The sequence below is a fragment of the Aeromonas sp. S19(2024) genome (assembly GCF_041402625.1).
GTDB classification, from domain to species: domain Bacteria; phylum Pseudomonadota; class Gammaproteobacteria; order Enterobacterales; family Aeromonadaceae; genus Aeromonas; species Aeromonas caviae.
This window is the reverse complement of the sequence record NZ_JBGLQU010000009.1, coordinates 1-56406: the sequence shown is the minus strand read 5'-3', so window position 1 is coordinate 56406 and position 56406 is coordinate 1. Positions and strand designations below refer to the sequence as shown.

Annotated in this window: 52 protein-coding genes (1 of these 52 only partly in view); 23 read left to right on the top strand and 29 right to left on the bottom strand. The window is 63.7% G+C overall.

Annotated features, from left to right (window positions below):
• On the top strand, positions 1 to 933 hold the 3' portion of the coding sequence (locus ACB037_RS16430) for a sodium-dependent transporter (RefSeq protein ID WP_041211033.1). Its footprint begins 381 nt before the window's first position; 933 of the gene's 1314 nt are visible here — the last part of the coding sequence; the start codon falls outside the window, past its left edge; its stop codon occupies positions 931 to 933.
• A 36-nt stretch (positions 934 to 969) separates the two neighbouring features.
• On the opposite strand, the gene ACB037_RS16425 is transcribed toward ACB037_RS16430, so the two are convergent.
• The 3 genes from ACB037_RS16425 to ACB037_RS16415 all read right to left on the bottom strand — a co-directional run bounded on the left by ACB037_RS16425 (position 970) and on the right by ACB037_RS16415 (position 4617).
• A complete protein-coding gene (locus tag ACB037_RS16425) occupies positions 970 to 2607 on the bottom strand; it encodes a hypothetical protein (protein ID WP_371175606.1) in 1638 nt (545 codons plus the stop codon).
• A 142-nt stretch (positions 2608 to 2749) separates the two neighbouring features.
• Positions 2750 to 3214 carry a hypothetical protein gene (locus ACB037_RS16420; RefSeq protein WP_371175605.1) on the bottom strand — a complete coding sequence of 155 codons (465 nt, stop codon included), beginning with the start codon at positions 3212 to 3214 and terminating at the stop codon, positions 2750 to 2752.
• Positions 3215 to 3243: 29 nt separating this feature from the next.
• Positions 3244 to 4617: a PLP-dependent aminotransferase family protein gene (locus ACB037_RS16415; protein ID WP_139699999.1), complete on the bottom strand. Its 1374-nt coding sequence runs from the start codon at positions 4615 to 4617 to the stop codon at positions 3244 to 3246.
• 116 nt (positions 4618 to 4733) lie between these two features.
• On the opposite strand from ACB037_RS16415, the gene ACB037_RS16410 reads away from it, so the two are divergent.
• From ACB037_RS16410 to ACB037_RS16395, 4 genes are all read left to right on the top strand, one after another.
• Positions 4734 to 5330, top strand: coding sequence for a LysE family translocator (locus tag ACB037_RS16410; protein WP_039039402.1), 597 nt, complete (start codon positions 4734 to 4736; stop codon positions 5328 to 5330).
• Positions 5331 to 5432: 102 nt separating this feature from the next.
• Positions 5433 to 6023 carry a LysE family translocator gene (locus tag ACB037_RS16405; protein WP_010672906.1) on the top strand — a complete coding sequence of 197 codons (591 nt, stop codon included), beginning with the start codon at positions 5433 to 5435 and terminating at the stop codon, positions 6021 to 6023.
• 135 nt (positions 6024 to 6158) lie between these two features.
• Positions 6159 to 6851 (top strand): aspartate/glutamate racemase family protein, encoded by a 693-nt coding sequence (locus ACB037_RS16400; protein ID WP_371175604.1) that lies wholly within the window; start codon positions 6159 to 6161, stop codon positions 6849 to 6851.
• A gap of 227 nt (positions 6852 to 7078) precedes the next feature.
• Positions 7079 to 8293, top strand: a complete 1215-nt coding sequence (locus tag ACB037_RS16395; protein ID WP_134997176.1) for an aldose 1-epimerase family protein — start codon at positions 7079 to 7081, stop codon at positions 8291 to 8293.
• Positions 8294 to 8353: 60 nt separating this feature from the next.
• Here ACB037_RS16395 and ACB037_RS16390 read toward each other — a convergent pair whose 3' ends face one another.
• Complete coding sequence (locus tag ACB037_RS16390; RefSeq protein WP_010672909.1) at positions 8354 to 10144, bottom strand: long-chain fatty acid--CoA ligase; 1791 nt, start codon at positions 10142 to 10144, stop codon at positions 8354 to 8356.
• A gap of 181 nt (positions 10145 to 10325) precedes the next feature.
• On the opposite strand from ACB037_RS16390, the gene ACB037_RS16385 reads away from it, so the two are divergent.
• Entirely contained in the window at positions 10326 to 10868 is a 543-nt protein-coding gene (locus tag ACB037_RS16385) for a hypothetical protein (protein ID WP_010672910.1), read from the top strand.
• Positions 10869 to 10940: 72 nt separating this feature from the next.
• On the opposite strand, the gene rimI is transcribed toward ACB037_RS16385, so the two are convergent.
• Together rimI and ACB037_RS16375 are read right to left on the bottom strand one after the other, a co-directional pair.
• Positions 10941 to 11390, bottom strand: coding sequence for a ribosomal protein S18-alanine N-acetyltransferase (gene rimI / locus ACB037_RS16380; RefSeq protein ID WP_371175636.1), 450 nt, complete (start codon positions 11388 to 11390; stop codon positions 10941 to 10943).
• A gap of 74 nt (positions 11391 to 11464) precedes the next feature.
• Positions 11465 to 11902: a hypothetical protein gene (locus tag ACB037_RS16375; RefSeq protein ID WP_371175603.1), complete on the bottom strand. Its 438-nt coding sequence runs from the start codon at positions 11900 to 11902 to the stop codon at positions 11465 to 11467.
• A gap of 216 nt (positions 11903 to 12118) precedes the next feature.
• Here ACB037_RS16375 and ACB037_RS16370 point away from each other — a divergent pair, with 216 nt between their 5' ends.
• On the top strand, positions 12119 to 13732 hold the full coding sequence (locus tag ACB037_RS16370; protein ID WP_201970096.1) for an ATPase RavA domain-containing protein: 1614 nt from the start codon (positions 12119 to 12121) through the stop codon (positions 13730 to 13732).
• 95 nt (positions 13733 to 13827) lie between these two features.
• Entirely contained in the window at positions 13828 to 15282 is a 1455-nt protein-coding gene (gene viaA, locus ACB037_RS16365) for an ATPase RavA stimulator ViaA (RefSeq protein WP_029313704.1), read from the top strand.
• A 12-nt stretch (positions 15283 to 15294) separates the two neighbouring features.
• Here viaA and ACB037_RS16360 read toward each other — a convergent pair whose 3' ends face one another.
• Positions 15295 to 16299 (bottom strand): sensor domain-containing diguanylate cyclase, encoded by a 1005-nt coding sequence (locus tag ACB037_RS16360; RefSeq protein ID WP_039039409.1) that lies wholly within the window; start codon positions 16297 to 16299, stop codon positions 15295 to 15297.
• 194 nt (positions 16300 to 16493) lie between these two features.
• On the opposite strand from ACB037_RS16360, the gene ACB037_RS16355 reads away from it, so the two are divergent.
• From ACB037_RS16355 to ACB037_RS16340, 4 genes are all read left to right on the top strand, one after another.
• Entirely contained in the window at positions 16494 to 18377 is a 1884-nt protein-coding gene (locus ACB037_RS16355; protein WP_371175602.1) for a diguanylate cyclase, read from the top strand.
• 244 nt (positions 18378 to 18621) lie between these two features.
• Complete coding sequence (gene prfC / locus ACB037_RS16350; RefSeq protein WP_089503670.1) at positions 18622 to 20211, top strand: peptide chain release factor 3; 1590 nt, start codon at positions 18622 to 18624, stop codon at positions 20209 to 20211.
• Positions 20212 to 20379: 168 nt separating this feature from the next.
• Positions 20380 to 20718 (top strand): nuclear transport factor 2 family protein, encoded by a 339-nt coding sequence (locus ACB037_RS16345; protein WP_010672918.1) that lies wholly within the window; start codon positions 20380 to 20382, stop codon positions 20716 to 20718.
• Between the two features lie 103 nt (positions 20719 to 20821).
• Positions 20822 to 21766, top strand: a complete 945-nt coding sequence (locus tag ACB037_RS16340) for a bile acid:sodium symporter family protein (protein WP_041211045.1) — start codon at positions 20822 to 20824, stop codon at positions 21764 to 21766.
• A gap of 56 nt (positions 21767 to 21822) precedes the next feature.
• On the opposite strand, the gene ACB037_RS16335 is transcribed toward ACB037_RS16340, so the two are convergent.
• Both ACB037_RS16335 and ACB037_RS16330 read right to left on the bottom strand, forming a co-directional pair.
• Complete coding sequence (locus tag ACB037_RS16335; RefSeq protein WP_371175601.1) at positions 21823 to 22734, bottom strand: GNAT family N-acetyltransferase; 912 nt, start codon at positions 22732 to 22734, stop codon at positions 21823 to 21825.
• A 192-nt stretch (positions 22735 to 22926) separates the two neighbouring features.
• Positions 22927 to 23964, bottom strand: coding sequence for an alkene reductase (locus ACB037_RS16330; protein WP_323953084.1), 1038 nt, complete (start codon positions 23962 to 23964; stop codon positions 22927 to 22929).
• A 167-nt stretch (positions 23965 to 24131) separates the two neighbouring features.
• Between ACB037_RS16330 and ACB037_RS16325 the strand changes: the two genes are divergently transcribed.
• Entirely contained in the window at positions 24132 to 24698 is a 567-nt protein-coding gene (locus ACB037_RS16325) for a TetR/AcrR family transcriptional regulator (RefSeq protein ID WP_010672924.1), read from the top strand.
• Positions 24699 to 24841: 143 nt separating this feature from the next.
• Here ACB037_RS16325 and ACB037_RS16320 read toward each other — a convergent pair whose 3' ends face one another.
• Both ACB037_RS16320 and ACB037_RS16315 read right to left on the bottom strand, forming a co-directional pair.
• Positions 24842 to 25177: an endonuclease domain-containing protein gene (locus tag ACB037_RS16320; RefSeq protein ID WP_104455301.1), complete on the bottom strand. Its 336-nt coding sequence runs from the start codon at positions 25175 to 25177 to the stop codon at positions 24842 to 24844.
• A 433-nt stretch (positions 25178 to 25610) separates the two neighbouring features.
• Entirely contained in the window at positions 25611 to 26522 is a 912-nt protein-coding gene (locus tag ACB037_RS16315; RefSeq protein ID WP_325784835.1) for a LysR family transcriptional regulator, read from the bottom strand.
• Between the two features lie 145 nt (positions 26523 to 26667).
• Between ACB037_RS16315 and aguA the strand changes: the two genes are divergently transcribed.
• Together aguA and ACB037_RS16305 are read left to right on the top strand one after the other, a co-directional pair.
• Entirely contained in the window at positions 26668 to 27765 is a 1098-nt protein-coding gene (gene aguA, locus ACB037_RS16310) for an agmatine deiminase (RefSeq protein ID WP_371175600.1), read from the top strand.
• 136 nt (positions 27766 to 27901) lie between these two features.
• Entirely contained in the window at positions 27902 to 29605 is a 1704-nt protein-coding gene (locus ACB037_RS16305; RefSeq protein WP_371175599.1) for an amidase, read from the top strand.
• 60 nt (positions 29606 to 29665) lie between these two features.
• Here the strand turns inward: ACB037_RS16305 and ACB037_RS16300 are convergent, their stop codons facing one another.
• Together ACB037_RS16300 and ACB037_RS16295 are read right to left on the bottom strand one after the other, a co-directional pair.
• Complete coding sequence (locus ACB037_RS16300) at positions 29666 to 30109, bottom strand: hypothetical protein (RefSeq protein ID WP_202044828.1); 444 nt, start codon at positions 30107 to 30109, stop codon at positions 29666 to 29668.
• Positions 30099 to 30986 (bottom strand): hypothetical protein, encoded by an 888-nt coding sequence (locus ACB037_RS16295; RefSeq protein WP_202044829.1) that lies wholly within the window; start codon positions 30984 to 30986, stop codon positions 30099 to 30101. The genes ACB037_RS16300 and ACB037_RS16295 overlap by 11 nt, the downstream gene beginning before the upstream one ends.
• Positions 30987 to 31647: 661 nt before the next feature.
• On the opposite strand from ACB037_RS16295, the gene ACB037_RS16290 reads away from it, so the two are divergent.
• Positions 31648 to 31860, top strand: coding sequence for a hypothetical protein (locus tag ACB037_RS16290; RefSeq protein ID WP_371175598.1), 213 nt, complete (start codon positions 31648 to 31650; stop codon positions 31858 to 31860).
• A gap of 120 nt (positions 31861 to 31980) precedes the next feature.
• On the opposite strand, the gene ACB037_RS16285 is transcribed toward ACB037_RS16290, so the two are convergent.
• The 10 genes from ACB037_RS16285 to ACB037_RS16240 form a co-directional block, all read right to left on the bottom strand.
• Entirely contained in the window at positions 31981 to 32376 is a 396-nt protein-coding gene (locus ACB037_RS16285; protein ID WP_216944680.1) for a hypothetical protein, read from the bottom strand.
• 312 nt (positions 32377 to 32688) lie between these two features.
• Entirely contained in the window at positions 32689 to 33294 is a 606-nt protein-coding gene (locus tag ACB037_RS16280) for a LysE family translocator (RefSeq protein ID WP_288212997.1), read from the bottom strand.
• 16 nt (positions 33295 to 33310) lie between these two features.
• Positions 33311 to 34138, bottom strand: a complete 828-nt coding sequence (locus tag ACB037_RS16275; RefSeq protein WP_010672934.1) for an AraC family transcriptional regulator — start codon at positions 34136 to 34138, stop codon at positions 33311 to 33313.
• Positions 34139 to 34282: 144 nt separating this feature from the next.
• Positions 34283 to 35614 (bottom strand): ferric reductase-like transmembrane domain-containing protein, encoded by a 1332-nt coding sequence (locus ACB037_RS16270; protein ID WP_371175597.1) that lies wholly within the window; start codon positions 35612 to 35614, stop codon positions 34283 to 34285.
• A 221-nt stretch (positions 35615 to 35835) separates the two neighbouring features.
• Positions 35836 to 37089 (bottom strand): DEAD/DEAH box helicase, encoded by a 1254-nt coding sequence (locus ACB037_RS16265; RefSeq protein WP_371175596.1) that lies wholly within the window; start codon positions 37087 to 37089, stop codon positions 35836 to 35838.
• Between the two features lie 102 nt (positions 37090 to 37191).
• Positions 37192 to 38667, bottom strand: a complete 1476-nt coding sequence (locus tag ACB037_RS16260) for a GGDEF domain-containing protein (protein ID WP_371175595.1) — start codon at positions 38665 to 38667, stop codon at positions 37192 to 37194.
• A gap of 219 nt (positions 38668 to 38886) precedes the next feature.
• The gene (locus ACB037_RS16255) at positions 38887 to 39540 is read right to left on the bottom strand and encodes a DUF799 domain-containing protein (protein ID WP_371175594.1); all 654 of its coding nucleotides are present in this window, start codon (positions 39538 to 39540) and stop codon (positions 38887 to 38889) included.
• A complete protein-coding gene (locus tag ACB037_RS16250; protein WP_010672939.1) occupies positions 39537 to 39896 on the bottom strand; it encodes a DUF4810 domain-containing protein in 360 nt (119 codons plus the stop codon). The genes ACB037_RS16255 and ACB037_RS16250 overlap by 4 nt, the downstream gene beginning before the upstream one ends.
• Positions 39897 to 39907: 11 nt before the next feature.
• Positions 39908 to 40579, bottom strand: coding sequence for a CsgG/HfaB family protein (locus ACB037_RS16245; RefSeq protein WP_029313711.1), 672 nt, complete (start codon positions 40577 to 40579; stop codon positions 39908 to 39910).
• Between the two features lie 89 nt (positions 40580 to 40668).
• On the bottom strand, positions 40669 to 41577 hold the full coding sequence (locus ACB037_RS16240; RefSeq protein WP_201889153.1) for a LysR family transcriptional regulator: 909 nt from the start codon (positions 41575 to 41577) through the stop codon (positions 40669 to 40671).
• A gap of 246 nt (positions 41578 to 41823) precedes the next feature.
• Between ACB037_RS16240 and ACB037_RS16235 the strand changes: the two genes are divergently transcribed.
• The gene (locus ACB037_RS16235) at positions 41824 to 43050 is read left to right on the top strand and encodes an MFS transporter (RefSeq protein WP_371175593.1); all 1227 of its coding nucleotides are present in this window, start codon (positions 41824 to 41826) and stop codon (positions 43048 to 43050) included.
• 7 nt (positions 43051 to 43057) lie between these two features.
• On the opposite strand, the gene ACB037_RS16230 is transcribed toward ACB037_RS16235, so the two are convergent.
• The gene (locus ACB037_RS16230) at positions 43058 to 43519 is read right to left on the bottom strand and encodes a hypothetical protein (RefSeq protein WP_371175592.1); all 462 of its coding nucleotides are present in this window, start codon (positions 43517 to 43519) and stop codon (positions 43058 to 43060) included.
• Between the two features lie 150 nt (positions 43520 to 43669).
• On the opposite strand from ACB037_RS16230, the gene ACB037_RS16225 reads away from it, so the two are divergent.
• Positions 43670 to 44578, top strand: a complete 909-nt coding sequence (locus ACB037_RS16225; protein ID WP_042015034.1) for an S-adenosyl-l-methionine hydroxide adenosyltransferase family protein — start codon at positions 43670 to 43672, stop codon at positions 44576 to 44578.
• 263 nt (positions 44579 to 44841) lie between these two features.
• The gene (locus ACB037_RS16220) at positions 44842 to 46737 is read left to right on the top strand and encodes a PhoX family phosphatase (RefSeq protein ID WP_139737226.1); all 1896 of its coding nucleotides are present in this window, start codon (positions 44842 to 44844) and stop codon (positions 46735 to 46737) included.
• Positions 46738 to 46961: 224 nt separating this feature from the next.
• Here ACB037_RS16220 and ACB037_RS16215 read toward each other — a convergent pair whose 3' ends face one another.
• Together ACB037_RS16215 and ACB037_RS16210 are read right to left on the bottom strand one after the other, a co-directional pair.
• Positions 46962 to 48911, bottom strand: a complete 1950-nt coding sequence (locus ACB037_RS16215) for a MacB family efflux pump subunit (protein WP_371175591.1) — start codon at positions 48909 to 48911, stop codon at positions 46962 to 46964.
• Positions 48912 to 48913: 2 nt separating this feature from the next.
• Positions 48914 to 50071, bottom strand: coding sequence for an efflux RND transporter periplasmic adaptor subunit (locus ACB037_RS16210; protein WP_371175590.1), 1158 nt, complete (start codon positions 50069 to 50071; stop codon positions 48914 to 48916).
• A 148-nt stretch (positions 50072 to 50219) separates the two neighbouring features.
• On the opposite strand from ACB037_RS16210, the gene ACB037_RS16205 reads away from it, so the two are divergent.
• The gene (locus ACB037_RS16205) at positions 50220 to 50900 is read left to right on the top strand and encodes a response regulator transcription factor (protein WP_010672948.1); all 681 of its coding nucleotides are present in this window, start codon (positions 50220 to 50222) and stop codon (positions 50898 to 50900) included.
• A gap of 14 nt (positions 50901 to 50914) precedes the next feature.
• The gene (locus ACB037_RS16200) at positions 50915 to 52234 is read left to right on the top strand and encodes an ATP-binding protein (RefSeq protein WP_371175589.1); all 1320 of its coding nucleotides are present in this window, start codon (positions 50915 to 50917) and stop codon (positions 52232 to 52234) included.
• 90 nt (positions 52235 to 52324) lie between these two features.
• Here ACB037_RS16200 and ACB037_RS16195 read toward each other — a convergent pair whose 3' ends face one another.
• The 3 genes from ACB037_RS16195 to ACB037_RS16185 form a co-directional block, all read right to left on the bottom strand.
• Positions 52325 to 52735, bottom strand: coding sequence for a DUF6515 family protein (locus ACB037_RS16195; RefSeq protein WP_043155330.1), 411 nt, complete (start codon positions 52733 to 52735; stop codon positions 52325 to 52327).
• 1 nt (position 52736) lies between these two features.
• Complete coding sequence (locus ACB037_RS16190; protein ID WP_201970118.1) at positions 52737 to 53030, bottom strand: hypothetical protein; 294 nt, start codon at positions 53028 to 53030, stop codon at positions 52737 to 52739.
• A 146-nt stretch (positions 53031 to 53176) separates the two neighbouring features.
• Positions 53177 to 53737 (bottom strand): carbonate dehydratase, encoded by a 561-nt coding sequence (locus ACB037_RS16185; protein ID WP_010672952.1) that lies wholly within the window; start codon positions 53735 to 53737, stop codon positions 53177 to 53179.
• A 221-nt stretch (positions 53738 to 53958) separates the two neighbouring features.
• Between ACB037_RS16185 and ACB037_RS16180 the strand changes: the two genes are divergently transcribed.
• Positions 53959 to 54600, top strand: a complete 642-nt coding sequence (locus tag ACB037_RS16180; RefSeq protein WP_104455314.1) for a ribonuclease — start codon at positions 53959 to 53961, stop codon at positions 54598 to 54600.
• Positions 54601 to 54803: 203 nt separating this feature from the next.
• Entirely contained in the window at positions 54804 to 55850 is a 1047-nt protein-coding gene (locus ACB037_RS16175) for an NAD(P)H-dependent flavin oxidoreductase (RefSeq protein ID WP_371175588.1), read from the top strand.
• The last annotated feature ends 556 nt before the right edge of the window (positions 55851 to 56406 follow it).

Here is a 56406-nt window from a genome sequence, read left to right as displayed (position 1 = left end):
CTCACCGCACTCTTTACCGGTTATGTGAGCGATCCCCTCTGGCCGGCCCTCACCCATCTCGTCTTCGCCGGGCTCACCTGGTGGTTCGTGCAGGGAGGGCTGCAACAAGGGGTGGAGCGGGCGCTGCGCTGGATGATGCCGGCCCTGTTCGTGATGATGCTGCTCCTGGTGGTGACCGGGCTCTCCATGCCGGGGGCCATGGCCGGGGTACGCCAGTTCCTGATGCCCGACTTTTCCCACCTGACGGGGCAGGGGGTGCTCGACGCCCTGGGGCTGGCGTTCTTCTCCCTCTCCATTGGCCTCGGGGTACACACCACCTATGGCGCCTACCTGCCGAGCAGTGACGGGGCGCTGCGCTCCGGGGTCTGGGTGGTCACCCTGGCGAGCTGCATCTCGGTGCTGGCGGGGCTGATGATCTTCCCGGTGCTGGCCTCCACCGGCATCGATCCTGCCGCCGGCCCCGGCCTCACCTTCATGACCATGCCGGCGGTGTTCAACCACCTGCCGTTCGGTCAGGGGCTGGCGGTGATCTTCTTCCTGCTGCTGCTGGTGGCGGCGCTCTCCTCCTCCATCTCCATGCTGGAGCACCTGGTGCGCTTCACCACCGAGGAGTGGGGCTGGTCGCGCCGCAATGCCTGTCGGGTCCTGACCCTGCTCATCATGGCCTGCGGCATTCCGGTCAGTCTGTCGTTCGGGCCCTGGGCGGACTACACCCTGTTTGGCAAAACCCTGTTCGATCTGCTGGATTACCTCACCTCCAACCTGATGATGCCCCTGTTCGGTCTGGTGCTGACCCTGCTGCTTGGCTGGAAGCTGGGGGACAGTATTGTGCCTGCGGATCTCTCGCCGCTGATGCGTGGTGCGCTGCTCTGGTGCTGGCGGCTGGTCGCCCCCCTGCTGATCGCGGGGATCCTGGTGCGGGGCTTGTTGTAACACACCTGCCAGGGCGGCATGCACCGCCCTGGATGGCTATAGGCCCTGATGGGGACCGAGGGGCGGCAGTTTGGGGGCCAGGTGGGATCTCACCTGTTGCAGGGTCTCCCGATAGGCGTTCCCATGGTGTTCCAGGAAGGCGGCACTGTGGTTGAGACGCTGCTCCAGCCTGTCCACCAGGCGGGCCACCGCCGGGGCCGCCATGCCAGCGGGCCAGCACTGGGTCAGCAATACCAGCAGTTGCCAGGCATCCCCCGCCTGGGCCGGGAATCGCTCCTGCAGGGTCAGTGCGCTCTGCACGGCGAGCTGGAGCTGACCCGTGGTCATGGCCCGTTGCCGCTCCTCGCGCAGCTGGGTCAGCTGCTGCTCCCGCTGCGCCAGTTGCCGCGCCAGATCGTCGACCACCTGCAAAATGAGCCCCTGCAACAGCGGGGTCTGTGCCACCGGCCCCTGATATTGGCCGAGCTGGGCCAGATAACGCTGGGCATGGTGGGGAAGCCCGCAGAACTGGCTGACGGCCACCCCGAGCAACTGGTTGAGGTGATTGTCCCGCGCCGCCTCCGGCGGGTGCTTGGCCAGCAGCATCAAGGCGTCATCGAATCGATAATCCAGACCCAGCATCAGGGCGCGCAGCAGCCCCTCCTCGTGGGCCCGCAGGGTCACGGCCTGCTGGCCGAGCTCCTCCAGGGCCTGCTGCAGCTCATGAACTCTGGCCTCTCCCGGTGGATGCCAGAGCACCGCCAGGGTCGCATCCAGCAGGCAGCGTTCGACGGAGTGGCGAAACGTCTGTTTGGGGAAGTAGCGCAGGATGAAATCGCTGGCCTGCGCCAGCACCTGACCTTCATCCCTTCGCAGCAAGGCCAGCAAAATGGCCACCTGGCGCCACTGCGGCTGCCAGGGGCAGCGTTGCAGCAAGCCTGTCAAGGTTTCCCAGGCCGGATCCCACTGCGCCTCGTGCAGTTGGCAGGCGAGAACCAGCGCCTGATGGATGACGGGGGGCAGTCGCTCCCGGTTGCGGGCCAGATCCTTGTGGGCACTCTCCACCCGGTTCAGCCCGAGCAGAGCCTGGTTCAGTCCCTGGCGTGGCCACCAGGCATCGTGCTCCGTGGTGCAGATGGCGTAGTGCTGGGCGGCCTGCACCCGTTCCCCGGCTTGCAGCAGCATGTAGCCCTTTACCCTGTCCATCTGTGCTTCCAGCCCCTTGTGGCTGGCGTGCCGGTAAAGCAGATCCTCGCACTGGGCGCAGGCGCTGCGCCACTCCCTGAGCGCCATGGGGGTGGCCAGGGGGCGGGTCACCGTGGTCAGTGCCAGCAGCGCTTGCAGGCTGTGCGCCAGCTGCTCCGTGGTGAAGGGCACGGCCAGACGCAGGGCGAAATAGAGGTCGGAGGGGGGGAACTGGCCGGTGTCCTCGTCCTGCTCCAGCAGCAGGAGCACGCAGCCGGGCGCGAGCAGGCCCAGGTGGTGTGCTTCATGCAGCAGCCTGACTCCCTCGTGGGCCTGGTGGTGATACTGGCGGCAAAGAATGGCATCGAAGGCGTGCTGGCGCAGCAGGGCGGGCAGGCTTGCAATCTCTTTGCAGTGGAACAGCTCGGTGGGGGGCAGCCCCAGATCACTCAGTCCCTGGGTGAGGGTCGAGCCCATCATGGCATCGTCTTCGATGAGGAGGATCTGCATCTTTGACGCTCCTTCGCCGGTCGGGGGTGGCGAGGTTGGATTCAAAGTTAGCCTCCACTCTCCCGCGAGAGCCAGAGGGGGTCAATACCCCACCTGGGTCAGGAATGGCTCAGTGCCAGCCTTGGGCAGGGCAAAGAAAGCATCACTGAAGGCCGGGCCCCCTGGCCGAGAAGGGGCAGTCCCGCTCGGGGACACGCAGCTCCCCGGCTCCCGACTCTCCCTGCCAGGCGAGCTCGAGCTGGCCCAGGCGCCCGAGGCGGCGCAGCTCGAACTCGTAGCGCAGGCAGGGGTTGTCGGTGGGCAGCTGCGTCATCCCGGCGGGCAGCCGGTAGTCGTAGCGCAGCAGAGGGCCATCTTGCAGCCGGCTCTGCACGGGCACCAGCCCCTCCGCCGTCGGTGCGGGGGCCTTGAGATAGCGGCGCAGCGCCACCGGGGCGTCGATGGCTTTTTGATAGTGAAGGCCGTTCATGGCTGCCAACTCCTCCTCCAGCCGCGTCAACTCCCCCTCCAGTCCGCTCAAGGCGGCGCCAAGCTGTTGATGGGCCGGGGAAGCGCAGCCTCCCAGCAGCAGGGTTGTGATCAGCAGGGCGGGACGGGCGGCAGACATGAAGGCTCCTCGGGTGCCAGGGTCAATGACTATAGCAGGGGATTGGTGGGCGGCGTGCCCCTCAGCAGCCCGGCGAGGCGCTCCAGCCCTTCGGCGACGCGGGCGTCGGTGGCGGGCTGGCTCAGGCTGAGGCGTACTCCCTGCGGGGCGGCAAACTGGCCGGCGGCGAAGTGTTCTCCGCTGGCGACCCCCACGTCAAGGGCGTTGGCGGCCTCCGCAAACTCCTGGCTGCGCCAGGGCTCGGGCAGCGGCAGCCAGGCGTGCATGGACCCCGGCTGCCAGCGCGCTCCCGGCAACAGGTGGTGCAGGAGCTCACCCCGGCGCGCCAGGATTTTTCGCTGGTGTTCGATGAGCGGCATGATCTGGCGCTGGCTCACCAGCTTGCAGGCCAGCTCGATGAGCAGCGGACTCACCATCCAGCTCGACAGCCGCATCGCCTGGGCGAAGCCGTTGCGAAGGGCGGGAGGGGACAACACGAAGCCGACCCGCAGGCCGCCGCAGGCGATCTTGGCGAGACTGCCGAGGTAGATGACCCGCTCCGGTGCCAGGTTGACCAGCGGCGGGAGCGCACTTTCGGGCAGCAGGCCGTTGACGTCATCCTCGACGATCAGCAGATCGTGGCGACGGGCGATGGCGACGATGGCGTCGCGTCGCGCCAGGCTCATGGTGGCCGTGGTGGGGTTTTGCAGGGTGGGGGTGAGGTAGAGCAGCTTGGCCCGGCGGGTACGGCACGCGGCATCCAGCGCCTCTGGCAGCAGTCCCTCCTCATCCATCGCCAGTCCCACCACCTGATTCTTGAGCTGGCGTGCATTGCCCAGCATGCCGGGGTAGCTCAGTCCCTCGCAAAACAGGGTCTCTCCCACGCAGCCGGTGGCCAGCAGGGCCAGCATGATGCCGTGCTGGGCACCATGGCTGAACAGCAGGCGATCTTCGCTCGCCGTGATGCCCTGCTCGGCGAGCCAGTCGACAAACAGCTGGCGCTGTGCGGGGCGTCCCGCCTCCTTGTCATAGCCGAGCAGGCCGTTGAGATCCCCCTGCGCCAGCTCGGTGAGCAGGGGCCTGATGATGGCGCCCCTGTCCAGCTGGACTGGGAGGTTCTGCCACAGCTCGATGCGCTGGCTGTCTTCATTGCGGATCACCCATTCGTTGGCGGGATCCGCCGCTCCCCTGACCCAGGTGCCGTGCCCGACCCGGGCCGCCAACAGGCCCCGTCGCTCCGCCTCGGTGTAGGCGCGGGTGACGGTGCCCACGGTGACCCCCAGCTTGTCTGCCAGGGCCCTGTGGGTCGGCAGCCGGGTCTCGGGTGAGAGGATGCCGGTGGAGATGGCCTGCTCGATGGCCTTGACCAGTTTGAGGTAGAGGGGCCCCTCGAAAGGGGTGAGGTCGGGCGTCCAGATTGTCATGGTGACAATAAATCCATTGATCCAAGATTGTCCGCAATATAGCGTGATTATCAGTCTTTACACAACCAACAAGCACACATTGTATCGGTACAATGTGGCGAGAAAGGAGTCTCCCCATGACCATCGAATGGTATGCCACCCTGTTTGGCTTCGCCTTGCTCACCTGCGGCACGCCAGGGCCGAACAACCTGATGTTGACGGCGTCCGGTGCCAACTTCGGCGTGCGTCGCACCCTGCCCCATCTCATCGGGGTGGCGGTGGGCCAGCCTGTGCTGCAGCTGGTGCTGGCGCTCGGCTTCTATCCGCTGTTCGAGCGCTGGCCCCTGCTCAAGCTGAGCCTGCAGGTGCTGGGCAGCCTTTACCTGCTGTGGCTGGCGTGGCGCATCGCGGTGGCAGGCGCTCCCGGAGATCCCGCCAGCCGTGCCCGCCCCTTGACCCTGCTTGAAGGGCTGGGCTTCCAGTTCCTCAATCCCAAGGCGTGGATGATGGGGATCTCGGCCATCAGTCTGTTCAGCCTGCCGGGGAGCGACTACTGGCCGAGCATGTGGGGCATCATGAGTGTCTTCCCCATGGCGGGGTTCCCGGTCTGCTTCGCCTGGGTGATGTTTGGCCATCAGCTCAGCCGCTGGATCAACTCGGACAAGGGGTGGCGTCGTCTCAACGGCAGCCTGGGTGCCTTGACCGCCCTGTGCGTGGTGATGCTCTGGTATTAACAGCGTCTTGATTATTCATGCAAAGAAAATGCATTGCTGACCTTGTCGTCAGGGCGTCGGCTCTGCATATTAGGAGGCTTGCCGTATCTGAACGAGGTTGAGATGGATCTGAACTGGTTGCTCCCCCTGGCGGGCTTTGCCCTTATCACCTGTGGCACGCCGGGCCCCAACAACATGCTGCTCACCAGTGCCGGGGCCGCCCAGGGGTTTCGCCGCTCCGTGCCTCTGCTGGTGGGGGTGGTGGGGGGCATCAACCTGATGATCCTGGCCACGGCCCTGGGGCTCGGGGTGGTGTTCGAGCGTCTGCCCCTGCTGCACGACGGCCTCAAGCTGGTGGGGTCGGCCTACCTGCTCTGGCTGGCCTGGAAGGTGGCCAACGCCAGTGGCCCGGCGGAGGGGAACCGGCCGCTCATCCCGGCCCATCAGGGGGCCATGCTGCAACTGCTCAATCCCAAAGCCTGGATGATGGCGCTCTCCGCCATCAGCGGCTTCACCCTGGCGGGGGAGGCTTACTGGCCGTCCGCGGGCTGGGTGCTCGGCATTTTCTTCGTGACCGGCCTCTATACCGGTGCCTTCTGGGTGCTGTTCGGTGCCCAGGTGCGCCGCCTCATCCGCACCGCCACCGGCTGGCGTCGTTTCAATCTGGGCATGGGGCTCGCCACGGCGGCCTGCGTGCTGATGATCTGGGTTTAGGCCTCGGCCTGAGCCTTTACCGGCTGTCTTGTTGGCCCTTCGGGGCCTTTTTTATTGCCGGGGCGGTGCGATCAAACGCGCCCCCTGAGGGATTGCAGCATTGGTTTGCACCATCGGGTTACATAAGGAGATCCCATGAAATGTATCGGTCTGCTGGGTGGCATGAGCTGGGAGTCCACCGTCAGCTATTACCAGGCCCTCAACCGGGGGGTACGCGAGCGGCTCGGCGGTCTGCACTCGGCGCGGGTGCTGCTGAGCAGCGTGGATTTTGCCGGGATAGAGCGGTTGCAGCACGCCGGTGACTGGCCCGCCACCGCCCGTCTGCTGGCGGCCGAGGCCAGGGCCATCCAGGCCGGTGGTGCCGATTTCCTGCTGATCGGGACCAACACCATGCACAAGGTGGCGCCGGAGATCGAGGCCGCCATCAACATTCCCCTGCTCCACATCGCCGATGCCACGGCCCATCGCCTCCAGGCCGACGGGGTGACCCGGGTAGGCTTGCTCGGCACCCGCTTCACCATGGAGCAGGATTTCTACAAGGGGCGGCTCCAGGAGCGCTTCGGGCTGGAGGTGCTGGTGCCTGATGACGCTGCACGGGAGCGGGTGCACCGCATCATCTATGACGAGCTCTGCCTCGGCGATATTCGCGAGTCGTCTCAGGCCGAGTATCTGGCCATCATCGCCGATCTGGCACAGACCGGTGCCCAGGCGGTGATCCTGGGTTGCACCGAGATCGCCCTGCTGGTGGGGGCGTGCCAGGCCGCCGTGCCTCTCTATGACACCACCGCCATCCACGCCGAAGCCGCGGTGACGCTGGCCCTTGCCTGATGTGGTGCGGGCGGGGTGAGGGGGCGCCCCTCTCGGCGCCCCGCCTGTTTTTTCCTCCTTTCATAACTGTGAGTCAGCCTTCATTTCAGCAGGGCTGAAGCCGTTTTTATTGTCAATCGGCTCACATTTCCTCTTTTTGTCTCTTGAGTCCGGGGCATCAGACGCCTAGTTTTCGATCACTGAAACGATTCAGCTTTCACAAAAACAAGAGACACGAGGATAAATCCATGTTGAAGAAACTCTCCATTGCCGTGCTGCTCGCCCTGGGCGCCACCGCGGGTCACGCCGCCGAATTTCTGCTGACCGACTCCCAGCAAGGGCTGGATGTGGGTGACTGGAAGATCACCAGCGAGAAGCTCGGCATCAAGAGCCCGGTTCCCTTCACCATCGAGAAGAAACGCCTGCACGGCGGCCGCCAGGAAGGGGTGGATCTGCTCATCGTCGACAACGGCGTCATGAAGATCACCCTGGTGCCGACCCGCGGCATGGGGATCAAGGAGGTCAAGGCGGCGGATCTGCGCCTCGGCTGGGATTCACCGGTCAAGGAGGTGGTCAATCCCGCCTTCATCGATCTCGAGAGCCGTGGCGGCCTCGGCTGGCTCGACGGCTTCAACGAGATGCTGGTGCGCTGCGGCTACGAGTGGACGGGTCATCCCGGAGTGGATGACGACGGCCGCCTCAAGAGCCTGCATGGCCGGGTGCAGAACATTCCCGCCTCCGTGGTCAGCGTGACCGTGGACGAAGAGCCGCCCTATGCCATCCACGTGCTGGGCCGGGTGGACGAGCGCACCTTCAAGATGAGCGAACTGGTCACCTGGACCCAGCTGAGCGTGGTGCCCGGTCAGGCGGAGTTTGCCCTGCAGGACAAGCTGACCAACCACGCGGACTACGAGAACGAGTACCAGATCATCTATCACGGCAACTTCGGGGCCCCCATTCTGGAGGAGGGGGCCAGGGTGAGCACGCCGGTGAAGCAGATCTCCCCGTTCAATGACTACGCGAAGGCCGGACTCAAGGGCTGGCAAACCTATCTGGGGCCCACCAAGGGCTTCGACGAGATGGTGTTCAACCTGGTGCCCTACAGCGACGCCGACGGCAATACCCTGGCAGTGCTGAACAACCGGGCCGGCAACGCCGGAGTGGCGGTGGGCTACAACACCCGACAGCTGCCGGTGCTGACCCTGTGGAAGAACACCGACACCCGGGCCCAGGGCTATGTGACCGGCATCGAACCCGGTACCAGCTATGCCTACAGCACCAAGTACCAGCGCCCGCTCGGGCTGGTCCCCAAGATCCAGCCGGGGGAGACCAAGACCTTCGATCTGACCTATCGCCTGCTGCAAAATGCCGACGAGGTGAAGCAGGCCCTGGCCCAGGTGGAGAAGATCCAGGACGGTCGGGCCACCGAGCTGCGCGAGCAACCCCTGGTCAAGCTGCCATAAGGGAGAGACGCCCAGCAAAAAGCCGCTCCATGAGCGGCTTTTTCATATCAGGCCCGTCGATCAGACGTGGCTGTACATGGCTTCTATCTCGCGCTGGTACTTGGCCTCGATGATCTTGCGGCGCAGCTTCATGGTGGGGGTGATCTCCCCGAGCTCCATGGAGAAGGCGCTCGGCAGCAGAGTGAACTTCTTCACCTGCTCGAACTTGGCCAGCTCTTTTTGCAGATCCTGAATGCGGGCTTCGAAGAACTCCATCACCCGGGAGTGGCGCAGCAGCTCGGTCTTGCACTGGTACTGCAGGTTGATGGAGCGGGCGTACTCCTCCAGGGACTCGAAGCAGGGCACGATGAGCGCCGACACGAAGTGGCGGGCATCGGCGACGATGGCAATCTGCTCGATGAAGCGATCCTTGCCGAGGGTCCCCTCGACCAGTTGCGGCGCCACGTACTTGCCGTTGGAGGTCTTCATCAGCTCCTTCAAGCGCTCGGTGAAGTAGATGTTGCCCTCGTCATCCAGCTCGCCTGCATCGCCGGTGCGCAGGAAGCCATCCTCGGTCATCACCTCGGCGGTGGCCTCCGGCTTGTTGTAGTAGCCACGCATCACGGTGGGGGCGCGCACCAGCAGTTCGTTGTTCTCGCCGAGTTTCACCTCGATGCCGTTTAGCGCCGTGCCGATGGAGCCCAGCCTGAACTGGGTGTCTTCATAGCAGCAGACGGTGGCGGTGGTCTCGGTCATGCCGTAGCCGTACTTGAGGTTGAGCCCCATGGCCTGGAAGAAGAGATTCACCTCGTCCGCGAGACGGGCGCCCGCCACCGGCAGGAAGCGGGTGCGACCGCCGAAACGGGCGCGCAGCTTGCGAAACACCAGGCGCTCGGCAAGCCAGAGCTGGCCATAGAGCAGGGGAGAGGCGGACTTGCCCGCCTGACGGGTGGCGACCATCTGTTTGCCCACCCGGGTGGCCCAGCCGAACAGGGCGCGGCGCAGGCGCGGAGCCTGGGCGACCTTGGCCTGGATCATGGCGTAGGCCTTCTCGTAGAGGCGGGGCACGGCGCACATCACGGTGGGCTTCACCTCGCCGATGACATCCATCACCTTCTGCGGGTCGCGAATGTAGACGTTCTCGGCGCCGCAATAGAGCACGTAGTAGCTCCAGGCACGCTCGAACACATGACTCAGCGGCAGCATGCAGAGGGAGACATCCTGCTCGCTGAGGTCGAGGCGAGCGTCATGCATCTCGAAGCAGGCGGCCATGTTGGCGAAATCGAGCATGACCCCCTTGGGTTCGCCCGTGGTGCCCGAGGTGTAGATGAGGGTCAGCAGGTCGTCCATGCGGTAGTGGCGCTCGCGCTCGCGCAGCACCAGCTCGCTGGGTTGGTGGTTGCCGGAGACGAGGAAGGTCTGGAAGTGGCTGGCCGAGGCGCAGCCGCGCAGATCGACGGTGCCGTCCAGGGCGACGATGTGGCTTATCTCGCCGCTGTCGATGAGGTGCAGCGCCTGATCGAACTGGGGCTGCTCCCCCACGAACAGCATCCTGATGCCGGCATCCTTGACGATGTAGCGCAGCTGATCGAGGGTGCTGGTGGGGTAGATGGGCACGCTGACGCCACGGGCGGCCAGGATGCCGAGGTCGGCCTGGGTCCACTCGGGCATGTTGCGGGCATAGATGCCGACCATCTCGCCGGGCTGGTGGCCCGCCCGGATCAGGCCTTGGGCGCAATAATCCATGGCCTGACCCAGGGTTCGCCAGCCGATGGCGCGCCACTGGCCATCCTGCTGGACGCGCAGGGCGGCCTTGTTGCCAAGGCGGGCAATACGCTCACGCATCACTCTAACCAGATGAAACTGCGACATCTCACGCATCCTCAAGTAACAGTTGTGCGCCCGCAGGGGCACCAAAATCGGGGCTGGAGTTTAAACTCTAACATTACAGCTTACAAGTGTGCGCCATTTGTCCTGGATCACAAAGTCGTCAACCAGATGAGAGTGAGGCATGATAGGGGGCAGGGATCGGATTCATTCAGGGAGTTGCACCATGAATATCGGGATCAAGAGCCTGTTCACCGGCGTGTTGCTGCTGTTGGCGGGGGCAGGCGCCCTCTGGTATCTGCTGGGGGGCGCGGGGGAGCAGGAGAATCCCTGGCTGAGTGGCGCCGAGGGCTATGAGCAGGCGCAGCGGCTGGCGCTGAGGGAAGGATACCCCTTGCTCTACGTGATCGAGCGCGCCAAGTGCCGACGCTGCAAGGCGCTGAATACCAGGCTGTGGCGTGCCCCCGAGATGCAATCCGCCCTGGCGGGGCTGGTGAAGGTGCGACTCAACCCGGATGCGGGGGATGGCAGCGAGCACATTCTGCGCCGCTTCCCCCAGGTTGCGACGGCCCCTGGCATCTATGTCCAGCGACCGGGTGAGCCGCTTCGCCCCATCAAGATCGCGGTGGATATCGAACAGATCTGGATGCCCGGCGTCACCTATGGTCGCGGCTTCTTCATGCCCCTCTCGGGAGCCGCCTTCGAGGCCGTGCTGAGGGTGACCCTGAGCCTGGAAGACCCCTCCATCGACAACGCGCCCCTGCCCTGAGGGGGGAAGCGAAGCGGGGGAGTCTGGGAGGTCAGAGGGGGGCGTCCGCTGACGGCGGTCTGCTGCGGGTTGTCAGCCGAAGTCGAACAGACGGGACATCAGCACGGCATCCTCCCTCTCCTGCCCGGTGCCATAGTAGTCGGCGCGGCGGCAATATTCGGCAAACCCCTCGCTCTCGTAGAGGTTGATGGCGGTGCGGTTGCCGGCCCTGACCTCCAGGAACCAGGCCTCGGCCTTGCCGGCCTTGCTGCGGGCCAGGTACTCCCTGAGCAGCGCCCGCCCCAGCCCCTTGCCCTGAAAGTCGGGGTGTACGCAGATGTTCATCAGGGAGCTGTCTCCCGCCACCAGATTCGAGATGTAGAAACCGGCCGGTCGTCCGTCCACCAGCATCAGGCCGTTGAGATAGCGCGGCCCGAAGCAGGAGAGCAGGTTGGCCTGGCTCCAGGGCTCCTGGTGGGCGGCCTGCTCGATGGGGTAGATGGCTTCGAAGTCCGATTCGAGCAGGGGGCGAAAGTGGGGCAAGAGGTCAGACATGGTCACTCCGGACGGGATTCAGGCTTGCGATGGACACCATGGCCGTGCCATGGTCGTGAGCATCAAGGGGTGTGGCGCTGCCGGCACTGCTGCCAGAGGGCGCGCTTGTGCGCCCCATCGGGCTTGAGCGGGCAGACCAGGGCATCGGGCCAGCGAGGGTCCGGCGCCGTCAGCCAGAGCAGGGGCGAAGTGGCCCCCGCGGGCAGGGAAGGCATCTCGGACAGCAGGGAGACCTCGTCGGTGCCAAGGCCGAGCCAGCGGCAGATGTCCCCGAGCAGGGAGGGCGCGGGCAGTGTCTCTGCCAGCAGCCAGAGCTTGCCGGTCGGCAGAGGGGCAGTCTCCTGCGGGGCCAGCACCTCGTCGGCGGGCGTGTTTGCCGGCTGCGCGGCGCCGTCGAGGTTGGTGCCTCCCGCCAGGAGTCGGCCTCTTTGTTGCCAGAGGGGGATGCCCATGCGGGCCAGGATGCGCTGGCGCAGCGGGTCCAGCAGGGGATCTTGCATGGCGAAGGCTCACTCTTGATCTGCGTTGGGGTAAATAATGATGCGCAGAGTACACTCTCGCGGGATTTGCTGCACCCCGGACGTGCGCTTTTCGCCCTGTGGCGATGGCAAACGAGCGCCTCCCCGGGGGCAGAGATGACAGACAATGAGAGTGGGGCGGGGCCAGAGGCCGGACCCCGTCACCACGGATGACCTATCAGCTTCGGAACTGTGCCTATGCCGCCTTTAGCCCAGAATACTGTTCGTGCCACCCCCATTCATGAGCGCCTGCCACGGCTCCTCTCCGCCCTTGGTGAGGGACTGTATGAGCGCCAGGATGCCCTGCGGCTCGGCCTGCTGGCGGCCCTGAGTGGCGAGAGCGTCTTTCTGCTGGGCCCCCCGGGCATCGCCAAGAGCCTGATCGCGCGGCGCCTCAAGCTGGCGTTTCAGGATGCCCGCCATTTCGAATACCTGATGACCCGTTTCAGTACGCCGGAGGAGGTGTTCGGCCCCCTCTCCATCCAGGCGCTCAAGGAGGATGGCAAGTACCTGCGGTTGACCAGCGGCTACCTGCCGGAGGCCGAGGTGGTCTTCCTCGACGAGATCTGGAAGGCGGGCCCCGCCATCCTCAACACCCTGCTCACCGCCATCAACGAGCGGCAGTTTCGCAACGGCGACAGCCAGCACCCCATTCCCATGCGGCTGCTGGTCACCGCCTCGAACGAGCTGCCTGCCCCGGACAGCGGGCTGGAGGCGCTCTACGACCGTATGCTGGTGCGGGTCTGGATGGACAGGGTGCAGGAGAAATCCAACTTCCAGGCCATGCTGGCGAGCGATGGCCAATCCCATCAGAACCTGACCCCGGCGGTGCAGATTCGGGGGGAAGAGTACGACGCCTGGCAAGATGCCATCGAGCAGGTGCGCCTGCCGGACGCCTGTTTCGAACTCATCTATCAGCTGCGCCAGCAGCTCGACAGCCAGCTCGGGCACGGCTGCTATGTCTCGGATCGGCGCTGGAAGAAGGCCGTGCGGCTCATCAAGGCGAGCGCCTTCTTCAATGGCCGCGACGAGGTGGCGCCCCTGGATCTGCTGCTGTTCAAGGATTGCCTCTGGCACGACGAGGCTTCCCGCACCGCGCTGCTGGAGATGATCGGCGAGTTTTCCCGCCTCTACGGCTACCAGCAACTGGCGCTGACCCGGGAGCTGCTCTCCTTGCGCGAGCAGTTCAAGCAGTTGCAGGGGGCGGTCGCCTTGCGCATCGGCTGCAAGGCGGTCAAGCGCAAGCAGTGGTTCGGCCGTCGCGCCCGCGGCACCGAACTGCCGCTGGCCAACGCCAGGCCGTTCGGCAAGCTGGTGCACTTCCAGCTGCTCACTCCGGCGCCCCTGGATGGCAGCGATCCCGAGCGCCTCACCGGCACCCTCACCTTCGATCGCACCCTGCTCTCTCACTGGCACCCCACCGGGGAGGCGCTGGTGGGCTGGCCTCTCGGCAACCCCAAGGAGGGGCACTACGAGCTGGTGCTGGACGAGCAGTTGCGGCTGCACGTGCTGGATATCCAGCGCCAGCCCGTGCCCTTGATGCTGGTGGAGCGCACCCCCATCCCCGAGGTGGTGATGGCCCCCTGGCTGTCGGCCCTGGACGACCTGACGGGCCAGGTGAACCGGGTGCTGCAAAACCTCAAGGGCCAGCGCAACCTGTTCGACCGTCACCAGCCCCATCTGTTCGTGGGGGACAACTGGTTGCGTCAGGTGGAGGACAGCTTCTTCGTGCTGAGCCGGGACCTGGAGCGGCTGGGGGCCGAGCTGCAGCAGTGGCGGGATCGTCTGCCTCTTCTCGATGCTCAGGGGTGACGTCGCGCCTGACGTGGGATTGGTGAAATAAACAGGATGAAAAACATGTTTCGTCAGCATGATACTCCATCACATCTCAACGTCCGGGGTGGCCCATGCTAGAGATCGGCATGATGGACCTGGGGCTGCTCATGGGGGAGGGGGAACTGGCGGGGGAGATGGCGCTGCTGCTTGCCTCCACCCCCAAGATCTCCGAGTTCCTCAAGCGCTCGCCCCTGCAGGGCAAGCTGCTCAGAAAGCGCATCCAGACCTGGAGCGAACAGCTTGGGGAGGAGATGCGTCACAAGCCGGTGCCGGTGGCCCTCGAGCGGGAATACCTGCTCTATCAGGCCCACCGGCAACTGCCCCTGCCGGAGCTGGTGGGGCGACTGCCCGCCTTGCTGGAAGCCCTTGAGCAGCACAGCCCCTTTGCGGGGGATGCCCGCAGCCTGGTGCGCCAGATAGTGGCTCAGCCCACCGAGGGGCTGCGCCAGCTCTTCATCGAGAAGTGGCGTGCCAGCCTGGTGGGCAGCCTGTTGCAGTTGCAGCAGCAGATAGCGGAGGCGGAGCGGGAGAAGCAGCGCCAGGAGATAGAGGATCAACTGCTGGCCAACCGGACCCTGGCCGATGCCCTGGATCCGCACCAGATCTCCGCCGGGGGGCTCTGGGATCTGGCCCAGGGGAGCTGGCACAAGCGCAGCCTGGCGCTGGTGAAGCAGTACGCCCGCATGTTGCAGCAGGAGCCTCTGCTCGCGGAGATCGCCGCCCTGCTTGGGCGCAGCGAGCGGGAGCGGCGCAGCGAGGACAGGACGCTGCCGCCGGTGCCTGTGCACGAGCTGGAGGAGGTGCAAAGTGACGATGTGCCCGACGATCTGGTGGGGGTGCACCCGGCCAGCGATCTGATGCGCCTCCTGCCGAGCGAGGCGGTGATGCTGGCGCTGCCGGAGCTGGAGCTGGAGTTCTATCGCCGTTATCTGGAGCGGCGCCTGCTGAGCTACCAGTCGCGGGGCACCCTGCCGCGCCAGCGTCTGATGCTGCGCTCCCCCGAGCAGGGAGGGCAGGAGGTGCAGCCGCGTGGCCCTTTCATCGTCTGCGTCGATACGTCAGGTTCCATGGGGGGCTATCCGGAGGAGTGCGCCAAGGCGCTTTTTCTCGCCCTGCTCAAGGGGGCGATGGAGGAGAAGCGGGGCTGCTATCTGATGCTCTTCTCCACCGAGGTAGCGACCCTGGAGATCACCGCCGACACCGGGCTTGAGAAGGCGGAGCGCTTTCTCTCCATGAGTTTTCACGGGGGGACCGATCTGGTGCCCTGCCTGGAGCAGGCCCTGACCCAGCTCGAACAACCCGCCTTTGCCAAGGCCGACGTGCTGGTGATCTCCGACTTCATCGCCCAGAACCTGCCCCACCCCCTGCTCGAGCGGATGAACCGGCGACGGGCGCAGCAGACACGCTTCCATGCGGTCGCCATGTCCCGTCACGCCAAGGCGGCCATTTTGCGGGTGTTCGACAACAGCTGGCTGCTCGATTGCGGCCTGCGTGGACGACTGCTGCGGCGCTGGCAGCGCCATTGAGGGTGCTCAGGCTCAGAGAGTGGGCCTGTGGTAGAGGCCCCGTTCGTTGACCTGCTCCTGATCCAGCAGCGGCTGACCGCTTGGCTGGGCAATATAAAAACCCCGCTTGCCGCTGCGCTTGACCCTGTACATGGCCTGATCCGCCCGGGCCAGCGCCGCGCCGAAATCGTCCTGGGGCCGGATGGCCGCAATTCCCATGCTCAGCCCCACCGAGGCGTCCCCGTTGGGCAGCTCGAAGGGGGTGGCGATGGCATCGATGCACTGGCGGGCGAGGTGGCTGGTGCGGGGATCGTCGCACGCCCAGGGCAGCAGCAGCACGAACTCGTCCCCGCCGATGCGCCCCAGCCGTACCTCCTCGCCGCAGCAGTGGCGAAGGCGCTGGGCAAGGGAGACCAGCAGTTCGTCACCTGCCCGGTGGCCCAGGTTGTCGTTCACCAGCTTGAAGTCATCGAGATCGATGAAACAGATGGCCTGGTACTCCCCGGGAAAGTGGCGGTGCAGCGCGGTGCGGTTGAACAGGCCGGTGAGGGGATCCCGGTGGGCAAGCTGGGCGAGCTGCTGCTCGTACTCCTTCTCGTGGGTGATGTCGATGTGGGTGCCCATCACCCGGACGGGGTTGCCCTGATCATCCCGCTCCACCACCCGGCCCCGGTCCAGCACCCAGGTGGTCTTGCCATCCTTGGCGATCATGCGGTGCATCGCCTGATAAAACGGGCTCTTGCCCTCCAGATGGTCGAAGAAGGCCTGCAGCACCTGCTCCCTGTCCTCCGGGTGCAGGTGGGCGCGCCAGACGTCGAAGTGGGCCGACAGCTCCTTGGGCTGGTAACCGAGCATGGAGCCCCAGCGCCGGTTGAAGATGATGAGTTTGCCGGTGGGCACATGGTTCTGCCAGATGCACAGGCCGGTGCCATCCATGGCTGCGTCCAGCTTCTCCCGCGCGTCATCCGCGATGCGTTTGAGACGCTCGTTCTCCAGCAACAACCTGTCGTAAGCCTCCCTCAGCTCCTCGTAGGTCATTCCTCATCCCTTCCCCTGTTCGAAAGCATATATAGTCGATGCACTCTCTCCTTCTGTAAAGAAGGGATAGGGGAGGCTCTCGTTCGATATGAGGCGTTTTCTCACTCTCTGGCGGCTGTGCGCCCAGAGTCTGTGGGGATATGATGACAGCGGTGAGCGCGGCGTCCGGCCAGTGAAGAGGAGAAAATGTCCGCATGAAGATCCTGATGGGAGGTGGTCTGTTGCTGGGGGTTGCCCTGGCCCAGGCGACGCCACTGGCTGGGTACGAGTTGCAACTGGCGTTGCAGCGACTGGAAGAGTCGACGATGCCGGTGCAGGTGTTTCGCGAGCGCGTCGCCGCCCTGATTGCCGGACAGGCACACTATCCGCCCGAGGTGCAGGGCCGCCTTGCCCGGCTGCAGTGCTGGGCCCAGCCGAGTGAACGGGACGAGGAGTTTCGTCGCGCGGTGGCGTTTGCCGAGCAGGGGCTGGCGCAGGCCCGTGCCCGCAAGGACAGGGTCACCGAGGTGGGGTTGCTCGCCTGCCGCGGGTATCACCGGCAACTGCTCGGCAACATGGCCGGGGCCGGGGAGGATTACGACGCCGCCCTGACCCTGGCTCGCCGACTCGGGGATGAGCGTCAGCGTGCCGACATCCTGAGCCTGCGGGGGGAGATGTACTCCTACCAGGGGGAGCTGGCGGAGGGGCTGATGGATCTCATCGATGCCCACCAGCGATACGAGGCGCTCGGGCTGGAGGCCAAGGGGCGCGAGGTGCTCGCCAATATTGCCAATGCCTATCGCAGGATGGGGCTCTATGAGCGGGCCGAGAGCTATTTCAAGGAGCTGGAGCACGACTACCGGCAGCTCGGGGTCGAGGAGTACCTGGTGGACATTCACAGCCAGCAGGGGCTCCTCTACATCGACACCGAAGAGTACGACAAGGCGCTGCCCCTGATGGCGGAAGCGGAGCGTTACTATCTGGGGTCAAACCAGGAAGGGGTCCTGGCCTGGAGCCGGATCGAGCTGGCCACCATCCTGCAGAAACAGGGCAAGCCGGACCAGGCCATGACCAAGCTCGATCAGGCGGCAGCCTCCCTTCATCAGGGGGAGGGGGCGGACAGCGTCACCCTGGGCCACTGGCACCTCGTCATGGCCGAGGTCCTCGAGGCCCTGAACCGACCCGGCGAGGCCCTGAACCGACCCGGCGAGGCGCTGCGGCACCTTGACGAGGCCGAGCCCATCTTTACCCGGGAGCAGAACCTGCGCTTCCTAGCCCGGGTGCATGAGACACGGGCCCGGGTGCTGGAGCGTCAGGGGCATATCCAGTCGGCCCTCACCAGCCTCAAGACCTATGTCGAGACCCGCCAGGCCCTCGAGCTCAGATTGCGGGAACAGCGCTCCTTGCAGATGCGTTTCGAGTTCGATCTCGCCCGCAAGGAGCTGGAAAACCAGACCCTCAGGTCCCAGCAGCAGTTGCAGGCGGAGAAACTCAAGCAGTTGCAGGAGCGGCGCTACTGGCAATACCTGGTGGTGGCCCTGCTGCTGGTGGTGATGGGTACCCTGGTGGTGCATCAGCGCGGGCGCACCCGCAAGATGCAGCGCCTCGCCATGACGGACGAACTGACCGGCATCCACAACCGGCGCCAGATCCAGGCCAAGGGGCGCAAATGGTTCACCCAGGCGCGGGAGGAGGGCAAACCCCTGTGCGTGCTGCTGCTGGATGTGGATCACTTCAAGAAGGTGAACGACCAGCTGGGCCACCACGTGGGTGACAGGGTGCTCACCGCCGTGGCCCAGTGCATCGAGGAGCAGTTGCGCAGCCTCGACAGGGTGGGGCGCAACGGCGGCGAGGAGTTTCTGGTGCTGCTGCCGGATACCCTCCTGAACGAGGCCGTCGAGGTGGCGGAGCGGATCCGCCAGGCCGTCGCCCGTCTCGAGATTGAGGGGGTGCCTGCGAATCACCCCATCCGCATCAGCATCGGCTGCGCCCAGTACAAACCCGAGGATGACAACCTGGGCGAGCTGGTGCGCCGGGCCGACGAGGCCATGTACGAGGCCAAGCTGGCGGGGCGCAACCGGGTGATGACGGCCCGGTGAGGCCGACCCCGGGCCCCCGTGATAGCGGGCTGGGTATTTTTCACTCGCGCGGGTATAATGCCGCGCAATTTTGCTTTGATCCGGGGCCAGACCCATGTAATGCAACGCGCTTCTCCTGTCTCCACCGGCGGTCACTGACCCGCCCGCGTGGTGTCGTTGTCTGCATGGGCGCCCTGATTCCAAGGTGCTGTCCCGCATTTTTCCCACGGTGGCTCCAGGCCGCCGCTCAATAGAAGAACGTCGAATTATGTCAGCTGAATTTCTGAGTGAAGTCTCCAAGAGACGCACTTTTGCGATCATCTCGCACCCGGATGCGGGTAAAACCACCATCACCGAAAAGGTCCTGCTGTTCGGACAGGCCATTCAGCGCGCCGGTACCGTCAAGGGCCGTGGCTCGGGCCAGCACGCCAAATCCGACTGGATGGAGATGGAGAAGCAGCGCGGTATCTCCATCACCACTTCCGTGATGCAGTTTCCCTACGCCGACTGCCTGGTCAACCTGCTCGACACCCCGGGTCACGAGGACTTCTCCGAAGATACCTACCGTACCCTCACGGCGGTCGACTGCTGCCTGATGGTCATCGACGCCGCCAAGGGTGTTGAAGACCGGACCCGCAAGCTGATGGAAGTGACCCGGCTGCGCGACACCCCCATCCTCACCTTCATGAACAAGCTGGACCGCGAAGTGCGCGACCCGATGGAGGTCATGGACGAGGTGGAGCGCGAGCTCAACATCATGTGCGCCCCCATCACCTGGCCCATCGGCTGTGGCAAATCTTTCAAGGGGGTCTATCACCTCTACAAGGACGAGACCTACCTGTATCAGAGCGGTCAGGGCCACACCATCCAGGAGAAGCGGGTGGTCAAGGGGTTGAACAACCCCGAGCTGGATGCCGCCATCGGCGACGATCTGGCGGCCCAGCTGCGTGGCGAGCTGGAGCTGGTGCAGGGCGCCTCTCCCGAGTTCGATCACGATGCCTTCATCGCCGGCGAGATGACCCCGGTCTTCTTCGGGACCGCCCTCGGCAACTTCGGCGTCGACCACATGCTGGACGGCCTGACCGACTGGGCGCCTGCCCCCATGCCGCGCAAGGCCGAGAGCCGCGAAGTGGTGGCGACCGAGGAGAAGTTCTCCGGTTTCGTGTTCAAGATCCAGGCGAACATGGACCCGAAACACCGCGACCGTATCGCCTTTATGCGTATCGTGTCAGGTACTTACAGCAAGGGCATGAAGATGCGCCACGTGCGCATCGGCAAGGACGTGAACATCTCCGACGCCGTCACCTTCATGGCCGGTGACCGTGAACAGGCGGTCGAGGCCTGTGCCGGCGACATCATCGGTCTGCACAACCACGGCACCATCCAGATCGGCGACACCTTCACCCAGGGGGAGGATCTCAAGTTCACCGGCATCCCGAACTTCGCACCGGAACTGTTCCGCCGCATCCGCCTGCGTGACCCCCTCAAGCAGAAGCAACTGCTCAAGGGGCTGGTGCAGCTCTCCGAAGAGGGGGCGGTGCAGGTGTTCCGTCCGCTCATCAGCAACGACCTCATCGTCGGTGCGGTCGGTGTGCTGCAGTTCGACGTGGTGGTTTCTCGTCTGAAGAGCGAGTACAACGTCGAGGCCATCTACGAGGCGGTCAACGTCGCCACCGCCCGCTGGGTGGAAGGGACCGACGTCAAGAAGTTCGAGGAGTTCAAGCGCAAGAACGAGGTCAACCTGGCCCTCGATGGGGGTGACAACCTCACCTACATCGCGCCGACCATGGTCAACCTGCGCCTGGCCCAGGAGCGTCACCCGGACGTTCACTTCCGCCAGACCCGCGAACACTGATCACCCTGCCCGCACCCAGCGGGTGGCTGATGACCAGAGAGACCCCGCTTCGGCGGGGTTTTTTGTTATGGGGCGTTTCATTGGAAGGGGCGGCGATCCCCATCCGGGGCTTGATGGTTGAATGAAGATTCATGATAAGTGATTTAAATTTCACCCATGGAGAGAGACATGTCCGTCACCCAACCCGTAGAGGCGCAGTTTGCCGCCTACAATGCCCACGATCTCGATGCCTTCGTGGCCTGCTTTGCCCCGGATTTCAAAGGCTATCGCATGCCGACCGAGACGCCGAGCACAGTCGGCAAGGGGGCGCTGCGGGCCTTCTATGCGGAGCACAGATTCAACAACCCGCTGCTCAAGGCCGAGCTGCTGTCACGCACCGTCTTGGGCAACAAGGTGTTTGATCACGAGCTGATCCATGGCCTTTCCCCCGAGCCCATCGAAAGCGTGGCGGTGTTCGAGGTGAAGGAGGGTCTTATCCAGACCGCCTGGTTCTATTTCCCTTCCTGAGCGCCGCGACACGGGCCTGCCGGCGACAAAGCTGGTATAAGAGAAAGTTCCCTGCGGGCATCCCCTGGTCTGCCCGCGTCTGGACAATAACAAGGAGTACACCATGCTTGGACGCATCACCCACCTCTTCCCACTTTGGGCCCTGCTGTTTTCCCTGCTGGCCTACTGGCAGCCCGAGCCCTTCGTCGGCCTCAAGGGCCAGATAGTGCCGCTGCTGACCATCATCATGCTGGCCATGGGGCTGACCCTCAAACCCCAGAACTTCCTCGACGTGGTGCGCAACAAGAAGGCCATCGGCCTTGGGCTGGTATTGCAGTTCAGCGTGATGCCGCTGGCCGCCCTGCTGGTCAGCCTGTTGCTGGGTTTTGATGCCGAGCTGACCGTGGGCATGGTGCTGGTGGGCAGCGTCGCCGGTGGCACCTCTTCCAACGTGATGTGCTATCTGGCCAAGGGCGATGTGGCTCTCTCCATCACCATGACAGCTCTCTCCACCCTGCTCGGGGTGCTCGTCACCCCCCTGCTGGTGCAGCTGCTGGCTGGCAAGAGCGTCGACGTGCCGGTGCTGGACATGCTGCTGAGCCTGGTGAAGATAGTGCTGATCCCCGTGGTGTTCGGGGTGGTTGCCAATGTCTTCCTCCACTCCCTGACGGCACGTATCGAGCCCGTGCTGCCGCTCGTCTCCATGGCCGCCATCGTCATGATCATCGCCATCGTGGTCGCCCTCAACGCAGGGCAGTTCGCCAGCATCGGCCCCATCGTGGCGCTGGCGGTGATCCTGCACAACGGCATCGGCATTGCGGCGGGCTACTGGGTCAGTCGCTGGCTGGGCTTTGAGGAGCGGATCTGCCGCACCGTGGCCTTCGAAGTGGGGTTGCAGAATTCTGGCCTAGCCACGGCGCTGGCCATGAAATTCTTCACTCCCGCCTCGGCCATGGCTGGCACCCTCTTCTCGGTCTGGCACAACCTGTCCGGCTCGCTGCTGGCCGGGGTCTGGGCCAAGCGACCGCTTTCCCGGCCTGCTGGGACCCTGGAGCAGCGCGCTGGCTGATCAGGGGGCGACAGATGAAACAACAAGGGGCCATGGGCCCCTTGTTGTTGTTTGAGCTAGTCGAGCGCCAGCACCATGCAGATCTCGCAGGCGTCGTGGCCCGTGCAGCCAAGGGGCCCCGGCAGGTGTTCGAAGCCCAGGGATTCATAGAGGGCGGTGGCTTCCCGCAGCACGGCGGTGGTCTCCAGATAGCAGCGCTGGTAACCCAGGGCGCGGGCCTCGGCCAGCGCCTGCAAGACCAGCCGCCGTCCCAGCCCCAGCCCCCGCAGGGCGGGCAGGAAGTACATCTTCTGCAGCTCGCACACATCCGGTGCCCCCGCCAGCGGCGCTATGCCGCCCCCGCCAAGAATGGTGCCGTCCGGCCCCTCAATCACCCAGTAGCGGCTGCGCTCCCCCTGATAGGTCTCGTGGAGAAAATCGAGGTTGGGATCCGCCACCCCGTACCCCTTGTCGGCGGTGAGGCCGTATTCGGCGGAGACGGAGCGCACCACGGCGGCGATCCGGGGATTGTCGGCTGGGGTGATGGGGCGGATGACGAACCCCTGTTGGCGGCGGGCGCGGGAGAGGGCGCTGCGATAGAGCCGCATGCCCTCCCAGATCTGCTCGCACTCGGCGGGGGAGAGCTGGACCAGGGCCCCCGCCATGGTCTCGTCCATCTGCCGGTGCAGCTCCTCAAGCTGTGCCTTGCCCGGCGCGGTGAGGCTCGCCTCCTTGCTGCGCCCGTCCGAGGGGTGGGGTTGCCAGGCGATAAGCTCCCGTTCGGCGAGGCGGGCCAGGGGGCGGCTGGCGTTGGACTTGTCGATGCGAAGGCGCTCGGCAAGCTGCTGGTTGGTGGCGGGACCGTTCTCCAGCTCGATGAGCAGGTGGGCCTCCAGGGGGCTCAGGGCCAGCGAGCCGCACTGCTGGGAGAGCATGCCGAGTTCGCGTACCAGTTCCCTCGACAGGGCGCGCAGGGGGCGGGGATCCATGGGGTTGTCTCCTTGTGGTGGCATTTGGTTGTTATGCGCAACCAATACCATCTTTTGGTTGTTGATGACAACCATTTACGTGAAAAAGGGCGAAAGACAGGCAGAAAAAAGGGCCCGGGAGAGGGCCCAAACATTGGAAACCCGCGCGGGGGCGCGGATCCCATCCTTGGTCAGGCAAGGCGCCGGCGAGGGTTAGACCAGTTCCGCCAGCATGGTGTCGGCATAGGGCACCAGGGCGTCGCCCTGTTTCACCTTGGCGAGGTAGTCCGGGTTGGCGATGAGGGGGCGACCGATGGCGACGAGGTCGAAGCGGTCCGCCTCGATGGCCTCGAGCGCGGTCTCGGCGCTGTAGTTGCCCACCCCCACCAGGTGGCCGTCGTAGCGGGCACGCAGGTAGTCGGAGGCGCGGCCGTCCAGGTAGTCGAAGGTGAGGCTGTCATCGAAGATACCCAGGTGCAGATAGGCCAGAGTACGCTGGTTCAGCTCGGCCAGCAGGTGGTCGAACACGGCGCGATCCCGGGCATCCCCCTCCAGGTGCACATAGGCGCCGGGGGAGAGACGAAGGCCGGTGCGATCCCCGCCAATGCGGGCGGCGATGGCATCCACCACCTCCAGCGCGAAGCGGCTCATGTTCTCGGGGCTGCCGCCGTAGTTGTCGGTGCGCAGGTTGCTGGCGTGGTGCAGGAACTGATCGATGAGGTAGCCGTTGGCACCGTGGATCTCCACCCCGTCAAAGCCCGCCTCGATGGCGTTGGCGGCGGCCTGGGCGTAATCCTCGACCAGCTGGGCGATTTCGCTCCCGGTCAGGGCGCGGGGTACCTGATAGACCAGCTCGCGCATGCGCGGCACCGTGCCCTCATGGGCGATGGCGGAGGGGGCCAGCACTTCGGCGTGGTGGAAGAAGGGGTGGGAGAGACGGCCCACGTGCCACAGCTGGGCGAAGATCTTGCCACCGTTGGCATGCACGGCGCTGGTCACTTTCTTCCAGCCGGCGATCTGTTCGGCGCTGTAGAGCCCCGGAGTATTGGGGTAGCCCTGCCCGTCCGGACGGATGATGGTGGCTTCGGAGATGATGAGGCCGATGTCGGCGCGGCGGCCGTAGTAGGCGGCCATCTGTTCGGTGGGCACCAGACCCGGGCCCGCCATGCAGCGGGTGAGGGGGGCCATCATGAAACGGTTCGCGAGGGTGAGGGTGTCGTTGAGGCGATAGGGCTGAAACAGGGTATTCATGATCGTCTGTCCTGAGGGAGTGATTCTTGAACGGGCATTCAAGACGTTTTTTGGTTTGTGTGCAAGTATTTTTTGAGCAAGCATTCAACATGGATTGACGGGGGAGGCTGGGGTAAACTTGCCGCCCTGTTTTTTCCGTCCCGCGGGACCTTGCCACCGGAGACCCCATGCGCAGCGCCGAATACGATCGGGATGCCGTCTTGCGAAACGCCATGGAAGCCTTTCGCGCCAAAGGCTATGCCAAGACCACCATGCAGGAGCTGGTGGCCGCAACCGGCCTGCACCCCGGCAGCCTCTATGCCGCCTTTGGCAACAAGCGCGGCCTGCTGCTGGCGGCGGTCGATCACTATGTGGCAGAGAAGGGGGCCCTGCGCCGCCGCTGCCTGGCACAGCCCAGCCCGCTGGCGGGGCTGCACGCCTTCCTCGAGCAGGTGGTGGACGATGCCCTGCAGGGCTCCTGCCTGCTGACCCGCACCCTGATGGAGCTGGCGGAGCAGGACGAGGAGCTGCACCTTCGCTTCAAGGCCATCTACGGCGAGCTGGAACAGGATCTGGCCGGGCAGCTGGCCCTGGCAAAGGCGCAGGGCGAGCTGGCAAAAGAGGGGGACATCCCCACCCTGACCGCCTTCTTGCAGGTCCATATCCAGGGACTGGTCACCTTCGCCCAGTGTCACCCCGACCGCCCTCTGCTGGCCGGTGTCGTCGCCCGGATGATGAGCGCCCTGCGGGCGTGATGGCGAAGATGTAAACAACAAAGGCTCCCGCGGGAGCCTTTGTTGTTGCTGGGGATGCCCCTCGCAGCAGGGATTTTGCCCCCTTCTCCCGCTCATTTACAAAAGAATGGGAGAAGAGTTGGGGATGAGGGGGAGGGCTCTGCTCAGCGCAATGAGAGCCAAATATGGGCCAGTACGGCCTCCATCCGACTCAACACATCGTTATTCCACACCCTGATCACCCGAAAGCCTTGCTGATTGAGGTAGGCCGTTCTTGCGCCATCATGTTGCCGCCCTGCCGGTTCGTTGTGCTGCGATCCATCGACCTCGATGATCAACCTCTGCTCAAGCGAGATGAAATCGACAATGTAGGGCCCGATGGGCATCTGGCGACGGAATTTCACCCCGGCCAGACGGCGGTCGCGCAATTGCAGCCACAGCTTCTGTTCGGCAAGGGTGGCTTCTCGCCTCATGCGCTTGGCAAACGGATGGGTTCTCATGGTGCCTATCCAGAGCTGTTTGACCCTATTAGATATAGCCATTCCCCGGTCTGGTGACTGAGTGGGTTGCTTCCCCTCACCCTGGCCCTCTCCCAGAGGGAGAGGGGACAGATCGAGTGACAGTTGTCATCTTGTTGGTCATCTCGGGGCCATCGTGAACTGATGAACTGATGAACTGATGAACTGATGAACTGATGAATCGACAGGTCGATGTGCTGGTGGGATGTATTCCGCCCTAGCAGACAGGTTGTTTGCGATGCTGCCAGTGGCGCAGATCCGCTCCCTTCTCCCCTTGCGGGAGAAGGGTTGGGGATGAGGGGGGGAGTCACACGCCGTCGGGTTATTCAGGAGTCACCAGCTCTTTCATCAGATGCTTGAGCCACACCTGGGCCGGCTGCTGCGCATGCTGCTTTGGTATGCCAGCCGCAGCCGCTTAGCCCGGACTCACCAGGTCCTTCATCAATGCCTTCAACCAGATCAAGGCCGGTTGCTGGGCGTGGACCGGGTGCCAGACGCAGTTGAGGTGATAGTCCGGCACGTCGTCGGGCAGGGGCAGGCTTTTCAGCGGCCAGTGGCTGGCGAGCAGCTCGGCCACCATGCTGGGCAGTACCAAGAGGTGGTCGCTCTGGCTCACGATGGCGGCGGCGGACATATAGCTCTGGCTGTTGACCGAGATGGTGCGGCTATGGCCCAGGCTCTGCAAATAGCGGTCGAGGCTCGCCTCCGAGGTGCCGAGCGGCGAGTGGAACACATGGGGCATCTCGATTAGCTGGTCGAGGGTGATGCGCTCCTCCTCCAGCTCCAGGGTGGCGCGCACCAGCCCGGCCAGGGGTTCGGTGAGCCAGGTCTCCTTGCCCAGATACCCCGGCACCTGCATGTACTCGTCAAACCCCAGCACCAGGTCGATTTCGCCGCTCGCCAGCTCGGCTTCGGGCAGGGTATCGCGCAGGATGCGGATCTCGATGGTGACGCCCGGCGCCAGTTTCCTGAGGCGCTGGATAAGGGGCGGGATCAGCACGCACTCCACGTAATCCGTGGTGCAGAGCACGAAGCGGCGCTTCGACTGACGCGGCGCGAACTCGTCCTCCTCCCAGAGTTGCTGCTCCAGCAGCCGCAGCGCCTGCTGCACCCCCAGATGCAGGCGCTGGGCCCGGGGAGTCGGCAACATCCCCTGGGGCGTGCGCACCAGCAGCGGGTCGCCGAGAAAGGCCCGCAACCGGCCGAGGGAGTGGCTCATGGCGGGCTGGCTGATAAAGAGCGATTCGGCGGCGCGGGTCACGCTCCCTTGCGTCATCAGGGCGTCAAAGGCGAGCAGCAGATTGAGGTCGAGCTGGTGCAGTTTCATGGGGGGATTATTCGCCGTGTTTATGGGACAATTAATCCTATTCATTTGATGGATGGGCGCGCAACTTCTTACACTGCGACCCACTCTTATTTTTTCAGGGTTCCCAAGCAAATCGGGGGCCTCAATCCATGCAAGGAGCCTTGCGATGAGCATCAAGACCATGAATTCCACGCCGGCCACCGACGGCTTCACCATGCCCGCCGAGTGGGCTCACCAGCAGGCCGTCTGGATGATCTGGCCGTTCCGCCCGGACAACTGGCGGGAAGCTGGTCGCTTCGCCCAGGCCACCTTCGCCAAGGTGGCGGATGCCATCGGTGGCGCGACGCCGGTCTTTATGGGGGTGCCGGCCCAGTTTATGGAGCAGGCCCGTGGCATCATGCCCGCCCACGTTACCCTGGTCGAGATGGCCAGCGATGACTGCTGGGCCCGCGACACAGGTCCTACCATCGTCACCAACGCCGCAGGCGAGTGCCGTGGGGTGGACTGGGGCTTCAACGCCTGGGGCGGTCACAAGGGGGGTCTCTACTACCCGTGGAACCAGGATGAAGAGGTCGCTGCCCGGATGCTGGAACAGCACGGTATGGATCGTTACGACGCGCCGCTCATTCTGGAAGGGGGCTCCATTCATGTGGATGGCGAAGGCACCTGCCTGACCACCGCCGAGTGCCTGCTCAACGAAAACCGCAACCCGCACCTGACCAAAGAGCAGATCGAAGCTCACCTGCGCGACTATCTGGGCGTCACCAGCTTTATCTGGCTGGACGAAGGGGTCTACATGGACGAAACCGACGGCCACATCGACAACATGTGCTGCTTCGTGCGTCCGGGTGAAGTGGCCCTGCACTGGACTGACGATGAGACAGATCCCCAGTACGCCCGCTCCCTGGCCGCCCTCAAGGTGCTGGAAGCGGCGGTCGACGCCAAGGGTCGCAAGCTGAAAGTGTGGAAGCTGCCCCAGCCGGGCCCGCTCTACTGCACAGAGGAGGAGTCTGCCGGCGTCGAGAGCGGCAGCGGTGTGCCGCGCGAGGCAGAAGGCCGTCTGGCCGGTTCCTACGTGAACTTCCTTATCACCAACGATCGCATTGTCTACCCGCTGCTGGATGCCGCCACCGACGGCGAAGCCCAGCGCATTCTGGAAGAGATCTTCCCGGAGCATAAGGTCGTCGGCGTACCGGCCCGGGAGATCCTGCTGGGGGGTGGCAATATCCACTGCATTACTCAGCAAATTCCTTCTGGCAAGTAAGAACCTGTTCCAAGCCAGCCGAGGTTGGTATTCAAAACCCCACTCAGTGGGGTTTTATCTCTTGATAATGTGATGGTCGCAGGCGCCGATGCGGCGATCATCATGACAAACAGTCACCCTTTTACAGGAGATCCCCATGATCGAAGTGACCGAGGTTTCCATTGCCGAGCTGCGCGATGCGCTCGAATCAGGCCGCACCACCGCGGTCGAACTGGTCGAGGCCTATCAGGCCCGGATCGCCGCCTATGACGGCCCCGAGACTGCCACCAAACTCAATGCCGTGGTGGTCGCCAATCCCGATGCGCTGAAAGAAGCCGAAGCTTCCGATGCCCGCCGCGCCCGTGGCGAGACCCTGAGCCCGCTCGACGGCATCCCCTACACCGCCAAAGACAGCTATCTGGTCAAGGGGCTGACCGCCGCCTCCGGCAGCCCGGCCTTCAAGGATCTGGTGGCCCAGCGCGATGCCTTTACCGTTGAGCGCCTGCGCGCCGCCGGTGCCATCTGCCTTGGCAAAACCAATATGCCCCCCATGGCCAATGGCGGCATGCAGCGCGGTGTCTATGGCCGTGCCGAGAGCCCCTACAACGCCGACTACCTGACCGCGCCCTTTGCCTCCGGCTCCTCCAACGGGGCCGGTACTGCCACCGCCGCGAGCTTCGCCGCCTTTGGTCTGGCGGAAGAGACCTGGTCGAGCGGCCGGGGCCCTGCCTCCAACAACGGCCTATGTGCCTACACTCCGTCCCGTGGCGTGATTTCGGTGCGTGGCAACTGGCCCCTGACCCCGACCATGGATGTGGTGGTGCCCTATGCCCGCACCATGGCCGATCTGCTGGAAGTGCTCGACGTAGTGGTCGCCGACGATGCCGACACCCGTGGCGATCTGTGGCGCCTGCAACCCTGGGTGCAGCTGCCCAAGGCTTCTGAAGTGCGTCCGGCTTCCTATCTGGATCTGGCTGCCAAGGCCGATGCCCTCAAGGGCAAGCGCCTCGGCGTGCCGCGCATGTTTATCAACAAGGATGAACTGGCCGGCACCAGCGACAACCCCGGTATCGGCGGCCCGACCGGTCAGCGTATTCATACCCGCGAGACCGTGATCGCCCTCTGGGAAGAGGCGCGCAAGGCGCTGGAAGCCGCGGGCGCCGAGGTCATCGAAGTGGATTTCCCGCTGGTATCCAACTGCGAAGGGGACAGACCCGGCGCGCCGACCGTGTTCAATCGCGGCATCGTGAGCCCGGAGTTTCTCAACGACGAGCTGTGGGAGCTCTCCGGCTGGGCGTTCGACGACTTCCTGCGTGCCAATGGCGATCCCAAGTTGAACAAGCTGGCGGATGTCGATGGGCCGAAGATCTTCCCCCATGATCCGGGCACCTTGCCGAACCGCGAGGGGGATCTGGCGGCGGGCATGGACGAGTACGTCAATATGGCCAAGCGCGGCCTCAAGCGCTTTAACGAGATTGCCTCTGTGCCGGACGGCCTGCGCGGTCTGGAGCAGACCCGCAAGCTGGATCTGGAGGACTGGATGGACGGGCTCAAGCTCGACGCCGTGCTGTTCCCCACCGTCGCCGACGTCGCCCCGGCCGATGCGGACATAAATCCGGCCTCCGCCGATATCGCCTGGAGCAACGGCATCTGGGTTGCCAACGGCAACCTCGCCATTCGCCACCTCGGCGTGCCGACCGTCACCGTCCCCATGGGGGTGATGGCCGATATCGGCATGCCGGTTGGCCTGACCTTCGCCGGTCGCGCCTATGACGACAACAACCTGCTGCGCGTCGCCTCGGCCTTCGAGTCCACCGGCAGCAAGCGTATGGTGCCGCCACGGACGCCGCCGTTGGGGTGATTGCTGTTGTGAGTTAAATTTCTTGGGATTTACCGGCAATAAGAAAAGCAAACCCATCCGTTATGCGGGTGGGTTTTCTTTCTTCTGATTAACTACTTCATCGATCATTACATGTGCAGCGGAACCAATCCAAAAGAATATTGATGTTGCAACAATGTAGAGAATGATTTGGATAGCCATAATATAAATTGAGTTGGCATTATTTAATAAAATGATAGCAATAAGAATTAAGCATGGGGAAACTCCCATGATAAAAAGTAGTGTAACTATCAAGACTATTTTAGGTGATGCAGAGCTTTTGTTAATTACGCCGGCGCTAACAATTTTTACTATTGCCTGACCAAATAAAATAGCTGATGCAAAGCTCCAGTCTGCGGCAGCAAAAAAATCACCCATGCTTGATTTGTATAATTTTACCATCCCAATAACAATAAATGGCAAAAGTATAAACAAATACTCAGAGAGTAATGTTATTCTTGCATTTGAATAGACGTTATTCTTCATAGTCAAAGTTCCCCTGCTTATAAAGACGCATTTCTACAGGGTTATGTACCTTGATAACTTCATACTTTGTCTCTATTGGTTTGTCATATTTGTCATAGAAAACAATGGTAACTAAGTCACATAACAAACCATCTCCAGGTGCCACTAATACTTTCCGATTATGAAATTCAGTTAACCATTCAGGAACGCGCATCTTAGCTGATATTTTTGTTTTTCCCTTAATGAAATCCCACATGGAATTGCCAATAAAGTCGGCTTTTTTAATAATCAGTGTTTCTTTTGTTATATTGCTTCGAGTTGAATCTACTATTAATAGGTCGATGTCATCTTTTGTAAGTTTAAACATCTTATTTAGCTTTACAGTGTGCTCATTTGCTAAAACATATATATTATCTTTGGCATTTAATTTTTCTGATGCATCACTGATGGAAGTATAAGCTTTTAACAATCTATATCTGTTAAGGTCGAAGACATTTGGAAACTCTTCCAGATTAAGTTCATCGGCCTTCCAATGAAGTTCATCTATAAGAGGGTCTAATTCATCTACATTTTTTATAGTATCTTTGTCTTTTATGAAGTCGATTAATCGTTCTGTGCAATAGTTCATGAAATCAATGAATTTACTTTGTTTTTCGTTTGGTATGTCACCATCTATGTTGATAGTGAGCCACGATTTTATGGACCCTTCATTAATATCAGATAGTAGGAGTAATGGTCTGATTTCTGTATCTACAGCTTGTAAGACACTTTCGTGAAACTCTTCAATGCTACTAATTAGCAGGCTCATCGAGTCAAAAACACGCTGAGGCTTTTCAGAGTTTTTTTGAAAGTCTATTTTTAGGCAAATGTTATTTTTGTATGGGTTTTCTGTTTGCATAAAGCTAATCCATTCAGCATTAGATATATAATTTAAGAGCCAGCCTTAGCATCTTAGTAATTAATCTGTCCAGTCTACCTAAGTAACTTCTGCACCTTCTAAGGAACAGTTAAATATTATTTCAATTGAAAAATTCAACTAATGATGGAATCAGGAAGTCTTGATATGACACCTAACTTTTCCAGAAACATTTGATGTCTGTACATTAACAATACTCCTGTATCGATATTCAAATGAGCGTTGTAGCCATAATGAGGTATTGTTGGGGTTAGGGCAAGAGGGCTGTCTGTTAGAATAGCGAGGCGTATTCGGACGATCGCGAAGAGGTGGTGGCCGAGAGTCCGCAGTTGTCCAAAGTTTCCTGTCGGTCTTGTCATGAGCCGGTGCGTGGCGGTATGCGGACGATTACGCTGCGCTAATCGTCCCTACACCAATGTGGTGATGGCATGGGTTTAGCCTTGAGAACTCTTTATTCCTCGCATTGCCCACCGCCATCTTTGTCGTGACTCGCTGCTGATTTTTCCGGACTTTCCCCTGACTTCCCCCAGACTTCACACAACCTCATTTTCCCCTCACAAATCCCCCGTATCTTCTGCCCACTGCTTAAAAGGCCCGGCTTGCCACAGGGGTGGCGAGGGGGCGATTGGTTCGAGGGAGCAAGATGATGAAAGGTTGGATGAAGTGCACATTGGCCGGAGCCGTGGTGCTGATGGCGAGTTTCTGGGGTGGCAGCGTGCGGGCGGCGGGGATGGCCCTTGAACGAGATGCTGCCGTGCCGGGGCAGCTAGTCGCCCAGGCTGCGGCGCTCCAGACGGACACTCATTTGCTGCCGCTGGGGGCTCTGCCATCGGTTGCTGCCGGACGTGGCACCTGAGGGAGTTGGTACCGGTCTTTTTAACCAGAGCGGGCCGGTGACGTCACGGCACAGTGCGCATCAACACAGGCCGGATTGGCTAGTGCGCGACATAGTGAGCCTCACGCCAGACCGGGCTGGCTACTGCGCCCGATATTGGGCATCCAGCCAGGCAAGGGCCTCTTGGGGGTCGTTGAATGCCTGGATGTGGCCCGGGTGGGTGAGGGAGAGGCAGGAGAGGGCGATGTGATGGAGCACCTTGGCCGAATAGAGGGAGGCGATGGCCACCAGGTTCTTCTGGGCGAGCCACCCATAAATATCCTGAAGATGGGGCAGGGCGGAGAGCACCACCCCCTGATGCTGACGATGGTCCACCAGGGCGCAGAAACGCTTACCGTCCAGGCTGTTCACCACGGACTTTATCTGTGCAATCCACGCCAGCATACCCTCTTCATTGAAAGGGCCGATCAGCTCGCAGGTGACCAGGTGTTCCTGCACATTGAAGATGAACTCACCGTGCTTTTTATCAAAGGACATACAACATTCTTATCCATGACCAGGGGCCGCAAGATGATATTGATTCATTCAACCTGCATCAATATCCGAATGAGGGTTTTGGTCATGGCGTCGTATTGCTGCGTTGACGCCGATGAGGGAAGGGGTCTGCCTCTGGTACCGAAGCGAACCATGGGTAGCGTCACTTCGGGCACAAGACCCCGTGAGGATAGCCGGCTCATGGAGAAAATGACCCGGGCAAGGCCGGCGCCGGGCCTGTGTCTGCTCGGCGAAGGAGACACCCCGGCATAGGTGGGTGTTTCACCGGGGTTCTTGATGGGACGCTTCGCCGGTTCAGCCGGCCAACGGCAGGTAGACATGCTGGTAGGCCAGGGCGATGGCGCTGTAGAGCAGCAGGGCGGCCATCAGCAGGTTGAAGTACCTGAACCAGCGAGGATGTTGAAGATGACGTCCGATGAGGCTGCCAGCCATCGAGTAGCTGCCGGGGGCGCCGGCGGCCAGCAGGCCGAGCAGCAGGGACCAGGGCAGCAGGCTCCAGCCGTGGATCTGGGCTGCCGGGAACTGGATGCTGGTGATGGGCAGGGTGGCGATCATGGCCTTGGGGTTGAGCAGCTGGATGATGAAGCCGCTGCGCACCCCCAGAGGGCGGGCAGGCGCCTCGCTGGCACCGAGCTCGCCGCTGTCGCTGGCGATCTTGATGGCGAGATAGGCGATATAGAGGCACCCCACCAGGCTGACATAGATCAGGGTATCTTCCCGCACCAGGCGGGTGCCCGCCCAGCCAAACAGCAGCAAGAGCACGAACATCGCCAAGCCGACCCCGAGGAAGAAGCCAAGGGAGGCGCGGGTGCGGCCGCCCAGGCCTGCATTGAGGCCGATGAGGTTGACGGGGCCTGGGGTATACATGATGCCGATGGCATAGGCGAGAAGCTCAATCATGGGGTGTTCCTTGGGCTCAGCGGATCAGGCTGGCGCTGTATTGGGTGGGGGTCATGCCATAGATGCGCTTGAAGCGACGGTTGAGGTGACTGAGATCAGTGAAACCGTAGCGGTACACCAGATCCTGCGCCGACTCTCCGGCGGCCAGGGCGCGCCGGGCGGCATTGATGCGGCAGTTGATCACGTATTGATGGGGGGTGATGCCAAGCTGCTGGCGAAACAGCCGCAGGAAGTGGTACTTGGAGATGTTGGCCGCCGCGCTGATGTCGGCCAGGGAGATATCCTGCTGGAAGTGGGCGTGGATAAAGTCCCTGGCCTGCAACAGGAGGCGATCGATGCGGCTCACCCGGCCATTGGGCTCAAAACGTCCCGCCTGCTGCATCACCCGGGTAGCGAGGCGATAGAGGGCAAACTCCTGCTCTATGCTGTCGGCCTGGCCGCGCACCGCCTGGGCCAGCTCGAGGATGCAGGCGCTCAGCGCCTCATCGCGCACCAGGGGCTGCAACAACCGGTAGGTCCCCATTGCCCGCTCGCCCGCGGCATCGGCAAACAGCGGGGTGAGTTCGTGGGGCGGAATGTAGAGCATGGTGTAGTCGAGGCTGGCGTTGTCACCGGCATGGCCGTCGTGGACATCCCCGGGATTGAACTGGATGACGCTGCCTGCCGGGCTGGAGTGGGCTCCGCCGTGGCAGAAGAAGTTCTGCCGCCCGGCCAGAGTGACCCCGAAGGAGTACTCCTCGTGGGCGTGACGGTCGTAGCGAAATTCCGTCATGTTGACACGCAGCGCAGTCAGGCTCGCCAGGTGCTGACTGTGTGCGAATATGAACTGGTTGTCCTGCGCCATCTTTCCCTCCTGTACCAGACTGCCCCCCTAATCTAGCCCCAAGGGTGTGCCTCTCGCTTGGACAATCTTGCTGTTTGCCGGCCCGCCTGCGCCCCGCACCGAGAAAAACGGCGCAGCCGATGGCTGGCTGCGCCGGTTGGCCCGTCAGCGAAAGCGAAACAGCTCCCGGTGCAGCGGGGTGGCCAGATGGGCATCCAGGGTGTGGGCCATGGGCTCGGGGCCGCAGAACCACACCGGGGTGTGCTGGCGCTCGCCCAGGGCGGCCAGATCCAGCCGGCCGCGCTCGGACTCCAGATGCAGCCGGTAGTCGATCCCGACCCGGCGGCACAGATCGGCCAGCCGACTGTGATAGGGGGCGGCCTCGGCGCTGGGAGCGCATTGCAGCAAGGTGGTGCCGGGGCGTTGTTCACCACGGCGCACCAGGGCCTCCAGCCAGGCGACGAAGGGGGTGATGCCGATACCGGCGCCCACCCAGAGCGCGGGGGCCGGATCCGGCAGGGCGAAGGCGCCATAGGGGCCGGTCACGATCACCGCATCCCCCACCTTGAGGTAGCTGTGCAGCCAGCGGGTGTGATCCCCGAGGGCGCGCACCGCCAGGGTGAGGGTGCGGCAGTCTGCCGAGACATCGACCAGGGTGTAGGGGTGGGGCTCGCCGCGCCCGGCAAAGTCGAAGAAGGCGAACTGCCCCGGGCGATAGCCGTGCAGGGGGGCTGTGAGGCCAACCCGGATCTCCAGGGTGCGCTCGTCCAGAGGGGTGAGGGTGCTGACCGCTCCCTGGCGGCGCGCGTCCCGGCCCACCCGGCCAAACAGGGAGTAGAGCGCCCCCAGAGCACCTAGCCCGCCACCGATAAGCAGGGTCAGGCCGACCGGGGTCAGGGCGCCGATGCGCGGCAGCAGGCAGAGCCCGTGCAGCCAGCCCATCAGATAGATGACCGGGGCCAGCCGGTGAACCACCTTGAAGCGCTCGTAGCGCACCACCGCCAGCAGGCTTACCACCACCAGCGCCAGCAGCAGATAGAAACTCCATTCCCCCAGGGTATTGCCGAAGCTGTGCCAGAGGGCATCGTTGCCAGCACCAGCACCAGCACCAGCACCAGCACCAGCACCAGCACCAGCACCAGCTCCGCGGCGCGCCGGCCGGGTCAGCCAGTCGGCGGCGACAGCCCACTTGGGGGCTTCCACCAGCAGCCAGTGGGCCACCAGGGTGCCGGTGGCCCAGAGGGCGCTGCTGCGGTGCAGGTGCAACATGCGATCCAGCCCGCCGCACCAGGCTTCGAGCCTGGGCAGGCGCAGGGCGAGCAGCAAAGAGAGGGTCATGGCGCCAAGGCCAATCAGACCGGTCAGGATCAGCAGTTCGTGGCGCCAGGGCCAGACGCTGGCGGGCCACTGGGTGAGGCCAGCGAGCCAGAGCAGGGTGAGGGTCAGGGGCAGGGCCCAGACGAGGGATGCGGGTTTCATGATGTCCTCCTTGTCCATGCCTTCATTGCACGCCTGCTTTGTGGCGAAAGTGTGCCCCCTGACTACCTCTTTTGTAGCAGAGTGTGGCAAAGGGTCGCCGGGTCAGGGCAAGCGGACTGAGCAGGGGGGCGCGGAGCAGAACAGGGGGGCAGGAAAGCGGTTGGCGTCACCCCACAGGCCTGGGTCTGGAGAGGGGTGATGCTGGGGCAGGCGCATGGCTGCCCCAGCAAACAGTCGTGTCAGGATTTTCGTCCCTTGCCGCCCTTGTTGCCCGCGAGGGCCTGCTTTCTGGCCTTCTGCTTCTGGGCGCCCTTGCTGGCGCGGCGCGGCTCGGGGTCGAAGCGGGTGAGATCCGGCTCAAAGCCCGGGAACCACTGCTGGGGCAGGCGGGTATCGAGCACGGCTTCGACTTTTTCCAGCAGGGGCGCATCTTCCGGGCTGAACAGGGTGATGGCGAGCCCCTTGTTGCCGGCGCGGCCGGTGCGCCCGATGCGGTGGACGTAATCCTCGGGCTGATGGGGGAACTCCAGATTGATCACATGGTTGAGCTCGCTGATATCGAGGCCGCGAGCCGCCACGTCGGTGGCCACCAGGGCCTGCAAGGTGCCGGCGCGAAACGCCAGCAGCACGTTTTCCCGCGCGCTCTGTGACAGATCCCCGTGGAAGGCGAGCGCATTGATGCCCCCCTTGCCAAGCTGCTGGGCCAGCTTGTCGGCCCCCTGGCGAGTGCGACTGAAGATCAGCGCCGGCGCCCAGCCCTTCACGGTCAGCATGTGCTCGACCAGCGCCACCTTGCGATCGCTGTCCACCGCATAGACCCGCTGCTCCACCTCGGCCGCCGTGGTGTTGCGCGCTGCCACTTCCACCAGCGCCGGGTCGCGCAGCAGTATCTTGCAGAGGGCAAACAGGTTGTCATCGCAGGTGGCCGAGAACAGCAGGGTCTGGCGATCCGCCGGGATTTGCTTCAACAGCGCCTGGATCTCGTCCATAAAGCCCATGTCGAGCATCCTGTCCGCCTCGTCAAACACCAGATGGCGCAGTTCGGCCAGCGTGAGCGCCCCCTGGCGCAGGTGATCGAGCAGGCGGCCCGGGGTGGCGATGAGGATATCCACCCCGGCGTTCAGCGCCTCCACCTGTGCGGCGATGCTCACCCCGCCGTAGACCAGCGTGCTGGTGAGAGTGGTGCCCCTGGCGTAGCGAGTGACGCTCTCGGCAACCTGCACCGCCAGCTCGCGGGTCGGCACCAGCACCAGGGCGCGGATGGGGCGGGGGGCATCGCTCGTCGGGTGTTGCAGCAACTGCTCCAGCAGCGGCAGCACGAAGGCGGCGGTCTTGCCGGTGCCGGTCTGGGCGCCCGCCATCAGATCCCGCCCCGCGAGGATCAGGGGGATGGCGCTGGCCTGCACCGGGGTGGGGGCGGCGTAGCCAAGCTCGGTCAGGGTTTGCTGCAAGCGGGGGGAGAGGGCCAGTTCGGCGAAAGAGGCAATGGACATAGGGCACCAGTATGGGGTTATCCCGCCCCGTGGCCGGGGCGGAAACAATCAGCGTGGCCGGGATGGTAACAGATAGCAGGGGAGCGGCAGAAGCCGGGCCGCTCAGGGGGCTGAATTGTCACCAGGATCGCGGACAAGGCGGATGGTTTGCCCCTGGTAATAGGCGATATTGCGCTTGCCGTGCTGCTTGACGTGATAGAGCAGGTCGTCGGCCAGTTGCACCGCCTCGGCCACCGTCAGGTAATCGCGAATGCGGGTTACTCCGGCGGAGAAGGTGATGGGGGCGGGCAGCTCGGGGATGCGCAATGGCCGCTCCAGCAGGCGGGCGGCGGAGTGATGCATCATTTTGTCATCGTCCATCCCCTTGAACAGCACGATGAACTCTTCCCCGCCCCAGCGAATGGCGACATCGCCCTTGCGGATATTGGTCTTGAGGTGATTGGCGAAGGCGACGAGCGCCAGGTCACCCACCCCGTGACCATGGGTGTCGTTGACGGACTTGAAGTTGTCGATGTCGAGGATCATCAGGTAGTCGTGCTCCCGCAGCAGCGCCTGATTGAGGATGTCACGGCGTGGCAGCCGGGTCAGGTGGTCGGTCTGGGCCAGGATGCGCAGACGGGTAACCAGGCTGCGCCCCGTCAGCATGATCAGCAGCAGGATGATGAGATAGAGCTTGAAGGCCGCCCCGTAGAGCACGGAGCGGATGAAATCGCCGTAACTGTATGACCACTTGAGGTAGAGATCATTGCCTGCCTGAGTGCGCATCAGCGGCGTGCTCAGGCAGAGGTGGAACGGGCGGCAGGGCTCGACCTCTTCGAAGGAGAGGACGGTCCGGGTCGGATTGAGGCTCTCGAAGGGGTGCAGCACATCCTTGAACGCCCGGTCGACGGCGATGTCGATGCCCTTGAGTCCATAGCGGTAGTCCTTGATGGCGGGCTCGTAATAGACGAAGGGGAAGTAGAGGGTGATGGTATTCAGTCCGGTGAAGGTGTCGGTGTAGATCTCGGATACCCAGGCTTCATCCGTGCTGCAGGGGACATGGGTGGAGGCGAAGGAGGCGCAACCGAAAAAGTGGGTCCAGGGCTCGATGTCATTGAGGTCGGTGTTGACCGGGAGCAGCTGGCTCGGCAGCATCCCCTTGTTGGCGACCATGCCAAGCAGGCGGCGATCGTCATAGAAGGCGTAGAGGTTGAGGACCTCGGGGTTGGAGATGACGTACAGGTAGCCGAGGAGCATCTGGTTGGCCGGGGGCAACACGGGAATGACCGCCAGGCGCTTCAGGGTGGGGAGATCATAGCCATAGGCATAGGCCGCCGCATCCCCGTTCTCGCTGAAGATGGGCATCTTGATGCTGCTGTTGTCGATGAAGTCAGCCAGTTTCTCTGGCGCCAGGATGCGGGCCCGCTGATAGAACACCTCGAACAGGTTGGCTTGCTTGGCGGTAATGAGCGCCATGTCGTGCCTGATGACGAAGTAGGTGTAGTTGGCTACCAGCCCGAGCCCTGTCAGAGCCAGACATAGCCAGCCAAACCGGTAGAGCCATTGACGGGGGATGATACGCAACAGTGATCCAGCCATGCAGTGAACTCGTCCATGGTGACAGAGGGCATTCTTGTAACTGATTTTGCCGGGCATCACCAGATGAAGTTGGTGGGTCGTCACCCGGCATGCGCAAGAATGAGCCAACAATATCAAAAAGATAGACGATGAGGCGTCATGCGATGTCAGGCAGGGGAAAGGGGGGGCGACTGAAACAAGAGGGCATGGCGCCCTCTTGTGTGGACTGTGACGGGCGCCTTAGCGAGCCTGGTATTTCGGCGAGCGGGGGCCATGGAGGATGCCGTTGGGCATGTCGGCACTGAGCAGCCTGAGGCTGGTGATACCGGCGATTTCATGACCCTTGTCGGTAAGGGTGTTGGCAATCTGATTGACCACCGCCACCACCAGCATGCCGATGAGGTCGCCCCCCGAATTGCCCTGCTGCTCGGCACTGCTGGCGCTGGCACTGCCTTCCCACAGCAGCTTGCCGGTGCGCAGATCCACCAGGCGGGCACTGGCGGTGACCACTGTCTCGCTGGAGATGACCAGATAGCTGGTGCCGTACTCCTTGATGTCGAGGTAGAGGGCGGTATCGGCTCCGTAGATCTCGTGGAGCTTCTTGATGGGCAGCGCCTGGATGTCGGCGGGCTCGGTCACGCCGTTCTGCCGGAACGTCTCGTTGGTGACCGCTACCGGCAGCACGTAATAGCCGGACTCGGCGAGCGGATAGGTGATCTGGGATTGCAGGCTGGGGCCCGCCTTGATGTCCGGCGAGTGATTCACCGGCGGCAGCACCAGAATAGAGGTCGGTCTGCTCTCCTTGAAGTTGCTGTAGTCGTAGCCGGGGCCCTGTGCGCAGCCGCCCAGGAGGAGGGCACCCAGCGTGAGGGCAAGGAGGGGGCGCAGAGTCATTGGGTCTCTCCCTTCTTGTTGGACATCAGGAAGTTCATGAAGGGGGCCGATTCGGGGAAGAGGCGCTTCTCGGTTTCGAACTGCTCGCGAGTCTGGGCATCCTTGCCGAGCTGGGCGTACAGCATGCCGAGGTGAGCGTGAAAGCCCGGTGGCACAGCCTGCCCCTTGGCGCTCGCTTCTTGCTGGTTTTTCTCCAGCGCATCTATCTGCGCTTCGACCCCGGTGTCGTCACCCTGCATGTGCTGGTAAACCACCCCCTGATATTGATCCCAGTTGTAGAGCGTCTGCGGCCCCTGGGCGCAGGCGCTCAGCAGCAGGCCGCTGACCAGCAGCAGGGAAGGACGGAACAGCGTCATCTCGTCTCTCCTCATTGGGCCGGGCGCCAGGCACCGGTCTCGATGCCGTTCACCAGATTGTTGACGGCCTCGCGGATGGCGAGATCCAGCACCTTGCCGTTCAGGGTGGAGTCGTAGCTGGCGGTGCCGCCGAAGCCGACGATCTCGCGGTTGGAGAGTTCGTACTCCCCGGCACCCTGGGAAGAGAAGACCACTTCCGAGGTGGTGACGTTGACGATGTTCAGGTTGACCTTGGCATAGGCGATCTGTGACTTGCCGCGACCCAGGATGCCAAACAGCTGATGATCACCGACTTCCTTGCGACCAAACTCGGTGACGTCGCCGGTGACCACGTAGTCGGCGCCCTTGAGTTGCTGAGCCTGTTGCTTGATCCCGGCTTCGGCCTGGATCTCCGCCATGTTGTCGCGATCCAGCACGCTGAAGCGGCCGGTCTGCTGCAGGTGGGTGATCAGCACGGTTTTCGCCTGGTTGCCCAGCCGGTCCACGCCGTCGGAGAAGATGCCACGCATGTAGCTGGAACGGTTGTCGAACTTGCCGACGGCGATGGGGCTGCGTGCGCCCTGATAGTGGCTCTGATAGGAGGCAACCTTGGGTACCTCCAGGGTGCGCGACGACTCGCTCGCACAGGCTGTCAGCAAGCCCGCCATCAGGATGACACTGGATGAAACAACAAACTTCTTCATGTAAGGCCCCGTTATCAAAGGAAAAAACAGCGGCGGACTCTAACATGGTTCGTTGCGAAGAAAGTGCCCCGTATGGGGGGCATACCCGCTCAATCCCTGTGCGTTTGACAGGGGGTGGCGGAGGGCTGGGTCTGTTGCAGGGGCTGGAACACCTCCTCCAGGGCTGCAACCAGGGCGCGCATGCGGCCCGTCTTCTGCACATCCGGGTGCAGCACCATCCAGATGTCGATGGGATCGTGCTGGTCAGGCAGCAGGCGCACCAGGGCGGGATCCTCCTCGGCGAGGAAGGTGGAGAGCAGGGCGATGCCGAGTCCCTGCCGGGCGGCGGCCATCAGCACCAGCTGGGCATTGCTCTGCAGGACCACGTTGGGTTCGTGGAGCGGTTCGCCGCACAGACTCAGCCAGTGACGGGCCACCAGCTCTTTGGGAAAGAGCAGCAGGTCGTGCTCTTGCAGTGCCTGACCCGAACGGGGCGTGCCCCGTCTGGCCAGGTAGTCGGGAGAGGCGTAGAGCCCCATCTTGATGGTGGCGAGCCGTTTGACCACGAGATCTCCCTGCTCGGGGCGCACGCTGCGAATGGCGAGATCCGCCTCCTGATTGGGGATGTCGCTCACGCTGACGGCGGTCAGCAACTTGAGGCGGATACCGGGGTGGCGCTGGCGCAGCAGGGTGAACGCGGGCAGCACGAAGCCCTGGGCCAGGGTATCCGTGGTGGCGATGCAAAGCTCCCCTTCCAGCTCCCCCAGGCTCGCGGTGCGCATCATGGCCAGGGCCGCCTGCGCCATGGCCTCAGCCTGGGGCAGCAGCGCTTCCCCCAGGGGGCTGGGGCGATAGTGTCTGGGGGTGCGGATAAACAGCTTGGCCCCCAGCTGCTGCTCGAGCAGGGTGATCCGCCGCCCGACGGTGGCCTGATCCACCCCGAGCTCGAGTCCGGCCTGCCGCAGGCTGCCCCGCCGTGCCAGGGCCAGGAAGAAGCGGGCATCGTCCCAGTTGATCATGCTTGCTCCTCACTCAAGCAGAACGCCCGATTGGCGCCGCAATATTAGATGCCAGCGGGGATGGCAGCACAAGGGGATAGACCGGGTCCGGTGCGTGCCTGCGGCTCCCCGGCCAAGGGCGCGCGCCACCCCGACGTGATGCAGGATTGAGTCGGCGTGATGCAGAACTGCCGCAGTCCGGGGTGGGCGGGATCGCTATGATGTCGCTCCCGATTGCGGTTTCATTTGTCTGCCACTGGAGTGTCCATGTCTGTCTCAAGCGTTCCGGCTTGCGAGCCAGGTCAGGTTGTCCATCCTCGTCTGCGCTGGTTTCTCTCCCTCGCCCTGATGTCGGCCCTGCTCAACAGCAGCGTGCCTACCCCGCTCTATCCCCATTACCAGGCGGCGCTGGCTCTGAGCGATCTCGGCCTCAGCCTCATCTATGGCGGCTATGCGGGGGGCGTGCTCATCGCCTTGTTCGGGGTGGGCAACCTGGCAGGACGCGTGGCGGATCTGCGCACCCTGATCCTGCCTGCCCTGGTGGCGGTCGGGGGCGGGGCCCTGCTCTTCTCCCTGGCCGACAGCTTCTGGGCCCTTTTGCTGGCGCGGCTGCTGGCCGGGATTGGCACGGGCAGCCTGACCGGTGCCGCCAATGTGGCGCTGCTGCGTTTTGGCCCCAGGGATGGGGGCAAGCGGGCGGCGCTGAGCGCCACATTGTCTTTCACCGCCGGACTGGCCCTTGGCCCCGTGTTCAGCGGGCTGGCGCTGCAGCAGGATCTCTACCCGACCACGCTGCCGTTTCTGCTGATCCTGGGGATGGCGGGCTGCGCCATCGGGGGGCTGGTGTTGAGCTGGCCCAAAGGGGCGAGGGCGACGGAGGCCGCCCCGAGCGGGCAGGGTGGCGGATCCCTGGGAGAGGGGCTCAGGGCCACGGGGGCCGGGTTCTTTCTTTGCGCCCTGGCGCTCTTCACCGCCTGGGCGGTGGCGGCCAGCTTGCTGGCCATGGGTCCCAAGGTGGTGAGCGAGATGCTGGGCATGACGGATCTGGGGCTGTTCGGCTATCTTGTCGCGGCCTATCTGGTCTTCTCCGGGCTTTGCCAGCTCTGGGCCCGTCGCCTCGATGCCCGCCATACCCTGCAAAGCGGCGTGCTGGCCCTGGCGCTGTGCGTGCTGCTCTTTGCCGGGGCCGTTCACGGCCTGCCCAGCTGGCTGGCGGGACTCGGGCTGCTGGTGGCGGGCTATGCCCAGGGGGCCGTGTTCGTGGGCAGTGCGACCCTGATCAATCGCATCGCGCCCCCGGCCAGCCACGCGCGGCTGCTCTCCCTCTTCTATGTGATCGCCTATGTGGCGAACTGGGTACCCGTGTTGCTGGGCTGGGTGAGCGACGGGGCCGGTCTTGGCGTCGCGCTGGATCTGCTCTTCGTCGGCAGCACCCTGACAAGCCTGGGGCTGGCCTGGGCGGTGTCTCGGCGGCGCTTCGAACCCGCTGTGTGACAAGGCATCACCCATCGACCAGGACGACGCTCCCGGCATCCAGGTGGTGCATCCACTCCCGCAGGATCAGCAGGGCGGCGGCGATGCGCCTCTCCCTCGGCAACTGGGCCGATGCCAGGGGATCCCCCTCCACCATGGCGGCAAGCTGGCCGAACAACCGCTCTATGTTTTCCCGGCTCTGCACCCGGTTGCCGAGCACCTCGGCCAGGGGCTCCGGGCTTTGCAGGTGCAGCACGGGGTGGGGAGGGATCCGTGCCGCGAGGGGCATCAGCACATCCTCCACCACCATGATGGCCTGCTCAAGCTCCAGGGGCGTCGGCGGATCCCGGCGAAAGGGTCCCGGGGTCAGGGCATCGAGCCCCAGTGTCAATGCAAATGTCTGGCTGGTGCCATCGGCCGCGGTGAGCACGACCTGGCTTCGGGTATTGCCCAGGCTCAGCAAAATGGTGTCGTGATGCTCTCTGGTCATCTGATGTGCTCCCGGCGTTGGATGCCCCATGGATACACCCGCACGGGGCGGATTGGCGAGTCATTTCGCCCCCCATTCGGGCATCAGGGGTTGCAAAGATCGCCATGAGTGGCAATCTGGACGTCCAAACGTCTTTAAAGGAGCCCTGACATGGATATTCGTATCGTCCCCCGCGCCCTCGTGCTCGCCCTTTCTCTGGTGGGGGCGAGTGCCCTTGCCAACGAGGCCCTGGTGTTCCAGACCGACTTCGGTCTCAAGGATGGCGCCGTCTCGGCCATGAAGGGGGTCGCCTTCGGGGTGGACCGCACCCTGCCGCTCCATGACCTGACCCACGAGATCCCGGCCTACAACATCTGGGAAGCCTCCTACCGCCTCTATCAGACCCTGCAATACTGGCCCGCGGGCACCGTCTTCGTCAGCGTGGTGGACCCCGGTGTCGGCACCGAACGAAAGTCGGTGGTACTCAAGACCAGGAGCGGCCACTACATCGTCAGCCCGGACAACGGCACCCTGACCCTGGTGGCGGAGCACTTCGGCATCGAGGCGGTGCGCCAGATAGACGAGAAAACCAACCGCCTCAAGGGCTCCGAGAAGTCCTACACCTTCCACGGCCGCGACGTCTACGCCTACACCGGCGCGCGCCTCGCCTCCGGTGCCATCAGCTTCGAGCAGGTGGGGCCTCTGCTGCCCGCCGAGGTGGTGACCATCCCCTATCAGCCCGCGGTGGCCGAGCAAGACGGTACCCTCAAGGGCACCATTCCGATCCTGGACGTGCAGTACGGCAACGTCTGGACCAATATCGACGACAGCCTGCTGACCAAGGCGGGTATCCACAAGGGGGACAACGCCTGCATCAGGATCAGCGAAGGGGATGCGCTGAAATACGAGGGCAAGGCCCCCTACGTCAGCAGCTTTGGCGATGTGCCGGAGGGCCAGCCCCTGGTCTACCTCAACAGCCTGTTGCAGGTGTCGGTGGCGCTGAACATGGACAGCTTCGCCGCCAAACATCAGGTGCAATCCGGCGCCAACTGGCATATCAGTCTGAAGAAGTGCAACTAGACGTTGCCATCGGGCGCTATCCGGTACAAACGGGCATAGCAGTCTGAAGACGTGCGGCTAGATAGAGGGGAGAGCTTCTGTCGGCGATGTGTCTCTTGGGGCGGTGGGACTGGTGTCCACCGCCCCTTGTCGTTGGCGGTGGCGTCTTGCCGGGCCAGCCGGTTATCTCATCATTTGTCATCCTCGTTTAATAAAGCGCTGCCATGCTGTGGCCGGACGCCGTGATGACGCAATGATTGCGCCGAGATAACAAGGAAAAGCCGATGAGCCGTTTTGACGAGAAAGACAGTGCCAACCACCCCCGCGAGCAGGAGCCGGCATTCAACCGCCTCATCGAGGCGGGCCTGAGCCGCCGTGGCTTCCTCAAAGGGGTGGGCGCCGCCAGCATGGTGGCCTTCTTTGCCGCGAGCCCCGTGGCCCAGGCCGTGGCTGCCGCCACCCGGCCGCTGCTTGGCTTCCAGGCCGTGCCCGCCTCGGTGGCCGACACCATAGTGGTGCCGCCCGGCTACAAGGCCGAGGTGCTGATCGCCTGGGGAGATGCCCTCTTCCCCGATGCCCCCGCCTTTGCCCAGGGCAATGACGCCAAGGCCCAGGCCCGCCAGTTTGGCGACAACAACGACGGCATGAGCTTCTTCTCCCTGGGCCCGGATCGCGCCCTGCTCGCCGTCAACAACGAATACACCAACTACGAATACCTGTTTGAAGATGGTGGCAAGACCCTCAGTGCAGAGGCTGTCGCCAAGGCCCAGGCGGCCCACGGGGTTTCCCTGGTGGAGCTGGTGCGCATCGATGGCAAGTGGCAGGCCAACCCCAAGGGGGCCCTCAACCGCCGCATCACCGCCACGACCCCCATGACATTGAGCGGCCCGGCGGCGGGCCATGCCCTGCTCAAGACCCAGGCCGATCCCGAGGGGCGCACCGCCCTTGGCACCTTCAACAACTGCGCCAATGGCCAGACCCCCTGGGGCACCTACCTCACCTGCGAGGAGAACTTCAACGGCTACTTCGGCAGCGAGGGCAAGCCGGAGCTGGACCAGCGCGCCGCCCGCTACGGCCTGGCCGCCGAGGATGCGGGCTTTGGCTGGCACAGGTTCGACGAGCGCTTCGATCTCGCGAAGCATCCCCAGGAGCCGCACCGCTTCGGCTGGGTGGTGGAAATCGATCCCCGCGATCCCGCCTCCACCCCGAAGAAGCGTACCGCCCTTGGCCGCTTCAAGCATGAGAATGCGGCCTTCACCATCAACCAGGATGGCCGCGCCGTGGTCTACCTCGGCGACGACGAGCGGGGGGAGCACATCTACCGCTTCGTCTCGAAGAACAAGGTGGCGCCGGGCAACGATCCTGCGAACCGGGATCTGCTGGATGAGGGCACCCTCTATGTGGCTCGCTTCGAGGCCAGGGAGGGGGAGCTCAAGGGTACTGGCCAGTGGCTGCCCCTGGTGCACGGCCAGCACGGCTTGACCCGGGAGAACGGCTTCGCCGATCAGGGGGAGGTGCTCATCTTCGCCCGGGAGGCGGCGACCCGGCTCGGCGCCACCACCATGGACAGGCCCGAGTGGGTGGCCGTGCATCCCCACAGAGCCGAGGTCTACTGCACCCTGACCAACAACAAGAACCGCGGCCTCAAGGAGAACCAACCTCTCGATGGCGCCAACCCCAGGGCCGAGAACCCCTATGGCCAGATCATCCGCTGGCGCCCGATGGGGGACGATCACGGGAGCGACAGCTTCGAGTGGGATCTCTTCCTGCTGGCGGGCAACCCTGGCGTGCACAAGGAGGGGCTGATGGCGGGCAGTGCCAACATCCATCCGGACAACATGTTCAACAGCCCGGACGGCATCGGCTTCGACGAGGCGGGGCGGCTCTGGATCCAGACCGACGGCGATTACTCCAACGAGAAGCAGTTTGCCGGCATGGGCAACAACCAGATGCTGTGCGCCGATCCCGCGAGCGGCGAGGTGCGCCGCTTCCTGACCGGCCCTGTGGCCTGCGAAATAACGGGCCTCACCTTCACGCCTGACTGGCGCACCCTGTTCGTCGGGGTGCAGCACCCGGGTGAGGAGGGGGCGCCCTCCCATTTCCCGGACGGCGGCACCGCCATTCCCCGCTCCGCTGTGTTGCGGATCACCCGGGACGATGGCGGCATCATCGGCGCCTGATGGCCCGGGGTAACCGACTGGCCCGTGATGAAAAAAGCCGCCTTCGGGCGGCTTTTTTTGTGGGTGTGGCGGGCGGGAGACAAAAAAAGACCGGGTACGGGACCCGGTCAAAGAACCCGCGCATTCAGGGAAGAAGTGCGGGCGTTCAGGCTTGGTGGCGGGGCCGGGCATCGGCCCCTGATCCGGTGTCGGGGTGAGTGGCGTCACCCCGGCGTCAATGCGGGCTATTCGCGCTCCAGTGCGTGGATGGGATCCAGTCTGGCGGCCCGGCGGGCCGGGGCGAAGCCGAATATTACCCCGATCAGGCTGGCGCAAAGGCAGGCCACCCCCATGGCTGCAAGGGAGTAGCTCATCCGGACGCCGCTGCTGAAGTGGTCGAACAGTTGGCCCAGCACCAGGGAGAGGGCGATGCCGAGCACGCCCCCCAGCAGGCAGATCAGCACGGCTTCAATGAGGAACTGCTGCTGGATATCCCGGGTCCGGGCGCCGACCGCCATCCGCACCCCTATCTCCCGGGTGCGCTCGGTGACCGAGACCAGCATGATGTTCATAACCCCTATGCCCCCGACGATCAGGGAAATGAGGGCGATGAGAGCGATCAGCGTGGTCAGGGTGGCGCTGGTCTGGCTGATGGTCTGGCGGATGCTGTCGGTGTTGAGCAGGAAGAAGTCCTGGCTGCCGTGGCGCAGGGTGAGCAGGCGGCTGATGCCGTCCTGGGCGGCGTCCAGGCTCACCTCGTCCCGCACCCGCACGCTGATGCTGCGCAGATGGCTCTGCCCCAGCAGGCGGCTCATGGCGGTGGTATGAGGGATCCAGACGTTGAGGGTCTCGTCGCTGCCAAAGCCGCTCTGGTTCTTGATGGCGACCCCGATCACCCGGCAGGGCAGATCCCCCAGCAGGATCACCTGGCCCAGGGGGGACTGGGTCGGGGCGAACAGCTTGTCCCGGGTGTGCTCGTCGATCACCACCTCCTGGGCCAGGCTCTCCTCGCTCTGGCGATCAAAGCCCATGCCCTGGGCCAGGCGATAGCCCCTGACCTGGAAGAACTGGGCGCCGACGCCGTTGATGGTGCCGGAGACGGCGGTGCTGCCAAGGCGCAGGGGGGCGCTGGTGCTGAGGCTGGGGGTGACGCTGTGCACGTAGTCCAGCCGGGTGATGGCCTCGGCGTCCCCGATCCGCAACGTCTGTATGGTAGCGGAGCGCATGTCCCCGAAGCCGCGGCCGGGGAACACCTCCAGGGTGCTGGTGCCCATGGCGTTGATGTTCTCCAGCACTCGCTCCCGGGAGCCCTGCCCGAGGGCCACCACGGTCACCACCGAGGCGATACCTATGATGATGCCGAGCATGGTGAGAAAGGTGCGCAGACGCTGGGCAACCATGGCCTTGAGGGCCATCTGCAGGGCATTCCCGAGCCCCGCCATCAGCGGGGTCTTCCCCTTGGCGGACGTCTTGGTGGCGGCCTGGGTCGCCTGGGGAAAGGCCTGTGGCTCGCGCGTGCGGCGATCGGCGATCACCCGGCCATCTTTCAGTTCGATGATCCGCTCGGCGTGGCGGGCGATGTCCATGTCGTGGGTGACGATCACCAGGGTGTGGCCCTGGCGATGCAGAGCTTGAAGGCTCGCCATCACCTCGGCGCCGCTCTGGCTGTCGAGGGCCCCGGTCGGCTCGTCGGCCAGGATCACCTCGCCGCCGTTGATGAGGGCCCGGGCGATGCTGACCCGCTGCTGCTGGCCGCCGGAGAGCTGGCTTGGCTTGTGTTCGAGCCGGCTGGCGAGGCCGAAGCGGGTCAGCAGGGCCTCGGCCCGCTGGCGTCGCTCGGCCGGATCCAGACCGGCGTAGAGGGCGGGTACCTCCACATTGGTGCGGGCATCGAGATCCGCCAGCAAGTGATAACGCTGGAAAATGAAGCCGAAGTGCTCCCGGCGCAGGGCGGCGAGCTCGTCCCGGCTGAGGGTGGCAGTGTCGCGCCCGGCCACCAGATAGGCCCCCTCGCTCGGCTGATCCAGGCAGCCCAGAAGGTTCATCAGGGTGGATTTGCCGGAGCCCGAAGCGCCGACGATGGCCACCATCTCTCCACGGGCGATCGCCAGATCGATGCCATCGAGCACGGTGACGGTGCGCTCACCCTCTCCGAAGTGGCGGCGGATGCCCCGCAGTTGCAACAAGGCGCCCATGGTCACATCCCCATGGGGGGCGGCATGCCCCCGGCGGCGTTGCTCTGGCCTGCGCTCACTTCGCTGACGATGACCCGCTCACCGGTGCTCAGGCCCGACAGGATCTGGGCATCCACCTTGTTGTTCAGGCCGACCTTGACCCGGCGCAGGCTGATCCGGCCTCCGTCGTCGATCACCCTGACCCGATCCCCCTGCAGGGCGATGGCCGGGATCACCAGCGCATCTTTGAGCCGGGCGACCACCAGATAGACCTGGGCCGTCATGCTGATCCTGAGCTGACCGTCCTGGTTGGGCACCTCGAACAGGCCGTGATAATAGATGGCGCTGCTGTCGCTGCTGCTGGTGGTGTCGTCGTCATTGATGGTGTCGGGGGCGGGCTCGATGGCCCGCAGGGATCCCTCGAAGCGGCGCTGGCTGTTGCCAAGAATGGTGAAATAGACCGGCATGCCGACCCGGACGTTGATGACGTCGGCTTCGGAGATCCTGGCCTCCACCGTCATGGTGTCGAGCTGGGCAATCTTGAGCAGGGTAGGGGTGCTCTGGCTGGCGTTGAGGGTCTGCCCCTCCTCCACCGGCATGGCCACCACGGTACCGGAGAGGGGGGCCAGGATCCGGGTATACCCCAGGTTGACCCGGGCTGTGTCCACCGCGATCTCGGCCTGCACCCGCTGGGCGTTGAGGGCCCGGATATCGGCCAGGGTCTCGTCCAGGGTCGCCTTGGCGCTGTCATGGTCGGCCGTGCTGCCAAGACCTCTTGCGACGATCTGCTGCTGGCGCTGGTATGCGAGGCGAGCATTGCGAAGGGTGGCCTCTTTGGAATCCAGCTGGGCCTGGAGGTTGTCGCGCTGGGCCAGGGCATCCTTGAGGGCGTTCTGCTGGGGCAGATCGTCGATCTCGACCAGCAGATCCCCCTGTTTGACCTCCTGCCCCAGAGTCACGTGCAGTTTCTTGATCTGGCCCGATACCTGGGCGCCCACGCTCACTTGCTTGCGCGCCTTCAGGGTGCCGTCCGCCATGATGAGCTGCTCCAGATCCCGGGTCTCGGTACTGGCGGTGATGTAGTCGCTGGCGGGTGCCTTGGCTTGGGGGCGCCAGGCCAGCAACAGGGCGAGGGCGCACAGGGGCAGCAGCCAGAAGAGACGAGGGGAGAACGTGGGCATGACAACCTGTATCCTGAATGACGATCACGGCGGCACTCTACCCCAGAGCCGGGTTAAGGCTCTTTGCGCCAAGCGTAAGGGTTTCGTAAAAATGGCTGCCAAGTGCGTGGCAAGCGGCGAAAATGGCCGCCGACAAGGGAGACCGCATATGAAGATCCTGCTGGTGGATGACGATGCCGAACTGGGCGCCATGTTGAGTGAATACCTGGGGGGAGAAGGGTTTGATACCACCCAGGTGCTGACCGGAGGGGAAGGTGTGCACCATGCCCTCTCCGGCCGTTACAGCGCCCTGCTGCTGGATGTGATGCTGCCCGACTTGAGCGGCACCGAGGTGCTGCGCCAGGTGCGCCAGCGCAGCCGCCTGCCGATCATCATGCTGACCGCCAAGGGGGACAACGTGGATCGAGTGGTGGGACTGGAGATGGGGGCCGATGACTATGTGCCCAAACCCTGCTACCCCAGGGAGCTGGTGGCCCGGCTGCGGGCCGTTCTGCGGCGGGTCAACGAGGGGGGGAGCGCAACCCCCTCGCCGGATGCCCTCATCCTGGGGGATCTGACGGTCACCCCGGCCAACCGGGTCTGCCTCTGGCAGGGGGAGCCGCTGGAGCTGACCGCCACCGAGTTCAACATGCTGGTGTTGCTGGTGCGAGCACCGGAGCAGGTGGTCACCAAGGACACCCTCTCCCTGCAAGGGGTAGGGCGCCCGCGGGAGGCCTATGATCGCAGCGTCGATGTGCACATCTGCAACCTGAGGCAGAAACTGCAGCAGAAGGCGGGGGAGGCCGTCACCATAGAGACGGTGCGCAGCATAGGGTACAAGATACGGTGATCCTCAAGGGACGTTTGTTCTGGAAGATTCTGCTGGGCTTCTGGCTGGCCATCGTGCTGGTCAGCCAACTGCTCTGGCTCGGTTTTCGTGCCGAGCGTGACCCCCCGGAAGAGCACCTGGCCCAGCAGTTGGCGAGCCAGCATCTGGAGATGGCGGCAGCCGTGCTGGCAAAGGGGGGAATCGAGGCTGCGACGGCATTGAGCCAGGCCATGTCGCCGCCGTTGCTGCAGATAACACTCCTCGATGTCTCCGATGCGCCTCCCCGGCCAGCGCCCCGGGCATCCAGGTTGACAGCCTCCGGGGAACCTGGCCCGGGCAGCGTGCTGACACGCACCGTGATTGCCAGCGACGGGCAGACCTATCTGCTGCAGACCAGAGTGGACCCGCGCGTCCTCCCCGGCGGGCCGGCTCCCGGCCCCCTCTCCTGGCTCAACATTCCCCCGCCCATGCTCTGGATTGGCGGCCTGGGGGGGCTCTTGTTCAGCATTCTGTTCGCCTGGCACCTGACCCGGCCCATGAACGCCCTGCGGCGCAGCTTCGATCGGGTAGCCAGAGGGGATCTGGGGGTCAGACTCTGGCCCGCTCTGCGCTGGCGCCGGGACGAGCTGACGGAGGTGGCGAAGGAGTTCGATCTCATGGTGGAGCGGTTGCAGCAACTGGTCGAGGGGCGCGAGCAGCTGCTTCACGACGTCTCCCACGAGCTGCGATCCCCCCTGGCCCGCATCCAGATGGCCATCGGCCTGGCGGAGCAGCGCCCGGAGAAGGCGAGCAACGCCCTGGCGCGGATCCGGCTCGAGACGGAGCGGATGGACAGGATGATAGGGGAGCTGCTGACCCTCTCCCGTGCCGAGCAGGGCCACGGGCTTGAGCAGAGCCACTACGACCTGCTGGCGCTGGTGGAGACCGTCGTCCAGGATGCCAGGTTCGAAGCCCAGCAATCCGGGGTCGAGATAGGGCTCGAGGCGGCGCTGGAGGAGGGTTGTCTCCTGCTGGGGCATGCCGAGCTGGTGCGCCGTGCCGTGGAGAACGTGGTGCGCAACGCCCTGCGTTTCTCGCAGTCGGGCCAGATGGTGAATGTTCGCTTGCTGCGCCTGGGCCAGGAGGTGCAGCTCTCCATCGCCGATCGGGGGCCCGGGGTGGAGGAGGGGAAGCTGGCGGGGATCTTCGACCCCTTCGTGCGCATCGGCTCACCCCGCATGGGCAAGGGCTACGGGCTCGGGCTCGCCATCGCCCGCAAGGCGGTGATTCTGCAGGGCGGTACCATCCAGGCGCGCAATCGCGCACAGGGGGGGCTGAGAGTGACCATGACGCTGCCCCTGCATGACCCGTCTTGAGGTACGCGGCTCAGACCCGAGTGGGGTAAACACCCCGGTAATGAAAGAGGGGGCCAAGGCCCCCTGCTCGTATCTGTTCCTCCGTGCGATTCAGCGCAGCGCCGCTGGCGGCGGCACCTCGGTGTAGCGCCCGTCTATTTCTCGCAGGTAGTAGTGACCCTCCCTGACGTAATAGCGGCGGCCATCCAGATCCAGGGGGATGAGCCCTGTCTCTGCCACCACCAGGACCTGAGGAGGTGGGGAGACCACCACATAGTGGTTCTCCTGCCGGCGGTAGAAGATGCCGTCGAGCACATAGTAGGTGAGCCCGGCCAGCAGCAAGGTTTCCACCCCTCCCGGCAGCCGGTCGACGCGGTGGCCGAAGCCGGGACCAGCCCCATGGCCGTACTGCGGGGCAGGGCTCTCCCATCCGCCCGGTCTGCTCATGTTCCCCGGACCCGCCATGGCGGGCAGGGCGATGGCCATGGCAAGCAGCCAGAGTGAAGGGCGGTGCAGACTCATCTCACTGCCCCTTGAGCGGCGCACCGGCGGGCTGGGGTTTGAGTGGCTGGGGCGGCAGTTCGCGTACGCTGACCGTGACCTCGTAGCGGGTATCCTGCTTGGCGGCATCAATGTTTTTGGACAGCGCCTGGACCAGGGCCTGGGGATCCGCACCCTGCTTGCTGGCGTGATAGAGCACGGAGGGGGGCGGTGTCATGGGACCTCCCTGGCGGGCGCCCATCGGGGGCGGCATCTCGCCTGCATGAAGGAGCGTGGTGCCCAGCAGCAGGGCAAGGGCGACAGGATAGCGTGACATGATGATGACTCCATTGATGGGAACGCCCCCATCAAACGCGACGCGTGCGCCCGGCTCAACTACCTTTACACCCTCTTTTCGCCCTCTTTACAGTTGTGACAACGGGCGCCGTGGCGCCCGTTGTGTGTCGTGAACCGCTCGCCGGATCAAAACTCGTTGGAGAGCGCCTTGTAACCCCTGACCAGGTCGATGTTGGTGTGAGCCACATCCTCGGAGAACTCGGTGGCGTCCACGGTGACGCGCGGGATCTGCGCCAGATCGCTCTGCTGGTTGATGCGGGTGGTGGAGGGGACATAGAAGCCGGGGGGAATATCGCAGCCATCGACCACGGAGTTGTGGCGCACCACGGACCCTTCGCCGATGTGGCAGTTGAACAGCACGCTGTTGAAGCCGATGAAGACCCGGTTACCCACTTCGCAGGGGCCGTGGACGATGCTGCGGTGGGCGATGGAGCTGAACTCGCCGATGGTGACGGCAGCGCCGGATTTGGAGTGGATGACGACGCCATCCTGAATGTTGGAGTTGGCGCCGATGACGATGGGTTCCATGTCACCACTCTCGTCCACTTCGTCTGCGCGGATCACGGCATAGGGGCCGACAAACACGTTCTCCTTGATGATCACCTTGCCACAGATGATGGCGGTCTTGTCGATATAGGCGGATTCGTCGATAACGGGCAGGTGACCTGAGGGATTCTTGCGGATCATGTTACGTCCTGTTGCTGATGAAATCGGGGAAACGTGGCGCGTCATGAAGGCCCGCCGGAGAGCCAGCTTACGCCTCTGATCCGGCAGGGGAAACCTTTTACTGGTCTGACCCATAGTGAGTAAGGCCATTTTGAGCGATTGTTCTTTGACTCCCTGTTATGGGAGCATGAGGGCGTAAAATGGGGCGCCACCGGGTGCAAAGAGATGAGGGGGAACGAGAGATGAAGCAGGTCATGGTATGGCTGGTGGGGTCGCTGTTGTGGATCTCCGCCGCCCAGGGCAAAGGCTATGCGGGGGAGTTTGACTATTACGCCATGGCACTCTCCTGGTCGCCCGAGCATTGCGCCATCAAGCCAGGGGATCGGGAGCAGTGCGCCCGCAAGCTGGGGTTCGTGCTGCATGGGCTCTGGCCCCAGTATCAGCGCGGCTACCCCGCCAGCTGCACCCGCGAGCGGCTGGATGCGGACATGGAGCAGCAGTTTGCCGGGCTCTACCCCAGCCGCTTCCTCTATCGCCATGAATGGGAGAAGCACGGCACCTGTTCCGGGCTGAGCCAGGAGGCATTTCACCAATTGGCCAGCGATCTGCGCCAGAAGGTGAAGATCCCGGCCGCCTATCAATCGCCGGAAGAGCCGCTGCGCAAAAACAGCTTCCAGCTCAAGGCCGATCTGGCGAGCGCCAACGAGTGGCTGGCCCCTGATAACATCACGGTGGCCTGCGCCGATGGGGGCCGTTTCCTGCGGGAGATCTACATCTGCATCAACAAGCAGGGGACGGATGCCGTTCCCTGCTCCGACGAGATGCAGAAGCGGGAGCGCCGCTCCTGTGGCCAGCCGGACTTCCTGCTGCGCAGCGTGCGTTGACACCTCACGTTCGGGCCCTTCGCGGGCCCGATGTGCAATGAACCTCAAGGAGCCTGATGGATGAAAGCCAAGACAGGATGTCTGGCCGGGAACTGGACAGGCGATATCGCCAGACGACGTGCCAGCATGTCAGGTGCGCTCTGCCGACTCAACCCGCCTCTGGCGCACAGCCAGACTCACCATCAGAAACAGGAAACCATCATATGACGCTCTTTGCCGAACTGGGGATGCGCTATCCCGTCATTCAGGCCCCCATGGCGGGCGTGCAGGACAGCGCCCTGGCTATGGCGGCGACCAGTGCGGGGGCACTGGGCTCCCTGCCTGCCGCCATGCTGAGTGGTGCCGAGCTGCGCCAGGAGCTGAGCCGCCTCGCCGCCAGCGGGCCGGGCCCATACAACATCAACTTTTTTTGCCATCGGCAGCACGAGCCGGAACCGGCAGCGGAGCAGCGCTGGCGCCAGGTACTGTTACCCTATTACGCCGAGTTCGGGGTGGATGCCGCTGCGCCGTCGCGAGCCCCCTCTCGGGCCCCCTTCAATGACGAGCATGCGGCCCTGCTTGCAGAGTTCAGACCTGCCGTGGTCAGTTTCCACTTCGGCTTGCCCGAGCCCGAATTGCTTGCCCAGGTAAAAGCCACAGGCGCAAAAGTGTTTGTCAGCGCCACCACGGTGGCAGAAGCGCAGTGGCTTGCCGACCACGGAGCCGATGCCGTCATCGCCCAGGGGCTGGAGGCGGGTGGCCATCGCGGTCACTTCCTGAGTGAGGATCTCAGCTTGCAGCAGGGCACCTTTACCCTTCTGCCACAGGTAGTGGCGGCAGTAGCGATCCCGGTCATCGCTGCAGGAGGCATCGTGGATGGGAAGGGCATCAGAGCCGCCCTTGCTCTGGGGGCGAGCGCCGTGCAGGTGGGAACGGCGTTCCTCTGTTGCCACGAGGCGACGACCTCGCCCCTGCACCGTGCGGCGCTGCAGGGGAGGCATGGCCAACACACCGCACTGACCAATCTGTTCAGCGGCCGTCCGGCGCGGGGGATAGTCAACCGCTTGATGCGGGAACTCGGCCCTCTTTCGGCGTTGCCGCCTGACTTCCCGTATGCCAGCGGCGCATTGGCTCCGTTGCGTGCCGCAGCCGAAAAGGCGGGTGACCGCGGTTTCTCGCCACTCTGGGCCGGGCAGAGTATATCGGGCTGCCGCTCCATGGCGGCAGCCGAGCTGATCGCTGCCTGGGTTGCTGAGGCAGGACTGGTCTGAGCGTCACTTTGTGATTCTCTTCCTTTATATATGGATTGATATGGTCAGCAACCCTTCGAACAGGAGACGGGCAGAGAGGAACGGGAGGTAATAGGGTGCAGAATGAGCCCTTTTTTGACTTGTCCTGTGGGTAAGTCTGTATAAAAACTGTGTTCTTGATATGAATAACTAATAATTGGCATTTTTTTGCAATTTTATTGCGATGAGAGCTTGCCAATGTGATCTATGTCTCTATAATGCGCCTCCATCGACAGGGCAAGCGGCAACGCAAACAAGCCAGTCGGTGCCTCGAAAAAGCCTGTGAAAATAAGGCTTGACTCGAGAAGGCGGTTGAGTAGAATGCCACTCCCGCAGCAGCCAAAAGCTGCGTCGCTCTTTAACAATTTGAATCAAGCAATCTGTGTGGGCACTCACAGCATCGAGCATCAAAAACAATTTTTGATTTTCAATGTCTGATGAAGTGACCAAAGCAACGAAAGTTGCAGCAGTTAATTCAGCAATTCATTGAGCCGCCAACTCCTTGGTAACAAAGAGTGGCAACCAAACTTAAATTGAA

Coding starts and splice junctions, on each gene's coding strand:
- ACB037_RS16425 (WP_371175606.1), bottom strand. CDS start 2,607: ATGCAGATCCTCCTCATCGAAGACGATGCCATGATGGGCTCGACCCTC.
- ACB037_RS16420 (WP_371175605.1), bottom strand. CDS start 3,214: ATGTCTGCCGCCCGTCCCGCCCTGCTGATCACAACCCTGCTGCTGGGA.
- ACB037_RS16415 (WP_139699999.1), bottom strand. CDS start 4,617: ATGACAATCTGGACGCCCGACCTCACCCCTTTCGAGGGGCCCCTCTAC.
- ACB037_RS16410 (WP_039039402.1), top strand. CDS start 4,734: ATGACCATCGAATGGTATGCCACCCTGTTTGGCTTCGCCTTGCTCACC.
- ACB037_RS16405 (WP_010672906.1), top strand. CDS start 5,433: ATGGATCTGAACTGGTTGCTCCCCCTGGCGGGCTTTGCCCTTATCACC.
- ACB037_RS16400 (WP_371175604.1), top strand. CDS start 6,159: ATGAAATGTATCGGTCTGCTGGGTGGCATGAGCTGGGAGTCCACCGTC.
- ACB037_RS16395 (WP_134997176.1), top strand. CDS start 7,079: ATGTTGAAGAAACTCTCCATTGCCGTGCTGCTCGCCCTGGGCGCCACC.
- ACB037_RS16390 (WP_010672909.1), bottom strand. CDS start 10,144: ATGTCGCAGTTTCATCTGGTTAGAGTGATGCGTGAGCGTATTGCCCGC.
- ACB037_RS16385 (WP_010672910.1), top strand. CDS start 10,326: ATGAATATCGGGATCAAGAGCCTGTTCACCGGCGTGTTGCTGCTGTTG.
- ACB037_RS16375 (WP_371175603.1), bottom strand. CDS start 11,902: ATGCAAGATCCCCTGCTGGACCCGCTGCGCCAGCGCATCCTGGCCCGC.
- ACB037_RS16370 (WP_201970096.1), top strand. CDS start 12,119: ATGCCGCCTTTAGCCCAGAATACTGTTCGTGCCACCCCCATTCATGAG.
- viaA (WP_029313704.1), top strand. CDS start 13,828: ATGCTAGAGATCGGCATGATGGACCTGGGGCTGCTCATGGGGGAGGGG.
- ACB037_RS16360 (WP_039039409.1), bottom strand. CDS start 16,299: ATGACCTACGAGGAGCTGAGGGAGGCTTACGACAGGTTGTTGCTGGAG.
- ACB037_RS16355 (WP_371175602.1), top strand. CDS start 16,494: ATGAAGATCCTGATGGGAGGTGGTCTGTTGCTGGGGGTTGCCCTGGCC.
- ACB037_RS16345 (WP_010672918.1), top strand. CDS start 20,380: ATGTCCGTCACCCAACCCGTAGAGGCGCAGTTTGCCGCCTACAATGCC.
- ACB037_RS16340 (WP_041211045.1), top strand. CDS start 20,822: ATGCTTGGACGCATCACCCACCTCTTCCCACTTTGGGCCCTGCTGTTT.
- ACB037_RS16335 (WP_371175601.1), bottom strand. CDS start 22,734: ATGGATCCCCGCCCCCTGCGCGCCCTGTCGAGGGAACTGGTACGCGAA.
- ACB037_RS16330 (WP_323953084.1), bottom strand. CDS start 23,964: ATGAATACCCTGTTTCAGCCCTATCGCCTCAACGACACCCTCACCCTC.
- ACB037_RS16325 (WP_010672924.1), top strand. CDS start 24,132: ATGCGCAGCGCCGAATACGATCGGGATGCCGTCTTGCGAAACGCCATG.
- ACB037_RS16320 (WP_104455301.1), bottom strand. CDS start 25,177: ATGAGAACCCATCCGTTTGCCAAGCGCATGAGGCGAGAAGCCACCCTT.
- ACB037_RS16315 (WP_325784835.1), bottom strand. CDS start 26,522: ATGAAACTGCACCAGCTCGACCTCAATCTGCTGCTCGCCTTTGACGCC.
- aguA (WP_371175600.1), top strand. CDS start 26,668: ATGAGCATCAAGACCATGAATTCCACGCCGGCCACCGACGGCTTCACC.
- ACB037_RS16305 (WP_371175599.1), top strand. CDS start 27,902: ATGATCGAAGTGACCGAGGTTTCCATTGCCGAGCTGCGCGATGCGCTC.
- ACB037_RS16300 (WP_202044828.1), bottom strand. CDS start 30,109: ATGAAGAATAACGTCTATTCAAATGCAAGAATAACATTACTCTCTGAG.
- ACB037_RS16295 (WP_202044829.1), bottom strand. CDS start 30,986: ATGCAAACAGAAAACCCATACAAAAATAACATTTGCCTAAAAATAGAC.
- ACB037_RS16290 (WP_371175598.1), top strand. CDS start 31,648: ATGATGAAAGGTTGGATGAAGTGCACATTGGCCGGAGCCGTGGTGCTG.
- ACB037_RS16285 (WP_216944680.1), bottom strand. CDS start 32,376: ATGTCCTTTGATAAAAAGCACGGTGAGTTCATCTTCAATGTGCAGGAA.
- ACB037_RS16280 (WP_288212997.1), bottom strand. CDS start 33,294: ATGATTGAGCTTCTCGCCTATGCCATCGGCATCATGTATACCCCAGGC.
- ACB037_RS16275 (WP_010672934.1), bottom strand. CDS start 34,138: ATGGCGCAGGACAACCAGTTCATATTCGCACACAGTCAGCACCTGGCG.
- ACB037_RS16270 (WP_371175597.1), bottom strand. CDS start 35,614: ATGGACAAGGAGGACATCATGAAACCCGCATCCCTCGTCTGGGCCCTG.
- ACB037_RS16265 (WP_371175596.1), bottom strand. CDS start 37,089: ATGTCCATTGCCTCTTTCGCCGAACTGGCCCTCTCCCCCCGCTTGCAG.
- ACB037_RS16260 (WP_371175595.1), bottom strand. CDS start 38,667: ATGGCTGGATCACTGTTGCGTATCATCCCCCGTCAATGGCTCTACCGG.
- ACB037_RS16255 (WP_371175594.1), bottom strand. CDS start 39,540: ATGACTCTGCGCCCCCTCCTTGCCCTCACGCTGGGTGCCCTCCTCCTG.
- ACB037_RS16250 (WP_010672939.1), bottom strand. CDS start 39,896: ATGACGCTGTTCCGTCCTTCCCTGCTGCTGGTCAGCGGCCTGCTGCTG.
- ACB037_RS16245 (WP_029313711.1), bottom strand. CDS start 40,579: ATGAAGAAGTTTGTTGTTTCATCCAGTGTCATCCTGATGGCGGGCTTG.
- ACB037_RS16240 (WP_201889153.1), bottom strand. CDS start 41,577: ATGATCAACTGGGACGATGCCCGCTTCTTCCTGGCCCTGGCACGGCGG.
- ACB037_RS16235 (WP_371175593.1), top strand. CDS start 41,824: ATGTCTGTCTCAAGCGTTCCGGCTTGCGAGCCAGGTCAGGTTGTCCAT.
- ACB037_RS16230 (WP_371175592.1), bottom strand. CDS start 43,519: ATGACCAGAGAGCATCACGACACCATTTTGCTGAGCCTGGGCAATACC.
- ACB037_RS16225 (WP_042015034.1), top strand. CDS start 43,670: ATGGATATTCGTATCGTCCCCCGCGCCCTCGTGCTCGCCCTTTCTCTG.
- ACB037_RS16220 (WP_139737226.1), top strand. CDS start 44,842: ATGAGCCGTTTTGACGAGAAAGACAGTGCCAACCACCCCCGCGAGCAG.
- ACB037_RS16215 (WP_371175591.1), bottom strand. CDS start 48,911: ATGGGCGCCTTGTTGCAACTGCGGGGCATCCGCCGCCACTTCGGAGAG.
- ACB037_RS16210 (WP_371175590.1), bottom strand. CDS start 50,071: ATGCCCACGTTCTCCCCTCGTCTCTTCTGGCTGCTGCCCCTGTGCGCC.
- ACB037_RS16205 (WP_010672948.1), top strand. CDS start 50,220: ATGAAGATCCTGCTGGTGGATGACGATGCCGAACTGGGCGCCATGTTG.
- ACB037_RS16195 (WP_043155330.1), bottom strand. CDS start 52,735: ATGAGTCTGCACCGCCCTTCACTCTGGCTGCTTGCCATGGCCATCGCC.
- ACB037_RS16190 (WP_201970118.1), bottom strand. CDS start 53,030: ATGTCACGCTATCCTGTCGCCCTTGCCCTGCTGCTGGGCACCACGCTC.
- ACB037_RS16185 (WP_010672952.1), bottom strand. CDS start 53,737: ATGATCCGCAAGAATCCCTCAGGTCACCTGCCCGTTATCGACGAATCC.
- ACB037_RS16180 (WP_104455314.1), top strand. CDS start 53,959: ATGAAGCAGGTCATGGTATGGCTGGTGGGGTCGCTGTTGTGGATCTCC.
- ACB037_RS16175 (WP_371175588.1), top strand. CDS start 54,804: ATGACGCTCTTTGCCGAACTGGGGATGCGCTATCCCGTCATTCAGGCC.